At 33.4% G+C, this 53,535-nt stretch carries 43 protein-coding genes; 19 read left to right on the top strand and 24 right to left on the bottom strand.

Annotated features, from left to right (window positions below; genetic code table 11):
* Window positions 1-226: 226 nt before the first annotated feature.
* From pgi to uvrC, 9 genes are all read right to left on the bottom strand, one after another.
* On the bottom strand, window positions 227-1,846 hold the full coding sequence (pgi, locus tag AC15TD_RS03050; RefSeq protein WP_484450668.1) for a glucose-6-phosphate isomerase: 1,620 nt from the start codon (window positions 1,844-1,846) through the stop codon (window positions 227-229).
* Window positions 1,846-3,165: a peptidoglycan DD-metalloendopeptidase family protein gene (locus AC15TD_RS03045; protein WP_484450667.1), complete on the bottom strand. Its 1,320-nt coding sequence runs from the start codon at window positions 3,163-3,165 to the stop codon at window positions 1,846-1,848. Before AC15TD_RS03045 ends, pgi begins: the two co-directional genes overlap by 1 nt.
* A complete protein-coding gene (locus tag AC15TD_RS03040) occupies window positions 3,123-4,040 on the bottom strand; it encodes a tryptophan 2,3-dioxygenase family protein (protein WP_484450666.1) in 918 nt (305 codons plus the stop codon). Before AC15TD_RS03040 ends, AC15TD_RS03045 begins: the two co-directional genes overlap by 43 nt.
* Before the next feature lie 38 nt (window positions 4,041-4,078).
* Window positions 4,079-4,867: a DUF3108 domain-containing protein gene (locus AC15TD_RS03035; protein ID WP_484450665.1), complete on the bottom strand. Its 789-nt coding sequence runs from the start codon at window positions 4,865-4,867 to the stop codon at window positions 4,079-4,081.
* A gap of 147 nt (window positions 4,868-5,014) precedes the next feature.
* Window positions 5,015-6,175 (bottom strand): 4-hydroxyphenylpyruvate dioxygenase, encoded by a 1,161-nt coding sequence (gene hppD / locus AC15TD_RS03030; protein ID WP_484450664.1) that lies wholly within the window; start codon window positions 6,173-6,175, stop codon window positions 5,015-5,017.
* Window positions 6,176-6,321: 146 nt separating this feature from the next.
* Complete coding sequence (locus AC15TD_RS03025; protein ID WP_484450663.1) at window positions 6,322-7,479, bottom strand: homogentisate 1,2-dioxygenase; 1,158 nt, start codon at window positions 7,477-7,479, stop codon at window positions 6,322-6,324.
* 178 nt (window positions 7,480-7,657) lie between these two features.
* Window positions 7,658-8,704, bottom strand: a complete 1,047-nt coding sequence (locus AC15TD_RS03020; RefSeq protein ID WP_484450662.1) for a glycosyltransferase family 9 protein — start codon at window positions 8,702-8,704, stop codon at window positions 7,658-7,660.
* An 88-nt stretch (window positions 8,705-8,792) separates the two neighbouring features.
* Window positions 8,793-11,027, bottom strand: a complete 2,235-nt coding sequence (locus AC15TD_RS03015) for a patatin-like phospholipase family protein (protein ID WP_484450661.1) — start codon at window positions 11,025-11,027, stop codon at window positions 8,793-8,795.
* On the bottom strand, window positions 11,024-12,817 hold the full coding sequence (uvrC, locus tag AC15TD_RS03010) for an excinuclease ABC subunit UvrC (RefSeq protein ID WP_484450660.1): 1,794 nt from the start codon (window positions 12,815-12,817) through the stop codon (window positions 11,024-11,026). Before uvrC ends, AC15TD_RS03015 begins: the two co-directional genes overlap by 4 nt.
* A gap of 109 nt (window positions 12,818-12,926) precedes the next feature.
* Here uvrC and AC15TD_RS03005 point away from each other — a divergent pair, with 109 nt between their 5' ends.
* From AC15TD_RS03005 to AC15TD_RS02990, 4 genes are read left to right on the top strand one after another with little or no spacing between them, the layout of a single operon-like run.
* A complete protein-coding gene (locus tag AC15TD_RS03005) occupies window positions 12,927-13,349 on the top strand; it encodes an ATP-dependent zinc protease family protein (protein WP_484450659.1) in 423 nt (140 codons plus the stop codon).
* Between the two features lie 11 nt (window positions 13,350-13,360).
* Window positions 13,361-14,233: a 30S ribosomal protein S6--L-glutamate ligase gene (gene rimK, locus AC15TD_RS03000; protein WP_484450658.1), complete on the top strand. Its 873-nt coding sequence runs from the start codon at window positions 13,361-13,363 to the stop codon at window positions 14,231-14,233.
* A gap of 9 nt (window positions 14,234-14,242) precedes the next feature.
* Entirely contained in the window at window positions 14,243-15,217 is a 975-nt protein-coding gene (locus AC15TD_RS02995; protein ID WP_484450657.1) for a succinylglutamate desuccinylase/aspartoacylase family protein, read from the top strand.
* Window positions 15,218-15,227: 10 nt separating this feature from the next.
* On the top strand, window positions 15,228-15,791 hold the full coding sequence (locus AC15TD_RS02990; RefSeq protein ID WP_484450656.1) for a 5-formyltetrahydrofolate cyclo-ligase: 564 nt from the start codon (window positions 15,228-15,230) through the stop codon (window positions 15,789-15,791).
* On the opposite strand, the gene AC15TD_RS02985 is transcribed toward AC15TD_RS02990, so the two are convergent.
* The 9 genes from AC15TD_RS02985 to panC form a co-directional block, all read right to left on the bottom strand.
* Complete coding sequence (locus AC15TD_RS02985) at window positions 15,788-17,677, bottom strand: OmpA family protein (RefSeq protein ID WP_484450655.1); 1,890 nt, start codon at window positions 17,675-17,677, stop codon at window positions 15,788-15,790. The genes AC15TD_RS02990 and AC15TD_RS02985 overlap by 4 nt on opposite strands.
* A 114-nt stretch (window positions 17,678-17,791) precedes the next feature.
* Window positions 17,792-18,412, bottom strand: a complete 621-nt coding sequence (locus AC15TD_RS02980; protein ID WP_484450654.1) for a lipoprotein signal peptidase — start codon at window positions 18,410-18,412, stop codon at window positions 17,792-17,794.
* A gap of 69 nt (window positions 18,413-18,481) precedes the next feature.
* A complete protein-coding gene (locus tag AC15TD_RS02975) occupies window positions 18,482-18,862 on the bottom strand; it encodes a TraR/DksA family transcriptional regulator (protein WP_484450653.1) in 381 nt (126 codons plus the stop codon).
* 4 nt (window positions 18,863-18,866) lie between these two features.
* A complete protein-coding gene (gene ileS / locus AC15TD_RS02970; protein WP_484450652.1) occupies window positions 18,867-22,271 on the bottom strand; it encodes an isoleucine--tRNA ligase in 3,405 nt (1,134 codons plus the stop codon).
* 156 nt (window positions 22,272-22,427) lie between these two features.
* Window positions 22,428-23,786: a DNA repair protein RadA gene (gene radA, locus AC15TD_RS02965; protein ID WP_484450651.1), complete on the bottom strand. Its 1,359-nt coding sequence runs from the start codon at window positions 23,784-23,786 to the stop codon at window positions 22,428-22,430.
* The gene (locus AC15TD_RS02960; RefSeq protein WP_484450650.1) at window positions 23,787-24,935 is read right to left on the bottom strand and encodes an alpha/beta hydrolase; all 1,149 of its coding nucleotides are present in this window, start codon (window positions 24,933-24,935) and stop codon (window positions 23,787-23,789) included.
* A 67-nt stretch (window positions 24,936-25,002) separates the two neighbouring features.
* On the bottom strand, window positions 25,003-25,980 hold the full coding sequence (locus AC15TD_RS02955) for a lysylphosphatidylglycerol synthase transmembrane domain-containing protein (protein WP_484450649.1): 978 nt from the start codon (window positions 25,978-25,980) through the stop codon (window positions 25,003-25,005).
* Window positions 25,981-25,983: 3 nt separating this feature from the next.
* A complete protein-coding gene (panD, locus tag AC15TD_RS02950) occupies window positions 25,984-26,334 on the bottom strand; it encodes an aspartate 1-decarboxylase (RefSeq protein WP_484450648.1) in 351 nt (116 codons plus the stop codon).
* Window positions 26,335-26,347: 13 nt separating this feature from the next.
* Window positions 26,348-27,196, bottom strand: coding sequence for a pantoate--beta-alanine ligase (gene panC / locus AC15TD_RS02945; RefSeq protein WP_484450647.1), 849 nt, complete (start codon window positions 27,194-27,196; stop codon window positions 26,348-26,350).
* A gap of 195 nt (window positions 27,197-27,391) precedes the next feature.
* Here panC and AC15TD_RS02940 point away from each other — a divergent pair, with 195 nt between their 5' ends.
* The 8 genes from AC15TD_RS02940 (at window position 27,392) to AC15TD_RS02905 (ending at window position 38,934) form a co-directional block, all read left to right on the top strand.
* The gene (locus AC15TD_RS02940) at window positions 27,392-28,201 is read left to right on the top strand and encodes a glycogen/starch synthase (RefSeq protein ID WP_484450646.1); all 810 of its coding nucleotides are present in this window, start codon (window positions 27,392-27,394) and stop codon (window positions 28,199-28,201) included.
* Between the two features lie 28 nt (window positions 28,202-28,229).
* Window positions 28,230-29,915, top strand: coding sequence for a BamH family beta-barrel-assembly machinery protein (gene bamH / locus AC15TD_RS02935; RefSeq protein WP_484450645.1), 1,686 nt, complete (start codon window positions 28,230-28,232; stop codon window positions 29,913-29,915).
* A 168-nt stretch (window positions 29,916-30,083) separates the two neighbouring features.
* On the top strand, window positions 30,084-31,931 hold the full coding sequence (gene glmS, locus AC15TD_RS02930; protein ID WP_484450644.1) for a glutamine--fructose-6-phosphate transaminase (isomerizing): 1,848 nt from the start codon (window positions 30,084-30,086) through the stop codon (window positions 31,929-31,931).
* Window positions 31,932-32,047: 116 nt separating this feature from the next.
* Window positions 32,048-32,320 (top strand): hypothetical protein, encoded by a 273-nt coding sequence (locus AC15TD_RS02925; protein ID WP_484450643.1) that lies wholly within the window; start codon window positions 32,048-32,050, stop codon window positions 32,318-32,320.
* A 272-nt stretch (window positions 32,321-32,592) separates the two neighbouring features.
* Window positions 32,593-35,376 carry a TonB-dependent receptor gene (locus tag AC15TD_RS02920; RefSeq protein ID WP_484450642.1) on the top strand — a complete coding sequence of 928 codons (2,784 nt, stop codon included), beginning with the start codon at window positions 32,593-32,595 and terminating at the stop codon, window positions 35,374-35,376.
* A gap of 1 nt (window position 35,377) precedes the next feature.
* Window positions 35,378-36,943, top strand: coding sequence for a G-D-S-L family lipolytic protein (locus AC15TD_RS02915; protein ID WP_484450641.1), 1,566 nt, complete (start codon window positions 35,378-35,380; stop codon window positions 36,941-36,943).
* Between the two features lie 182 nt (window positions 36,944-37,125).
* Window positions 37,126-38,634: a F0F1 ATP synthase subunit beta gene (atpD, locus tag AC15TD_RS02910; protein WP_484450640.1), complete on the top strand. Its 1,509-nt coding sequence runs from the start codon at window positions 37,126-37,128 to the stop codon at window positions 38,632-38,634.
* A 21-nt stretch (window positions 38,635-38,655) separates the two neighbouring features.
* Complete coding sequence (locus AC15TD_RS02905) at window positions 38,656-38,934, top strand: F0F1 ATP synthase subunit delta/epsilon (RefSeq protein WP_484450639.1); 279 nt, start codon at window positions 38,656-38,658, stop codon at window positions 38,932-38,934.
* Between the two features lie 158 nt (window positions 38,935-39,092).
* Here the strand turns inward: AC15TD_RS02905 and AC15TD_RS02900 are convergent, their stop codons facing one another.
* Window positions 39,093-39,860 (bottom strand): XRE family transcriptional regulator, encoded by a 768-nt coding sequence (locus tag AC15TD_RS02900; protein WP_484450638.1) that lies wholly within the window; start codon window positions 39,858-39,860, stop codon window positions 39,093-39,095.
* Between the two features lie 85 nt (window positions 39,861-39,945).
* On the opposite strand from AC15TD_RS02900, the gene AC15TD_RS02895 reads away from it, so the two are divergent.
* Both AC15TD_RS02895 and dinB read left to right on the top strand, forming a co-directional pair.
* On the top strand, window positions 39,946-42,918 hold the full coding sequence (locus AC15TD_RS02895; protein WP_484450637.1) for a DNA polymerase III subunit alpha: 2,973 nt from the start codon (window positions 39,946-39,948) through the stop codon (window positions 42,916-42,918).
* Window positions 42,915-44,135: a DNA polymerase IV gene (gene dinB / locus AC15TD_RS02890; RefSeq protein ID WP_484450636.1), complete on the top strand. Its 1,221-nt coding sequence runs from the start codon at window positions 42,915-42,917 to the stop codon at window positions 44,133-44,135. The genes AC15TD_RS02895 and dinB overlap by 4 nt, the downstream gene beginning before the upstream one ends.
* A 7-nt stretch (window positions 44,136-44,142) precedes the next feature.
* Here dinB and AC15TD_RS02885 read toward each other — a convergent pair whose 3' ends face one another.
* Genes AC15TD_RS02885 through AC15TD_RS02870 form a run of 4 tightly spaced genes read right to left on the bottom strand, consistent with a single transcriptional unit; the run spans window position 44,143 to window position 47,195 of the window.
* The gene (locus AC15TD_RS02885) at window positions 44,143-44,631 is read right to left on the bottom strand and encodes a DUF3157 family protein (RefSeq protein ID WP_484450635.1); all 489 of its coding nucleotides are present in this window, start codon (window positions 44,629-44,631) and stop codon (window positions 44,143-44,145) included.
* 21 nt (window positions 44,632-44,652) lie between these two features.
* Entirely contained in the window at window positions 44,653-46,437 is a 1,785-nt protein-coding gene (locus tag AC15TD_RS02880; protein WP_484450634.1) for a M61 family metallopeptidase, read from the bottom strand.
* A 42-nt stretch (window positions 46,438-46,479) separates the two neighbouring features.
* Complete coding sequence (locus AC15TD_RS02875; protein WP_484450633.1) at window positions 46,480-46,686, bottom strand: helix-turn-helix domain-containing protein; 207 nt, start codon at window positions 46,684-46,686, stop codon at window positions 46,480-46,482.
* A 2-nt stretch (window positions 46,687-46,688) separates the two neighbouring features.
* Window positions 46,689-47,195 carry a DUF2975 domain-containing protein gene (locus tag AC15TD_RS02870; protein WP_484450632.1) on the bottom strand — a complete coding sequence of 169 codons (507 nt, stop codon included), beginning with the start codon at window positions 47,193-47,195 and terminating at the stop codon, window positions 46,689-46,691.
* A gap of 130 nt (window positions 47,196-47,325) precedes the next feature.
* Between AC15TD_RS02870 and AC15TD_RS02865 the strand changes: the two genes are divergently transcribed.
* From AC15TD_RS02865 to AC15TD_RS02850, 4 genes are all read left to right on the top strand, one after another.
* Window positions 47,326-49,149: a TonB-dependent receptor gene (locus AC15TD_RS02865; RefSeq protein WP_484450631.1), complete on the top strand. Its 1,824-nt coding sequence runs from the start codon at window positions 47,326-47,328 to the stop codon at window positions 49,147-49,149.
* Window positions 49,150-49,243: 94 nt separating this feature from the next.
* The gene (locus AC15TD_RS02860) at window positions 49,244-50,212 is read left to right on the top strand and encodes an alpha/beta fold hydrolase (RefSeq protein WP_484450630.1); all 969 of its coding nucleotides are present in this window, start codon (window positions 49,244-49,246) and stop codon (window positions 50,210-50,212) included.
* 177 nt (window positions 50,213-50,389) lie between these two features.
* Window positions 50,390-51,250, top strand: a complete 861-nt coding sequence (locus AC15TD_RS02855; protein WP_484450629.1) for a cupin-like domain-containing protein — start codon at window positions 50,390-50,392, stop codon at window positions 51,248-51,250.
* 200 nt (window positions 51,251-51,450) lie between these two features.
* Complete coding sequence (locus tag AC15TD_RS02850) at window positions 51,451-51,942, top strand: DUF6646 family protein (protein ID WP_484450628.1); 492 nt, start codon at window positions 51,451-51,453, stop codon at window positions 51,940-51,942.
* Window positions 51,943-52,174: 232 nt separating this feature from the next.
* Here AC15TD_RS02850 and AC15TD_RS02845 read toward each other — a convergent pair whose 3' ends face one another.
* Window positions 52,175-52,651 carry a regulatory protein RecX gene (locus AC15TD_RS02845; protein ID WP_484450627.1) on the bottom strand — a complete coding sequence of 159 codons (477 nt, stop codon included), beginning with the start codon at window positions 52,649-52,651 and terminating at the stop codon, window positions 52,175-52,177.
* A gap of 83 nt (window positions 52,652-52,734) precedes the next feature.
* On the opposite strand from AC15TD_RS02845, the gene AC15TD_RS02840 reads away from it, so the two are divergent.
* Window positions 52,735-53,535: hypothetical protein (locus tag AC15TD_RS02840; protein WP_484450626.1), on the top strand; the 801-nt coding region annotated here is incomplete at its 3' end.

Genomic DNA, 53,535 nt, shown 5'->3' with positions numbered 1-53,535 from the left:
ACTGTAGAGAATACAAACGCTACAGCTAATAATAAAAATTGAGTAGTTTTTTTCATAATTTTAATAAAGATTAAATTACTTGAATTAGTCACGCAAAAATAAGTATAATTATACATTCAACATTAACTAATTGTTAACAATTTTTGGCAAAAATTAACAATTGGAAGTAATATACTTTAGATGAAAAAGAGAGAAAATGGTAAAAACCCTAAATTATTATCAGTGATTACGCTAATTTCTTATAATACTGCAAAAGATTTGTGGTAGAAGAATCATGCTTGTTAATTGACTCACTATTAAATTCTTTAAGTATTTTACTGGCTAATTGCTTACCCAATTCTACGCCAAACTGGTCATAACTAAAAATATTCCAAATGACACCTTGAACAAAAATCTTATGTTCGTACATGGCAATTAGTTTCCCTAAACTTTCAGGTGATAGTTTGTTAATAAAAATAGTGTTGGTAGGTTTATTCCCAGAAAATACTTTAAATGGTAATAAGGTTGCGTTTGCTCCTTCTACCTTTACTTGTTCGGCAGTTTTACCATTTAATAGGGCTTCGGTTTGAGCTAAAAAATTAGATGTTAATTTGTCTTGATGGTCTTGATTTCCGTGAAGTGACTTAACAAATCCTATAAAATCGGCAGGTATTAATTTTGTTCCTTGGTGTATTAATTGAAAAAAGGCGTGTTGTGAGTTGGTACCTGCTTCGCCCCAAATAATGGTACCTGTTTGGTAGCTAACAGGGTTTCCGTTTCTATCAATACTTTTTCCATTACTTTCCATAATGCCTTGTTGCAAATAGGTCGCAAATTGATTCAAGTATTGAGAATACGGAATAATAGCTTCAGTCTCAGCCTCAAAAAAGTTATTATACCAAACACTAATAAGCGCCAAAATTACGGGAATATTGGTTTTGAAATCTTCATTTTTAAAATGAACATCCATTTTATTTGCCCCTTGTAATAGGCTATCAAAATTGGTATATCCAACGGCTAAACTTATGGATAGGCCAACCGCGCTCCAAAGTGAAAAACGGCCTCCAACCCAATCCCACATGGGAAAAATATTGTTTTCATCAATTCCAAAAGACTTGACATGCTCAATATTAGTTGATACTGCAACAAAATGCTGGGCAATAGCCTCTTCACTTGCTGATTTTAGAAACCATTCTTTGAGCGTATTTGCATTAGAAAGTGTTTCTTGTGTTGTAAAAGTTTTTGAGACAACTACAAACAAGGTTGTTTCTGGGTCCAATTTTTTAATAACTTCATTTACATGATCGCCATCAACATTACTTACAAAATGCGTTGTTAAATGGTTTTTATAAAACTGTAATGCTTCTACAACCATGGCCGGACCAAGGTCTGACCCACCAATACCAATGTTAACAACATCGGTAAATGCTTTTCCTGTAAAACCTTTTAGCTCACCATTTACCACTTTGTTAGTAAACAACTCTATTTTTTGTTTCACCTCATAAACTTCTAGCATGACATCAACCCCATCAACGATACACTTAGACGACTTTGGAGCCCTTAAAGCAGTATGAAGCACAGCTCTTCCTTCTGTTTGATTAATAATTTCTCCTGAAAACTGACATGCAATGGCTTCTTTTAATTTTACTTCTTCAGCTAACTCAAGAAGATAATTTAATGTCTCTTCGGTAAGTCTGTTTTTTGAAAAATCTACATAAAAATCGTCCCATGTAATGGTGAATTTATTTGCTCTATCTTTATCTTGAGCAAATAAGTCTCTCATATGTACGTTTTGTATTGTTTTAAAATGTTCTTGAAGGTGTTTCCACGACTTTGTTTTTGTGGGGTTTATGCTTGGAAATGTCATTATCTTATGTGTGAAATTAAATTTTCTTTTATGTGTTCCTTTTGAATCTCTGCTTTAAAAGAAATACTGTCTAATTTTAATTTTATAGGCTTTATAAAATCTAAATATTTTACTTTAAGTGAATCTGAAATAGGTTTAGCTTCTGGTAATTTTTGTTTAAAAGGGTCTACTTGATTTCCATTTTTCCAAAAACGATAGCACACATGCGGACCACCAGTATTACCTGTCATTCCAACTCTTCCAATAATATCCCCTTGCTTTACAAATTGTCCAACTTTTACAAGCCGTTTACTCATATGCAAATACTGTGTTTCGTACGTAGCATTATGTCTAATTTTTACATAATTGCCATTACCACCTGTGTAACTCGATTTTGTTACGGTTCCATTAGCAGTTGCCCTAATTGGCGTTCCTATTGGTGCTGCAAAATCGGTCCCTTTATGTGGTCGAACTTTAAACCCATAAACCGCAATTCGTCGTTTTAAATTATATCTGGAGGATATTCTACTAAAGGATACCGGTGCTTTTAAAAAGGCTCGACGTAAATTTTTAGCTTCATCATTAAAATAATCAACAATCCCTTTAACCGTATCTGTTTTGAAAGCGAACGCGTACATAGGCTCTTTATTATGCTCAAAATAGGCTGCATGAACTTTGTGAACTCCAGCATAGATTGTATCATCAATGTATTTGTCTGTATACATCACCTTAAATCGATCTCCCTTTTGAAGACGCCTAAAATCAATGGTCCATGCGTAAATATCATCAGCCATAATATAAGCCAATCTTAAACTCAATCCTTGATCATCTAAAGTTTCTGAAATATTATTTTCTATAACACCTGTTGCGGTTTTCTCAACATACTTAATGGGTTTTCTACTTGTATATGCGTGTATCGAATCTTGAAAATTTACAACTACATAATCTTCTATATTTGGCTGATAAATAAAACACTTTGCAATTTCTAATGAATCTTTAGAGCACAATAGTGTATAGGGTTTGCCTACTTGAAGACTTCTTCTTATATCAAAAGAATCCTTTGCCTTTTCAGCAATATGAAATATTTTAGGATAGCCCACTTTATTCCGTTCTAATATTATACCAAAGGTATCTCCTTTCCTAATGGTATCACGCTTAACAATATAATCATTTAAGTTGAAACCAAATTCATATATATCTGGTTCAACGATTGCAACTTCTTCTGATAATTCCTCATCTAAAGGCTCTTTAGCGTCTTCTTTACAGGCAACGATACTAATTGCCAACATAAAACCTATTAAACCTCTGTTCCCCATTCTTCTAGTTCTTTTTCTGTCCATAAATCTGGAAAAAATATTCTCTTCTGATACTTTGGATGCATATATTTTACCCATTCACTTCCTCCTGTTGCTTCGGTGGTTTGCCCACCAATATTTAAATAATGATTTGCCGTTTTATAATGTGCCATAACCCATTTTATATTGACTGTATAGTCATAATGTCGCATCGCTTTTATTAATTCCTTATTTTCCTTTTCTGCTTGCGGCAAGGTTTTAAATTTTGTCCACAAATTGTGCGTATTATAAAATTGTGTAAATCTAATAAATTCCTCTTTGTATTTTTCTTCAAAAACTGTTAATGTGTAACTTTTTTTACCTGTTTTATAATCTTTTCCTGCAGCTTGCCAATATAAATGCTCAAAAGCATTTTCATAGGATGAATTTCTATCAATGTTCTCTCTAAATCTTTTATCAATTAAGTTGATAAGCTCTGTAGAGGCAAACTCAATTTTTCTGTATTGAGCGCTTTGAAATCCGCTTGCAGGGGTTAATGTGGTTCTAAATTTATTGTATTGGTCAACGTCCATCCCATCTTTCATAATACTAAATGATGATGTTAACATATCAAAATACCGACTAATACGCATAAGTTTTGATGAAAATAATGTAGCGTTTACATCTAAGGTTTTTGCTACCTGTTCAATTTCACCAAGAATCATTTTAAACAATAGTTCATTGATTTGATGGTACATAATAAAAACCATCTCATCGGGTAACGACGTGCGTGGTATTTGAAGATTTAATAAAGAATCGGTATGAATATAGTCCCAATAATTAATAGGTTTACTGTATAATAAACCTTCTAAATGAACATCTAAATCTTGTTCTATTTTTTGGTATTTATCTTTAAGTTGATTGGTTATTTTCTTTTTCAAACTCTTTTAATTATCAACAAGTATCTTGAAAGAATGTTTTAATCCTTTATTTTAACAACTATTTTGAAAGGGTGTTTTAACTTTTTAAAAGTTTCGAGGTCTGCTCTTAATGAGCCAACAGCTAAATCAGCTTTAATGCGCAAAGGTAATTTATTTTTGTCTTTTGAAACCCATAGTGTTAGACTTTCTTCTTCTTTAAAAACACGTCCAGCCATAACATATGGTCTGAATTTTAAGGACTCAATATCGCCAAACTCTGTGTTGATTGTCTCTTCTCCAAGATATTTTAATTTGAACCCATAATTTTCTTCATCAAAAAACATATCTACTCTTACCTCATCGCCCACTTTCAACTTACTTATATCTAAACGATCTCGCAAATAATAGTATGTCGAGACCATGTCTTGAATATTTTTTGAGGTATCAAACACCTTTTCGGTATTTTTCTTTTTATCATAAACAATGGCTTTCTGATTAATTTGATCAAAGTTTATTTCTAAATTCTTGGTGTGACCACCTTCATTTATATCTCTTACAAATTTATATGGCAACAGTGTTTCTTTATCAAAATAGCTTTCATATCTGTCTTTCACTTTAAAAAACCATTTTATCATTCCAGTAGTCCAACCCTTTCCTGTAACGTGATACACCTCTTTATCATCAATTTTAGATTCTTTTACTGTAAGGGTTGCATTTCCTGCTTTTAAAAAACCGCTATAACTCATTTTGAACTTCAACCATTCACCATCACCAAAGGATGATACAGATTGCCCAAACGAGAACTGAATGGCAAGAATGCTTATTATGATATATAGCCTTTTTTTCATATGTCTTATGTAAATGTAAATAACTGCAAGTTACTTAACGTATTTTTATGGCATATAATTTACAATTACTGTTCCAAAAGTATTAAAACAATAAAACACCATCAAAATTAAATGATGGCGTTTTATTAATTTATCATTAAATCTTGGTTAAAGAGTGCCTCTATTAGCCTGCTCTCTTTCTATCGATTCAAAAAGAGCTTTAAAATTACCTGCACCAAAACCTTTGGCCCCCATACGCTGAATAATTTCAAAAAACAAAGTTGGCCTATCTTCAACAGGTTTTGTGAAGATTTGCAATAAATATCCTTCTTCATCGGCATCTACCATGATTGATAACTCTTGAAGCTCTTTCATGTCTTCTTTCATCATATCTCTGTGCTCACCTAATCGTCTTGGAATATCATCATAATATGCCTGAGGTGGTGGTGGCAAAAACTCCACACCTCTTGCTTTTAATTGAGACACGGTAGCGATAATATCGTCTGTTGAAACTGCTATATGTTGAACACCAGCACTTTCATAAAAATCTAAATATTCTTCAATTTGAGACCGTTTTTTGCCTTTTGCTGGTTCGTTTATGGGGAATTTTATACGTCCGTTACCATTACTCATAACCTTACTCATGAGTGCTGAATATTCGGTATGAATTTGTTTATCATCAAAGGAAAGAAAATTTTCAAAGCCCATCACCTCTTCATACCACTTTACCCAGTTGTTCATTTGTCCCCAACCTACGTTGCCTACCATATGATCAATATACTTGAGTCCAACTGCTGTTGGATTATAGTCGGATTCCCATTTTCTGAAACCTGGTAAAAATGTACCCTTATAATTCTTTCGCTCCACAAACATATGTACTGTTTCGCCATAAGTATATATGCCTGCACGAACCACTTCTCCATCTTGATCTTTCTCAGCAACGGGTTCCATATATGATTTTGCACCTCTTTTTGTAGTTTCTTCATAAGCTTTTTTGGCATCTTCAACCCAAAGCGCAATAACTTTTACACCGTCACCATGTTTTACAATATGTTGATTGATTGGCGATTTACTATTTAATGGTGTTGTTAGTACTAATGTAATTTTGTCTTGTTTTAATACATAACTCACAGCATCTTTTGAACCTGTTTCTAATCCTTTATAAGCATATGATTGAAATCCAAACGCTGTTTTATAAAAATGGGCAGATTGTTTTGCATTACCTACATAGAACTCGACATAGTCAGTTCCTAAAAGTGGTAAAAAATCTTGCGCCCCTTCGAATATTTTTTCTAAACCGTAGTTTACTGATTTTATGTTTTTACTCATTTTTTTAAACGTTTATTAGTTTAATCGTTAAGTTGTTTAACTTATAACGAACATGTTATGTTTTTAGCCCTGATTATAGCGGCATCCTTTTTTGATTTTTATTCAAAAAAGATACAACGAAAAGCAGGAAATAGCTTCAAATTATATTACTCTAACCACGATTTATAATAATTCTCATCAGCAATTTTCATAGCTTCTTCTGTGACCATAAGTGGTTTAAATGTATCAACCATTACCGCTAATTCTTCTGTTTTTGTTTTACCTATGCTCCGCTCTGTAGCTCCTGGGTGCGGACCATGTGGTATGCCTGCAGGATGTAATGAAATATGCCCAGCTGCAATATCGTTTCTACTCATAAAATCACCATCTACATAATACAATACCTCATCACTGTCTATATTACTATGGTTGTAAGGTGCTGGAATGGACTGCGGATGATAATCGTACAATCTTGGAACAAAACTACACACTACAAAAGCATCGGTCTCAAAAGTTTGATGCACCGGTGGCGGCTGGTGTATTCTCCCAGTTATAGGTTCAAAATCATGAATTGAAAACGCATAGGGATAATTAAATCCGTCATAACCAACAACATCAAACGGATGGGAAGCATACACCATATCAAAAATATTATTCTGTTTTTTAACTTTCATTAAAAAGTCTCCCGTTTCATTATAAGTTTCTAACTCTTGCGGTTGACGAATATCACGTTCACAAAACGGTGCATGTTCTAATAATTGCCCAAACCAATTTCTATAGCGTTTCGGTGTATAAATAGGCCTATGTGATTCTACAATAAAGAGTCTGTTATCTTCGGTATCGAAATCAATTTTATAAATGACACCTCTTGGAATTAATAGGTAATCCCCATACTTAAAATCAAGATTCCCGAGCATGGTTCTTAATTTTCCAGTACCCTTATGAATAAAAATTAATTCATCCGCATCCGTATTTTTATAAAAATAATCTTTGGTTGATTGCTTTGGTGCAGCCAAAATGATGGAACAGTCGCTATTAGTTAAAACAATCTTTCTACTCTCTAAATAATCATTTTCTGGCTTTACTTGAAAACCAACAAACCTATAAGATTGTATATGATTTGCTTTAGCTATTTTTGGAGCAACACTATATTGTCCTTTAATTTCTTTAACCTGAGTTGGACGTTGCTCATGGTAACTATTGGTTGACATACCATCAAACCCAATAGTGCCAAATAGCTGCTCATAATACAGTGTACCATCTGGTTTTCTGAATTGCGTATGTCGTTTGGGCGGTATATTTCCTAATTTATGATAAAATGGCATTTTTTAAATATTAGAGGTTAAATATTAAAAAACAAAAGTTGTAAAACTTTAAATTTCAATGATATATAAAGATACAATAAAGTAAGCTTATTCAGGATTTCTCTTGATAAGATAGTGCAAAAACTGAAGTAAATCGTTCCAAAAAAGTAGCATACACTAACAAATATCGTAAAAAAAATTAACCTAAAATAGTGCTAATACCTTTTAACCAATCGTCAATATTTGTTTCATTCGTATTAAAAGCCATGCTTTTATTTCCATAAGGCTGATACTTTTCAAGCTTAGTAACTTTAAAAAACCCAACTACGGGTATTTGAGCCGCACTTGCCAAATGCATGACGCCATTGTCCGGCGCTATAAATATAACCGTATTGGCTAGCAGTCCACACATTTCTCTTACATCTTCACTATAATGTGTTGGTGCTTTAAAATTAATTTTTGAAACATTTTCAATAGGTAATAATTCAATGATATTGTAGTTTTGGAAATCACTTTGTAAACGTTCATAAAGAATTGCCCACCAATCTTCATCGTAAATTTTTTTACCTGTAGCATTGGTATAGATACATATAGTTGGTTTATCATTTTTTACAATATCTTTCAAGATAGCCTTCCCTTTTCTAATTTCATCATCGCTCAACTTAATGTTTATGGTAGAAATTGGTTTATCACTCTCTTTTATTCCTAAGAAACTTAAATACTTTCTTAAGTGATACACAGGATGCTTGGCTATATGATCATAATCATTAAACTTGGCTTTAAGGGCATCATCATTTTCGCCAAAAACTTTAAATTTTGCCTTTGCTACCTGGGTAGACAACCTTCCTGACGATGAATTTTTATCGCCATTAATTACCAAATCATAATCATGTCTTTTCAGTTTAAACCAACACATAATGTACTTAAACAAACTGTTGAAAGGCTTTCTAGGAAGTTGAATGATGCTATCTACATTTTTATAGTTTTGAAAAACAAGGTTGGCAACACCTCCTTTTACAAATAAATCAATTTTACAATCTGGAAACAAATTTATCACTTCTTGAACCAACGGCGTGAGTAACAATTGATTGCCTAATCTATGGTTTGGCCTTGAAATTAAAACTCGTTTAATATTCAGTTTTTCACCCTCAGCAAGAACAGTTTGTGTAAGAGAACTTCCAATATTTTTAGTTAAGCCATGCATCAAACGCATCCTTAGCTTATTTATTCGTTTAGGTACTTTCATACGCGTACTATCATAAATTTTTTAGTATAACAAAACTAACTTTTTACCGGTTTTTAGCCTAATAAGGTTCTATTAATTATGGCAGTTTTTAAAACCAAAATCCAACATTAAAAAACCAAATGCTTTCTCCTTGTTCCGGAGAATAATTATATTTTACCTGAATAGGTCCCAAAAACGTATCGATAGCATATCCTAAAGCATAACCCCTGTAATCTGGAAGTGTAAACCATTCGCCTGTTTCAAAAATATTATCTTCTACATTTGCCCAATTCCCTTCTAATGTAATATGATGATTTTTAAAAATTTCATAATCTGCTCCAAAGTAAGCTTTCACATAACTATTTCCTACAAGCGATATAAAATCATATCCCAAAAACGGAATTAAATTATTAATTAAATTATTGCCATAACCACCTAAGGCGAAATCAAATGTATTGGTTGAACGATCTCCTAATCTAAATCCGCCGCCAGTTTGAAGATTAAAAGCTAGTTTATCTGAAACACTAAACGCATAACCTATTGTGGCTTTTGCTATTGAAAAATTTTCAAAATCTGCATTAAAACTCGAAGCATAAAAATAGTTTTGCATTGCGCCTTCAAAATAAACGCCTCGTTTAGGGAAATATTTATTATCATAAGTATCTAACTTAATATTTCCAAATAGACTTAAATAATCTGTTTTTTCAAAAACAAACTCATTTGTTGATGAATTTAAGTTAAAGGTTTCTGAAGTAATTTCAAGACGTTTATGTTCTAAGCCAATACTTAATGCAAAATCTTTTCTGAATAATGTTTGTAAATAAACTTGATTGGTTTGATCAAATAATTTTGCATCTACCTTATTTAAACCTGTACCCGTAATTTGCGCATCTGTTAATAACAATTGTGCATTTATACTCTTATTAAATTGATTTAATCGAGACCTCAAACCTATACTCCAATAGAATCCTTTATCTATAAAATACTCGAAATTGTATCTTACATTATCTCCTAAAATCACATCTAAAGTGGCGACATCATTATTAAAAAGCAAGCGCTTTTTCGTAATATTTACGAGCGCTGCACTTTTGTACAATTTATCATAATGCAGTCCTAATTTAATATAGGTGCTAATACCCGTTTCTGTTAATTTTGTATTGAGATCGTAACCTTCATTGATATTAGCTTTTCTAAATTCATATTGAAAATAATCGAAATTGTTAGTTGCTATTAAACTATTAACCCCTTGATTAAACTTTTTATAGGTTATATTTTCATTTCCTTTAAGTTTTAATTTTCCTAAAATATAGGCTCTGGAATACTTTTCATTCCCTGTAATTTTAATTTCATTAATGCGGATACTATCGTGTACCGGCTTTTTTATTTCTAATTTAGGTTGTTTGCTTTGGTTTTCTGAAAGGCTTAATAAAGCACCTGCATTAAATGTAGCCGCTTCTTTACCCATTCGAATAATTTCTCGACCTTCACTAAACGAAACCACATTAAAATCTTTAATATCTGGTTTTATATAGATATCTGTTTTTTTAACCTTAGTTTTCATATCGTTGATGGTTCTAAAGTTATTTATTTGCATTAAAACGTCTAGTGCCGAGGTTAACTCTTCCCTTGTTGCTAACCCATCTTGAACATCAACTCCTATGATCACATCGACTCCTTTTGCCCTTAATTCATCAACTGGGTAATTGTTTACAACACCACCATCAATAAGCATATCATTATTAATTGTAACTGGCTGAAATACAGAAGGCAAAGCACCACTCGCAATAACCGCTTGCGCTAAATTACCTTTATCAAGTACCACCGCTTTTCCTGTTTCTGCATTGGTTGCAATACAAAAAAATGGAATGGGTAGCCTGCTGAAATCTTCAATATCATTAACATGTAAGGTTAGTCTGGAGATTAACACATATACATTTTGCCCTCTTGATAACGCCGATGGCAATTTAATTTTAAAATTATCAAAAGGCAATGTGACTGCATAGCGTTCTGAGTTATTACGTTCGTAAAACGCTTTTGATGCTCTCGGCAAATCATCGCTTATTAAGGTTTTAAAATCTATGGTTTGAAAAATAGAATCGAGTTCTTTTCCAGTATACCCTGAAGCATATAACGATCCTATAATAGCTCCCATACTGGTGCCTGCAACGTAATCTACCTTTATTCCTAAACTATCAATAACCTTTAAAACACCTATATGCGCTAACCCTTTTGCACCGCCACCACTTAAAACTAGGCCTACTTTAACATCGTTATTAGTCGCTTCCTGGGAAAACCCTTGAAAACAAAAAACAAAAAAGAGTACTAATAGTAATGGATGCTTCATTTATTATGATAATAATTATATATTTTTTCAGCTCTGGCCACTCCAACGACAGCTTCAAGTTCATCCAATTTGGCATTGGTGACACGTTTTACAGATTTAAATTGTTTTAATAACTCTACAATTGTTTTATCTCCTATACCTGGTATGGTTTCTAATTCAGTGTTTAACGCACCCTTGCTTCGTCTGTTACGATGATGTTCTATCCCAAAACGATGGGCTTCATTTCTTAACTGTTGTATAATTTTTAGGGTTTCACTTTTCTTATCTAAATATAATGGAATTGTATCGTTTGGATAGAATAATTCTTCTAAACGTTTTGCAATTCCTATAATGGCTATTTTTCCTCTTAACTTTAAGTCGTCTAAAGCATTTAAAGCTGACGATAATTGTCCTTTTCCTCCGTCAATAATAATAAGCTGGGGCAGCGATTGTTTTTCATCTAACAAGCGCTTGTAACGTCTGTAAACCACTTCTTCCATCGAAGCAAAATCATTTGCTCCTTCAACGGTTTTTATATTAAAATGTCTGTACTCTTTTTTACTGGGCTTCCCGTTTTTAAACACTACACAAGCGGCAACCGGATTGGTTCCCTGAATGTTTGAATTATCAAAACACTCGATATGCCTTGGTTCTACAGACAACCGTAAATCGGTTTTCATTTGTGCCATAATTCTGTTAACGTGCCTGTCCGGATCGGTAATCTTTATCTGCTTAAACCGTTCCATTCTGAAATATTTCGCATTGCGAAGCGAAAGGTCTAAAATATGTTTTTTATCACCTAATTTAGGAATTGTCACTTTCAGATTATCTCCCAGATTAACTTGAAAAGGCACATAAATTTCTTTAGAATTCGAGTTGAACCGTTGCCGGATTTCTGTAATAGCGAGTTCTAAAAGTGTTTTATCAGTTTCATCTAATTTCTTTTTTATCTCAAGGGTATGAGACCGAATGATGGAACCATAAGATACTTGTAAAAAATTGACATAGCCAAAACTTTCATCACTCATAATTGAAAATACATCGACATTGCTAATCTTAGGATTTACAATGGTTGATTTTGCCTGGTAATTTTCAAGAATTTCAATTTTATCTTTTATGTTTTGTGCTTCTTCAAAATGAAGGTTTTCTGCACATGCTTTCATTTGAATTTTAAATTGTGATAAAGAATCTTTAAAATTTCCTTTTAAAATTTCTTTTATAGCTATGATGTTTTGGTTGTATTCTTCCTCGGTTTCATAACCTTCGCAAGCCCCTTTACAATTTCCGAGATGATACTCTAAGCATACCGAATATTTTCCGTTTTTTATCTTCTCTTTAGACAAATCATAATTACAATTACGTAATTGATATAACCCTTTTATCAAGTCCAATAATGTAGAAACCGTTTTCATACTGGTATAAGGACCGTAATACTCACTGCCATCTTTAAAAACGCGTCGTGTGGAAAACACTCTGGGAAATCGTTCCTTTTTTATACAAATCCAAGGATACGATTTGTCATCCTTTAGCATCACATTATACCGCGGTTGATACTTTTTTATGAGATTATTTTCTAACAAAAGCGCATCGGTTTCGGTATCTACAACGATGTGTTTTATGCTCGCTATCTTCTTTACCAATACGCGGGTCTTACCGTTATCATGGGTTTTCGTGAAATAAGAGGACACTCGTTTCTTTAAATCTTTAGCTTTTCCAACATAAATAATGGTGCCTTCAGAATCAAAATACTGATAAACGCCAGGTTGGTGAGGTAAGGTTTGTATTTGAATGTCTAAAGCAGGTTGACCCATAAACTCAAAGATAGTATATATCCAAAAACATTTCAACTATAACGTTTATTTGAGTATAATTTAACATACATTTTTTTGTTACCTTGCGTCTCTATTATTAAATTTAAAAATGCCTAAAAAAGTTATTGGTAGAATAGATAAAGCAGACTTTCCGTTGCTTGGTTTGTTTGATATTGATGTAAAAATTGACACCGGTGCCTACACCTCTTCTATACATTGCCATAAAGTGCATGTTGAAGATGGTGTGCTAAAATGCACGTTTTACGACAAAGGTCATCCGCTTTATAACGGTAAAGAAATTATTTTTAAAACCTATACTATTACAAAAGTTAAAAGCAGCAATGGCATAGTACAACAACGTTATAAGGTTAAAACTACCATACTTATATTTAACAAAAAGTATAAAATAAACTTAACTTTAAGCACCAGAGACGACATGAAATATCCCATTTTAATAGGGAGACGCTTTTTAAACAAAAAGTTTATAGTTGATGTCAATTTAAAAAACCTTTCTTTTCAAAATAAAGAATAAAACAACACCGAATGAATATTATAATTTTATCAAGAAACCCACATTTATACTCTACTAAAAGGCTCGTTGAAGCAGCAGTTAAGCGAAAACATCATGTCGAAATAATTGATCCCTTAAAATGTGAGATTATTATTGAAAAGAAGAATCCCGCCATTTTATACAAAGGAAGGCACCTAGAAAATATTGATGCCATTATTCCAAGAATTGGCGCCAGTGTTACCTTTTACGGAACCGCTGTTGTGAGACAATTTGAAATGATGAAAGTCTTTTCTACTGTTGAGTCACAAGCATTAGTAAGGTCGCGTGATAAACTAAGGAGTTTACAAGTGTTATCTCGCGCTGGTTTAGGCATGCCAAAAACGGTTTTTTCAAACTATACAAAAGATGTTGCTGAAATTATAAACTATGTTGGTGGTGCTCCTTTAGTGATTAAATTGCTTGAAGGCACCCAAGGATTGGGTGTTGTTTTAGCCGAAACCAATAATGCTGCCGAATCTGTATTAGAGGCGTTTAACGGTTTGCAAGCACGTGTGATTGTGCAAGAATTTATCAAAGAATCTAAAGGTGCAGATATTAGAGCTTTTGTAGTCGACGGAAACGTGGTTGGCGCTATGAAACGCCAAGGTAAAGAAGGTGAATTTAGATCAAACCTACACAGAGGTGGAAGCGCCAATATTATAGAACTATCTGATGATGAAGAAAATGCTGCTTTAAAAGCAGCAAAATCTCTTGGATTAGGTATTTGTGGTGTCGATATGTTACAATCATCACGGGGCCCTTTAATTTTGGAAGTTAACTCGTCTCCTGGCTTGGAAGGTATTGAACAAGCCACTAAAAAGGATATAGCAAAATCAATTATTAGATATATTGAACGTAACGTATAATTTATTTTTATGACTAAAAATTATAAGAAAATCATTTCTATTTTAGGTCATGACATTCCTTTAGGAGCCTCTAAAGAAATTAATTTTAATATTGCTAAACTACATACCGCGACTATAATTGAAGTTCCGGTAATTATTGAGCGGTCGAAAAAACCAGGACCGACTATTTTGTTCACAGCTGGTATTCACGGAGATGAAATTAATGGTGTTGATATTGTTCGTCAGCTAATTTCTAGAAAAATTAATAAGCCTAAAAAAGGGACTATTATATGCATGCCCATTTTAAACGTATTTGGATTTTTAAACAGTTCCAGAAGTTTTCCTGATGGACGTGATTTAAATCGCGTTTTTCCAGGTTCTGCCAACGGATCTTTAGCAAGTCGTGTAGCCAATAGATTAATGAATGAAATTATTCCAGATGTTGATTTAATAGTTGATTTTCATACGGGTGGTTCAAGTAGATTTAATGCTGCCCAAATTAGAATTGCCAAAGACATGCCTGAATTAGAAGAATTAGCTACTATTTTTGGCGCGCCTTTCACATTGTATTCTAATATTATTGGTAAATCTTTTAGGAATGCATGTTACCAATCAGGGACACCAATTCTGTTATTTGAAGGTGGTAAATCATTTTTTGTAAATGATACTATTTCTAAAATAGCTGTTGAAGGCGTTAAACGCATTTTAAATCATTTTGATATGCTAAATGCTAAGAAAAAAGTTAGCCCTCCAAAAGAGCAAACCGTTTTTGTTGAAGATAGCAAATGGGTTAGAGCCAAGCACTCTGGAATGTTTAAATCGAAAGTACCTATAAACTCAAAAGTAACTGTTAATTCTATTTTAGGTCAAATTACAGACCCTTATGGAAAAGTTCATTATGATGTGAAATCAAATATAGAAGGTTATATTATCAATTTAAATGAGGCTTCATTGGTATATCAAGGTGACGCCTTGTTTCATATAACGACAAAATTAAAATGGTAAAGGTCGGATTATGACAAAATCAGAATTACGAAAAAAATATAAAATGCTTCGTGATGATTTATCTATTGATAACCTTGAAGATTTAAGTCTGTCTATTGCGAATCAATTATTAAAAGTACCTATCTGGGAACATGTATTCTACCATCTTTTTTTAACTATTGAAGAACAAAAAGAAGTCAATACCGATTATATTCTGAATATTTTATCTGGAAAAGACAAGAACATAATCATCTCAAAAAGTGATTTTAAAACAGGCTTGATGACAAATTTTTTGTTAACTGACAATACCATTATTAAGAAAAATAACTATAATATTCCAGAACCTGTTGATGGCATTGAAATTCCATCTAACAAAATTGAGGTTGTTTTTGTGCCGCTTTTAGCCTTTGATAAAAAAGGAAATCGCGTTGGATATGGCAAAGGGTTTTATGATAGATTCCTTTCTGAATGTAACCGAGAGACTATTAAAATAGGTCTAAGCTTTTTTGAGGCTGAGGACAGTATTTTAGACATTTTAAAAAGTGATATAAAATTGGATTATTGTGTGACACCAAAAAAGGTGTATTCCTTTTAATTATTACAGCTCTCACAATACGTTTTTCTTATAAATTCATCTTCTAACAACTGAAATGTGATACCGCCATTTTCTACAGAATTAAACAATTTACAAAACCGTTCTTGATTCATGTTAAAAGCATTTAACATAACAATTCTATAGTTAAAATCTTGCGTAAGCTCCTTGTCTATTAAAGTTAGGTTTAAATAATAAAACAATAAATCTTCATCAACATCAATACTTTTCACATTGCTCTCCAGCAATTTAACCGCTAATTTATTATCTGAGTAGTAACTAAAAAACTGTGCTAAACTTAAATAATCATAATCTGATAAATGAAACTTTTTATAGTTATCATTTACAAATTCTACTGCTTTGTCTTTTTTAAGGTACTCTTTATTTTCCATTAAAGTTTCTGCTTTAATGATATTTACATTAACCAACATTCTAGTAAGAAGATTATTTTTTATACCATAACTTTTTAAAGCATTAATATCTTTTTTTAAACTTGCTTCACTAGCTTCTATAGCATTGTAACGCCACAATTTTATTTTAATAGCTACTATATTATATTTCACCATAGCATCATTAGGAACCAGTTTTTCAAGGTTTAGCAATTCATTATAAACAATTAAACCTTGTCTAAAATCTAACATGTATTTATATGCAGAGTTCTTGTTAAGTATTTTAGCAAATTTTGTTTCTTTTGGGACTATCATTTTCTGTAAAACCTCTGGTTTTACTTCTTTATACCGTATTCTTTCAAAAATAGAATTTTGGATTTCATTTGCCTCATTTACTTGTCCTGTGTTTATTGCAGTATTAAATTTTGCTAATAAATCAGTGGTCGACTGTACTTGATATTTGTCTTTCTTTTCTAACTCTAATGCAACAACTGCTATTCTATGGTTTTTAAAAATAGGTTCCATCTCTCTAGAAAGTGGCCCTGCAATTCGCTCTTTAACTTGTTCTTTACTTAATATTAAAAGGGGCCTATATTTGGTGTCCTTAATATCTTTAAGAAAATCTACCCAGTTTTCTGAAGTAGAAACAACGGTATTAATTGTTGGTTTTTGAAATGACTGTAACGCTGCCACAATACTTTTAGCTCTTAATTCCTGTAATTCTATATTTCTACTGGCCACTCCTTCTATAGAAGAATAGGCATTTATTTTGATGGTTTTAATATTAAAATCTGTTAATCTTAAAGAATCATAAATGGGTTTAATATCGGCTTGCGAATAGGTAGCTTTATTCTTTTTAAAGGGAATTTTAAACTTTAAGGTTTTATTTCTAATTACATAATTTTCATTGTCTGTCGATTTTATCTGTTTGGTATCATAGGTTAAAGAATCTAAATACATACCCATATCTAGTAAATCCCATGAATAAGAATCTAAATCGTAAATCACATAATAACGACATAAATGTTTATTACTTAAAAAAAGAATGTTGTATTCTAATTCATGATTAAGAAACTCGGCCGGAACATTACCCACATAAGTACGATATCTATTTTCTTCACTTTCCGCCTGTAACCCACTTTTTAATTCTTTAGAATAAACAGGCTTAACAAGAGTACCCCTTAATTGTGTTTTCTCTATAGATTTTAAATCACATGCATACCTATCTTTTAAAACAATCTCAATAGCCAGCCCATCCCCATCATTTTTAAATAATAAATTAAACCAGTTTTTATCATTTACTTCAAAATAGAGCTTATCATTTTCTCTTTTTATTGAAAACTTAACCTCATCAGGTTTTTTGCTGAATGCATTTAAACATTTTTGACACTCCTGATCGGTATCATTATCTGAGAAAATGATACCGTATGTATTTTGAGATATTACAAAACTAGTAGAGAAAAGTAGGAATGAAATTAAGACAAGGGATTTAACTTTCATTTTATGGTTGAGAGATTATGTTTGTTTCATAAAAATATAAAGTTAATAAATACAATCGACTTACAAAATACTTACTTGTAAGTATTTTACTTAATTTGCTTTTAACTTGATTCCTTACTTTTTAGAAAAAGCTCTTTTATTAAACACCAACAGCATTATGAATCCCGTACTAATAGCCATGTCTGCAATATTAAAAACAGGTTCGAAAAATGTAAAAAATTGGCCTCCAGCAAACGGAAACCATTCTGGTAAATAGCCTTTCCAAAGTGGGAAGTAAAGCATATCTACTACACGACCATGAAGTAATCCGTCATAACCGCCCTCTGTAGGCAGAAAAGATGCTATTTGTCCGTAACTATCATTAAATAACACGCCATAAAATACCGAGTCAATAATATTACCCAGTGCGCCTGAAAAAATTAGGGCAATAGCCAATAATAATACTTTAGGACTTTTATTTTTAGTAGCATCAATAAGCCAGTAGCCAATACCTATAATAGCTACTATTCTAAAAAGGGTTAAAACAATTTTAGCAGTTCTATCGGAAATGAAAGAAACAAAATCACTAATTTTTGTTCCCCATGCCATGCCGTCGTTCTCTACAAAATAAACTCTAAACCAATTAAATACTCGGTATTCATCACCTAAAGCAAAATGTGTTTTGATGTAAATTTTACTTATTTGATCAATTAGTAAAATTATAATAATGATTACAATAGACTTTTTTAAGGACATGTAGTTGCCGTATTCTAAAACAAAAACGCCTCAAAATTTGAGACGTTTCAAATATATATTTAATACTAATTATTGCATGTTTTTTGCTTCAATACTTAAAGTCGCATGAGGCACCAATTTTAAACGTTCTTTATTTATAAGTTTTCCTGTAACACGGCAAACTCCATAGCTTTTATTTTCTATTCTGATTAAAGCATTTTTTAAATCACGAATAAATTTTTCTTGTCTAATTGCTAATTGTGAGTTTGATTCTTTACTCATTACTTCGCTACCTTCATCGAAAGCTTTAAATGTTGGTGAGGTATCTTCTGTGCCGTTGTTATGATCATTCATATACGCACTTCGAATAAGCTCCAAATCATTTTGTGCTTTTTGTATTTTCTCTTTAATTAACTCTTTAAACTCTGCTAAGTCTTTATCTGAGTATCTAATGTTTGTGTCTCCGCCCATAATTTTAGTGTTTTTTAATAAACAACTTTGTATTTACATCATCAAAAGCAATTTCTATACCGTTGTCTATTTGTTCAATAATTTCTAATTCTTCTGTTAATGTTTCTGCCTTAATATACGACATATTCGTTTTAACAGCATTAACAATGTTTTCGTCTTTTTGAAGTAGAACGTCAATTCTATCTGTTACTTCAAAACCAGAATCTTTACGCAAGTTCTGTATTCTATTTACTAGTTCTCTAGCAATTCCTTCTTTTCGTAAATCTTCGGAAATTGTAACATCTAAAGCTACTGTTAAAGACCCTTCATTTGCAACCAACCAACCTTCAATATCTTGAGATGTGATTTCTACATCTGTGCGTTCTAAAGTAATATTTTTTCCATTAATAGCAACTTCTAAATGGCCATTTTGTTCTATTTTGTTAATATCTTCCGAAGTAAAGTTAATTACTGCATTAGCAATGGCTTTCATATCCTTTCCAAAACGCGGTCCTAATGTTTTAAAGTTAGGTTTTATCTGTTTTACAAGAATATCTGAAGCGTCTTCTAAAAGTTGAATTTCTTTAACGTTTACTTCATGTTTTATTAAGTCTGACACGGCCAAAATTTCTTCCTTTTGCTGCGCACTATTAATAGGAATCATAATTTTTTGAAGTGGCTGACGTACTTTTATTTTTTCTTTAGCTCTTAACGACAAAACTAAAGATGATATTGTTTGCGCACTTTCCATTTTACGTTCTAAAGATTTATCAACGAAAGATGCATCAAATAAAGGAAATTCACCAAGATGAATACTCTCGAAAGACTCTTTATTGGTAACCGAATTTAAATCCATATAGAGCTTATCCATAAAGAATGGTGCAATGGGAGCTCCTAACTTTGCAATGGTTAACATACACGTATATAATGTTTGGTAAGCCGAAATTTTATCGATTTCATAGTCACCCTTCCAAAAACGTCTTCTACTTAAACGCACATACCAGTTACTTAAATGGTCTTGCGCAAAATCTGAAATAACACGTGCTGCTTTGGTTGGCTCATAATCAGTATAAAACGCGTCTACTTTTTTTATTAATGTATGAAGTTCAGATAAAATCCATCGGTCAATTTCCGGTCTTTCCGCCAAAGGAATTTCATCTTCGCCATACTTAAAATTATCAAGATTGCTGTATAATGCAAAGAACGAATAGGTATTGTAAAGTGTACCGAAGAACTTTCGTTTTACTTCTTCAATGCCTTCTAAATCAAACTTTAAGTTATCCCACGGATTGGCATTGGCTATCATATACCAGCGCGTGGCATCGGCGCCATAAGTTGATAAGGTTTCAAAAGGATCAACTGCATTGCCCAAACGCTTGGACATTTTTTGTCCGTTTTTATCTAAAACCAAACCATTAGACACCACATTTTTATAAGCTACAGAATCAAAAACCATCGTAGCAATCGCATGAAGCGTATAGAACCAACCCCGTGTTTGGTCGACCCCTTCTGCAATGAAATCTGCAGGAAATGATTCGTTTGTATCAATTTTTTCTTTGTTTTCAAACGGATAGTGCCATTGTGCATACGGCATAGAACCAGAATCAAACCAAACATCAATTAAATCACTTTCGCGTTTCATTGGTTTGCCGGTTTCTGAAACTAATACAATCTTGTCAACTATATTTTTATGCAAATCTATTTTCGCATAGTTTTCTTCGGAATTGTTTCCAACTTCAAAATCTTCAAAAATATCTTTTGAAAGTACTCCTGCTGAAACAGCTTTCGACATTTCTTGTTTTAGTTCTTCAACCGAACCAATACAGGTTTCTTCCTTGCCATCTTCGGTTCTCCAAATTGGTAATGGAATTCCCCAATAGCGTGAACGCGATAAATTCCAATCATTGGCATTGGCTAACCAGTTACCAAAACGACCTGTACCAGTAGCTTTTGGTTTCCAATTAATGGTATTATTTAATGCGACCATGTTCTCCTTAACATCGGTCACTTTTATAAACCAAGAATCTAATGGATAGTAAAGAATTGGTTTATCGGTTCTCCAACAGTTAGGGTAGCTGTGTTTATATTTTTCGACCTTAAAGGCTTTATTTTCTTCTTTTAATTTGATAGCAAGTTCAACATCTACCGAACGTTCAGGTGCTTCACCATCGCGGTAATATTCATTCTTAACATATTTACCCGCATACTCTCCCATTTCTGGTCTAAATTTTCCTTGTAAATTTACCAGTGGCACTAAGTTTCCGTTTTCGTCTTTCACCAACATGGGCGGAACTTCCGGCGTTGCTTGTTTTGCAACCAGAGCATCATCTGCACCAAACGTCGGGGCCGTATGAACAATCCCCGTTCCATCTTCGGTCGTTACAAAATCTCCAGAAATAACTCTGAATGCATTTTCTGGATTATCATTTGGCAAGGCGTATGGTAATAATTGCTCGTATGTTATTCCTACTAAATCTTTTCCAACAAATTCTTTGATAATATGGTAAGGTATCTTCTTATCATTAGGTTTGTAAACTGATAATGCTTTTTGACCTTCTACCTGATTAAATTTTCCGGAAAACTGATAACGCACTAATTTCTTTGCAAGAACCACCTTTATTGGTTCAAATGTGTATTGATTAAAGGTTTCTACTAAAACGTACTCTATTTTTTGACCAACAGTTAGAGCTGTATTACTTGGCAATGTCCAAGGTGTGGTAGTCCAGGCTAAAAAATGGATATCGCCTTCATTTTTTAAAAAATCTGGCAATGAGGCTTGATTTGCTTTAAATTGTGCAACAACAGTAGTGTCGGTAACATCTTGATAGGTGCCTGGTTGATTCAGCTCATGTGAACTTAAGCCTGTTCCTGCTTTTGGGGAATAGGGTTGAATCGTATACCCTTTGTACAACAAATTCTTATCATAAATCTGCTTTAACAACCACCAAACAGATTCCATGTATTTTGGCTCATAGGTAATATATGGATCCTCCATATCTACCCAATATCCCATTTTTTGGGTAAGATCGTTCCAAACATCGGTATAACGCATCACGGCTTTTCTACATGCGGCGTTATAATCTTCTACTGAAATGGTTTTTCCTATATCTTCTTTGGTAATTCCTAGCTCTTTTTCTACACCTAATTCAATGGGCAACCCATGCGTATCCCAACCAGCTTTTCGTTTCACCTGAAAACCTTTCATGGTTTTATAACGCGGAAAAATATCTTTAATAGCACGTGCTAAAACGTGGTGTACTCCAGGAAGTCCATTTGCCGAAGGAGGCCCTTCAAAAAAAACAAATGGTTTATTGCCTTCTCTTGTGGTTACACTTTTTTCAAATACATTATTTTCTTGCCAATAGTTGAGGATGTCGCCTGCAACTTTTGGTAAGTCAAGTCCTTTATATTCAGGAAATTTAGCACTCATTATATCAAAATTCTAATCGAGGTGCGAAATTAAGGATAATTCCTTAAATGGTTAATTTTTAAGCAAAAAAAAACCAAAACAATTGCTTTGGTTTTTTTCTTATTATTTTCAATCCCTAATTATGAGCAAACAAAATATAAAAAGGAAGACTAATTTCTAAAGTATCAGGTTTACTAACTCTTCAACTTTAGAAATTAGTTGAATTTTTATGCCTTTTGGTTTTGATGTTATTTTATTATATTTTGATATATAAATACTTTTAAATCCTAGTTTTTCAGCTTCTAAAATACGCTGCTCTACTCTCTGTACAGGTCTAATTTCGCCAGAAAGTCCTACTTCGGCAGCAAAACACACATCTTTAGGTAAAAAGACATCTTCATTTGACGATAAAATAGCGGCCACAACGGCTAAATCAATGGCGGGATCATCAACGTTAATACCGCCTGTTATATTTAAAAAAACATCCTTCGCACCTAAACGAAACCCTGCTCGTTTTTCTAAAACTGCCAGAAGCATATTTAGCCGTTTGGCATTAAAACCTGTGGCACTTCGTTGTGGTGTGCCATAAACAGCGGTACTAACTAAGGCTTGTACTTCAATCATTAAAGGACGCATGCCCTCCAGGGTAGCGGCTACAGCATTTCCAGAAAGTTCTTCCTCTTTTTTTGAAATTAAAATTTCTGAAGGATTTGAAACTTCTCTCAACCCAGAACCTTGCATTTCATAAATCCCAAGCTCATTAGTAGATCCAAAGCGATTTTTATTAGCTCTTAAAATTCTGAACACATGATTTCGATCTCCTTCAAATTGCAACACCGTATCAACCATATGCTCTAAGATTTTTGGCCCGGCAATATTGCCGTCTTTAGTAATATGACCAATTAGTATAACTGGAGTTGCCGTTTCTTTAGCAAATTTTATAAGCTCTGCAGTACATTCCTTAATCTGAGAAATAGTTCCAGAAGAGGACTCTAAGTAATCGCTATGTAGCGTTTGTATAGAATCGATAACAACGATGTCTGGTTCTAAAGCTTCAATTTGCTTAAAAATATTTTGTGTTTTTGTTTCTGTTAGAATATAACAATTTGTATTGCCCGGATAAATGCGTTCCGCACGCATTTTAATTTGTTTTTGACTTTCTTCACCAGAAACATAGAGGGTTTTATAAGGTAATTTTAGTGAAACTTGAAGTAGAAGTGTACTTTTACCAATACCTGGTTCTCCGCCTAAAAGAATTAACGATCCAGGAACAATACCTCCTCCCAAAACACGATTAAACTCGGTATCAAAGGTGTTCAATCTGGATTCTTGAGTCGTATCTATATCTTGAATTAACAAGGGCTTTGAAACTCGTTTTACTAATGATGTTGACGATTTCCAAGTGCTTTTTTCTTCTTTTTGAATAACTTCTTCAACAATGGTATTCCATTCTTTACATGCCGTACATTGTCCTTGCCATTTGGCATATGAACTTCCACAATTCTGACAAAAAAATGTTGTTTTTACTTTAGCCATTTAATATCCAAAATCTGCTTTAATAGCATCCGCCTTTTCTAACATTTCATCTTTAGTAATGCCTCCTATTTCTTCAAATGAGTAACCCGATTGATAGGTTCTCATAGCCTTTTTTGGTTCTCCAGTCTCTTCATAAAATCGAGCCATGTAATAACTTCCTAAAACTGTATTTGGGTATTCATCTCTGGCTAATTTTCCTAAGGCTTCGAAATATTGAAACGTTTCATTTTTCTCAATAGCTGCTTCAATGGCTTTAAAATCATTAATTAGAACTTGTTTTTCTATACCAAATAAATCTTCTATGGTTTGATATTTTTCTAACAAATAGTCAACAGGCGATTCTTCTAACTTTAGAATTGTTTCTTTGTATTCATCTTTACTAATGGGTTGAAAAACTGAAAATATATCTTCTAATGCTTTAGGAATAGCGTGTGTTGGAACTGAATAATGAGATGCCCCCTCAAACTCATCAAAATAATAAAACAGATTGTTATTATCTATAGAGGAAAGACTTGTGTTAAAGGCTTTCGTTTCCTTTTTTATATAGGGCACATCAGTGGTTGAAGTGGCTAAATAATAAAATATTTTGTTTTCAAAAGTACCCAATCTATCAGAAACAAACGTATTCATTTGCGGAGCAAATTCTGGACTCACAACAATATAGGCTTGAAATAGAGGTTGCTGTTTTAACAAATAATAATTGATGAAATTCGCTGTTTCCCCATGACCTACAGCTACTTTAAAATTACCAACTTTATATTTATTTTGGATATATGGAATAAGTTCTGTTCCTATAAATTCAAAAAAGTTAGTTCCTGTTTCAACAGGAAGTGAATTCTGTTCAGAATACAAGCAATCATCTAATCGTTTATCTAGTTGGTTAATTCCAACAACAATTGATTCCGGCATGTCTTCCCAATAAGAAAAATAATCGACATTTCCTGCAACGGCTTCAAACATATAATCCCCATCAAGAACAATAAATAACGGGTAGATTTTTTTGTCAGTGTTATCATATCCTCTGGGTAATTGAATTTTAAGTTCTCTTGACTCTCCCAACTTATAAGATTCAAAAGGCTCATAAATAACTTGCGATTGAAAACTATTGAAAGCAAGCACTAAAAATAAAAAGCAAAAAACTGATTTCATATTAATCATTTGATAAATTACACATGGCAAGTTAACAAATAAAGCGAAAGTTTAAAAAGAAAGTATTCTAAACCTTTGAAGTTGTTTTGTCTCTATTTTTTCTGTTATAAATAGGTAAGTAAATTAGTGATAAACCACCAAAAATAATAATAAGCAGTGTTTGCGACGCCCAAATAATCCAACCAAAAGCTAGACTAGGTTCCTTGGCAATTGCAAAAATAGAAAACGCTGCGTAGATGGCAAGCGGATAGGAGCCTATACCTCCATTCGTGGCGGCAATACTAAAACTGGCTGAAATAAAACCTATTAAAATTGCTCCCATTGAAATGTCATTTAATTCTTTAATAGCAAAAGACGTCACATAAAACATGAGCACATACATACCCCAAATAAACAAGGTATGAAAAATAAAAGGCCATTTTTTTTTCATTTTAAAAATACTAAAAACCCCTTCAAATAATCCTTTTACAAAGGTTTTAATTTTTGTCGCAATTTTAGATTCACTATGTTTTATAAACTTTAAAATAATAATACCAAACAGTAACAGGATTACTGCCCCAATGATAATTTTAGTAAAGTTAAATTTGACTATTAAAAAATTATAAATAAAATCAAATTGAAGAAACAAGGTTACTAATATGATTCCCATCATCACAATAACGTCTGCAATGCGCTCTGAAACAATAGTGCCAAAACCTTTTTCAAAAGGCACCTTTTCATAATTTGTTAAAATAGAAGCTCTTGCAACTTCTCCTGCTCTTGGAATAGTATAATTAATTAAATAAGCCGCAAACACCGCCATTATACTATTGCCTAATTTAATTTTATAGCCTAATGGCTCTAGCATAAATACCCAACGGTATGATCTAGAAAGATGACTTAACAACCCAAAAAAAACACCAAGAATAATCCATTTGTAATCGGCTTCCTTTAAATACACCAATAATTCATCTAACGATACTTTTGAAAGCGCATACCATACCAAAAAGACTCCCAGTAATAATGGAAGAAAAATTTTAATATACCGTTTTAGGTGTAGAGACAAAATTTATTTCAATAAGTTGGTGGCTTCATCAGGAAATACCAAAGAAGGTTTAAACGTTTTTGCTTCTTCAATATCCATAAACGCATAGGTTATTAAAATTAAGGTATCACCAACAGAAACTTTTCTAGCAGCAGCTCCGTTTAAGGTAATTTCACCACTGTTACGTGGCCCTGGAATAACATATGTATCTAATCGTTCACCATTGTCATTATTAACAATCTGAACTTTTTCGCCTTGTATAATGTTGGCTGCTTCCATTAAATCTTCATCAATAGTGATACTACCAATGTAATTTAGGTCTGCACCAGTACATTTAACTCTGTGAATCTTAGATTTTACTACTTGAACTTGCATGTGGCAAAGATAATTAATTTAATGCGATATTATCTATTAGTCTAATATCGCTTGCATATACAGCTATAAACGCTCTATAAACGTTATTGTTTGATTTTTGTTTTACTGTTTTTAAAGTGTCAACATCCGCAATAATAAAATATTCAAGCTTTAACAATTCATGATTTTCAAAATGCTTTGTGACCCACTCTGTAACTTCATGAGCACTTTTTGTGCCAAATTGTTTTTTGGCAGTTTTTAAGGTTTGATAGATAAATGAAGCCGCCTTTCTTTCATTATCTGTCAGTCGGGTATTTCTAGAACTCATAGCAAGACCACTAGGTTCTCTCTGGATTTTACAACCTATAACTTTAACAGGTATATCATACTTTTTAACAAGTTTTTTAATGATTTGTAGTTGCTGAAAATCTTTTTCACCAAAATAGGCGTTATTTGGTCTCACTATTTCAAACAAACGCTTTACTACAGTTCCAACGCCATTAAAATGACCAGGTCTAAATTCTCCTTCCATTTTATGCTCTAAGCCATCAAAATCAAACTGTTGTGATACTGTATTTCCATCGTAAACAACATCAACCGAAGGGGCAAAAACTAAAATTTCTTCAGAAAGTGATTCTAACAAAAGAATGTCTTTTTCTAAAGTTCTGGGGTATTTTACAAGATCATCACTATTGTTAAATTGCGTTGGGTTTACAAATACACTTACAAAAACCTTATCATTATTAGCCAATGCTTTTTCAACTAAAGCTAAATGCCCTTTATGTAATGCTCCCATGGTAGGTACAAACCCAATAGTAAATTGTTTTGCTTTAAAAGCATCAATTGTCATTGTAATTTGCTCTATATCTGAAAAAACAACCATTTTTTAATAAAAAATTAACGGGTGCAAACTTAAGATTTTACATTCAATCTGCATAAAATTTTGTACTTTTGCGTGTTTTTTATTTTGATTTTTTTTAATAGAGCCTAATTCTAGAACGTTTATTTCTCGTTTTTTATGCTATTCAAATTAAAAATTCTCATTACATAAAATCGTTAAAACAACAAAATCTATAATATGAAAGATAAGAGGATATTGTATGTATCATCTGAAGTAGTACCTTATTTACCTGAAACCGAAATTTCTTCAATGTCTTTTGAAGCTCCAAGATTGGTAAATCAACAAGGAGGTCAAATAAGAATATTCATGCCTAGATATGGTAATATAAATGAGAGAAGACATCAATTACATGAAGTTATAAGACTATCTGGGATAAATTTGGTGATAAATGACTTAGATATGCCTCTTATTATTAAAGTAGCCTCTATTCCAAAAGAACGTATTCAAGTTTATTTTATAGATAATGATGAGTATTTTAAAAGAAAGGCGACATTAACAGATGAGAACGGTAATTTATTTCCAGATAATGATGAGCGCGCTATTTTCTTTGCCAAAGGCGTTATAGAAACGGTTAAAAAATTAAACTGGGCACCAGATGTTATTCACGTTCATGGTTGGTTGGCATCATTATTGCCTCTTTATTTAAAAGAATACTATAAAGATGAGCCTTTATTTAATGAAAGTAAAATTGTGACTTCGGTATACAATCAAAGTTTTGATGAAACGTTAAATAAGGATATGCTTAACAAAATTAAATTTGATAATATTGATGCCGAGAAAATAAGTGTTTTAGAAACGCCTTCATATAATAACTTAATGAAAATTGCTATTAACCATTCTGATGCTCTTATTGTTGGTTCTGAAAATATTCCACAAGAATTAGAAACCTACTTAAAAGCATCTAATAAGCCTGTTTTAGAATACAAATTTAAAGATGAATTTGGCGAAGCCTACTCGGAGTTTTTAAATTCTCAAGTATTCATTTAACATCATTATTATTCCTTTCAAAATATCTATGAAAAAAATATTTCAAGCCCTTAAATTTACTGGTTTTATAGTGTTTATTGCATTAGTAATAGTAGCATGCGATCAAGATTTCAACTCTATTGAAAGTGATGTTATTGGACAAAAAAGTTTTAATACAGATCATTATCAACTACCTATTGTTGCGTATAACAAGAAACTAGATTCTTTAAAAATTAATAATTTAAATAATACGTTATTAGGTGTTTTCAACGACCCTGCTTATGGGCAAACAACGGCAAGCATTGTTACGCAAATAACGCCAACATTATACGACCCAACTTTTGGTGGCAATCCTACTATTGATTCTGTCATTTTAAATATCCCTTATTACTCTAAAACATTACCAGAACTGGATACGGATGGAAACCTCACTTACTCAATAAGTGATTCTTTATTTGGCAGTAATCCAATTAAGCTAGCAATACATCGAAACAACTATTTTATTAGAGATTTTGATCCTAATTCAGAATCAGATATAACGCAGAATTACTATTCAAATGCAAGTGGCACTATTAATGATACCGATAATTTTGCTATTACAGAAAACGGTTCTATAAATTTTGATAATTTCAAATCTATTGAAACTATTTACAATAATGATTCTTTTTTACCAACGAGTGACCCTATTATTCTAAAATCCATTAATAGTGATGGCGCAGAAACTTTTGAAAGATTAGCTCCAGCATTAAGAGCACATTTAGATCCAGAGTTCTGGAGGTTGGCAATTCTAGAAAAAGAAGGCAGTACTGAATTAAGTAACGCAAATAATTTTAAAGATTATTTTAGAGGTCTTTTTATAAAAGCTGAAGCTATCAATAATGAGGGTAATATGATTATGCTTAATTTGGCTAACAGCAGTTCTAGTGTAACCATATATTATTCTTATGACTCTACTATAACAACTGGAGAAAGACTACAAAGTACCTATACATTTAACTTTAGCGGAAATAAACTAAATACGTTTATAAATAATTACAGTTTAGTATCTTTAGATAATGGCGACCCTACTAATGGTGACGAAAAACTTTATTTAAAAGGCGCAGAAGGCTCAATGGCTGTCATTGACATTTTGTCTGGGATGGTAGATTGTGACGGTACAGAAATTTCTGCTCTAGAATGTTTTAAGAAATCTTACAGAGCTGTAGATGAAAACGGAGAATACATTTTAGAAGATGGTAAGTTTGTCTTAAAAAAATTAATTAACGAGGCTCAACTTGTGATTTATGAAGATGAAAGTGTCGCTACTGGCGGTGATTCAGATTATCATAAATACGATAGAATTTATGCTTATGATGCAAAAAACAACATCCCTTTAATTGATTATGATTTCGACCCAACGGCAAATTCAACAGACCCTTTAAGTTCAAAATTTGTACATTTAGGACAACGCAATACAAATGACAATGGTGTTCCAAAATATAAAATACGCATCACAGAACACCTAAATAATATTTTACTAAGAGATTCTACAAATACCAAAATAGGCCTTGTACTATCAACTAATGTTAACCTAACAACTAACGCTCCTATTCTAAACAGTATGGACGGTGTTACTGGAGTTCCTGAAGCTTCAATTATTACACCAAGAGGAACTGTATTATACGGTAGTAATGAAAGTGCCCAAGAGAAAAAAATGACTTTAGAAGTTTATTTTACAGAAAGTAAGGAAAATTAAAAATATCTGCCTGTAGTAAATTATATACACTGAAAATCTCGCTTTTTTATTCCAGATTGTTGAATTTCATCGTATAAAGTGTAGCCTTTGTATAATAATTATCCATATTTAATTATTATTTTACATATTTGTCGCTGCTATTATTAACCAAATCAAAATTAAGTACTTATGTGTGGAATTGTTGGATACATTGGACCTCGAAAAGCTTACCCTATTATAATTGAAGGATTAAAGAGACTTGAATATCGCGGATATGACAGTGCTGGTATTGCTCTTTATGATGGAAAAAACCTGAATGTTTCTAAAACAAAAGGGAAAGTTGTCGATCTTGAAAACAAATTAGAAAAAGAAATGTCATCAGTTGGTCATATTGGTATAGGTCATACCAGATGGGCTACACATGGTGTACCAAATGATGTTAATTCTCATCCTCATTATTCTAATTCTGAAAATTTAGTAATTATTCATAACGGAATTATTGAAAACTACGAATCACTTCGTAAAGAATTAATCTCCAGAGGCTATACGTTTAAGTCTGATACCGATACTGAAGTTTTAGTAAACCTGATTGAAGAAGTAAAAAAGCAAGAAAATGTTAAATTAGGAAAAGCAGTTCAAATTGCTTTAAACCAAGTAATAGGCGCTTATGCTATTGCGGTTTTTGATAAAACACAACCTAATGAAATAGTCATTGCCCGCTTAGGTAGTCCTTTAGCTATTGGTGTTGGTAAAGATGAATTCTTTATAGCAAGCGACGCCTCTCCTTTTATTGAGTATACTAAAAATGCCATTTATTTAGAAGACGAAGAAATGGCCATTATAAGATTAAATAAAGATATAAAGGTTAGAAAAATTAAGGATGATTCATTAGTCGACCCCTATATTCAAGCGCTCCAAATGAATTTGGAACAGATAGAAAAAGGAGGTTTTGAACATTTTATGCTTAAAGAAATTTATGAACAACCTAAAGCAATTACAGATACTTTTCGCGGAAGGCTTAACAGAGAAGATGCTATCATAAAAATGTCTAGTGTTGAAGATAACATGAAGAAGTTTCTGGCTGCAGACCGAATTATTATTATTGCCTGTGGTACCTCATGGCATGCAGGTCTTGTTGCAGAATATATTTTTGAAGATTTAGCCAGAATACCTGTTGAAGTAGAATATGCTTCAGAATTTAGATATAGAAATCCCATTATTACAGAAAGAGATGTTGTTATAGCAATCTCACAATCTGGAGAAACAGCCGATACACTTGCCGCTATAAAATTAGCAAAATCTAAAGGGGCTTTTGTTTTTGGAGTATGTAATGTTGTTGGTTCATCTATTGCCAGAGAAACACATGCAGGCGCTTATACACATGCAGGTCCTGAAATAGGAGTTGCTTCAACAAAAGCTTTTACCACGCAAATTACTGTTTTATCTCTTATTGCCTTACGTTTAGCAAGAGCCAAAGGCACCATTACTAGTTCAGACTTCCGTCATTATTTACTCGAGTTTGAAATGATTCCTAAAAAAGTAGAGAAAGCCTTAGAATCTGACGCACATATTAAAATGATAGCCGATATTTATAAAAATTCTCGTAACTGCTTATACTTAGGAAGAGGCTATAATTTCCCTGTGGCACTTGAAGGTGCTTTAAAATTAAAAGAAATATCATATATCCATGCTGAAGGATATCCTGCGGCCGAAATGAAACATGGCCCTATTGCCTTGATCGACGAAAATATGCCTATTGTTGTTATCGCTACAAAAAAAGGACACTACGAAAAAGTAGTGAGTAACATTCAGGAAATTAAATCAAGGAAAGGAAAAATTATAGCTATCGTTACTGAAGGAGACGTTGATGTCAGAGAATTAGCAGACCATGTTATTGAAGTGCCTGAAACATTAGAATCATTAACGCCATTATTAACTACAATTCCTTTACAATTACTTTCATATCATATCGCCGTGTTGCTCGGAAAAAATGTTGATCAACCAAGAAATTTAGCGAAGTCTGTAACGGTGGAATAACTGTGATAGGCATATTTATTACAACATTTTGGAGAGGTGATTTTTACTATTAAAGTAAAAATCACCTCTCCAAAGTTTTGGCTTGCCATTAAATGAATAATTCTTAAATTTGGGTTATGCTGAATGGTTTAGTCATTATGTTAATTGTTTTTGTTTGTATTGGCATGCTTCATTTTATTTCAATGAAAATGATGAAGATTACAGAAAACAAAAAACAAAAAATCAGAAAAGTATTTTGGTATTTCTATGGAATTATTTTTATTCTAAGTGGTCTTATTAATTTACTTGAAAAAGAAGCCTTAAATTTTATATTCCTCATACAAATCATTCTCGGAACACTAATTATTATTCTAAATTTTTTAGGAAAGATTGAGACGAAACCAAATTAGATTTGCAATAACGCATTTAGACCTTTAGAATTATCAAGTTTAATGACAGCTGAATACATAAAAAAGGACAATACGGTCCTTTTTTATGTATAATTTTAACTCATTGTGTTAAAAACTCAATAAATCTCCCTATTTTTACATATATAACAAATAATTGTCGGTTTTTTTTAAGAAAATATACTATGTGCGCATAATTTATTTTTGATTTATGTAAAATAAATCAATTTTTCTTTCTAATATTGACTCTATAAAACTTAAACTAAGACTAATAAATGAAAACAATTCTCCCTATCCTATTGTTACTGTTTTATGGATTAACAAATGCACAAACAACAATTACTGGAATCGTTGTCGATGATAACAGTCAGCCCATTCCAGGAGCTAACATCATAGTTGTTGGCACTTCTTCCGGAACAGTAACAGATTTTGACGGTAATTTTACGCTTAAAGTAAATATAAGCCCGCCATTTGATTTACAAGCTAGTATTGTTGGTTTTGAAACCGTAACACAACAAATAACAGAAAGTAATCAAATTGTTAACTTCGTTTTAATAGAAGGAACATCGCTAGACGAAGTGGTTATTTCCGCTTCAAGAACGCCAGAGCGTATTTTTGAATCGCCTGTAACTGTTGAGCGTTTAGGGCTAAAAGAAATAAAAAATACAGCTTCTGTAGATTTTTATGATGGTTTAGAGAACCTTAAAGGCGTCGATGTAAACACCAACAGTTTAACATTTAAATCTGTTAACACCAGAGGGTTTGCAACCTTTGCCAACAACCGGTTTATGCAGTTAGTAGATGGTATGGATAACTCTACACCCGCCTTAAACTTCCCTATTGGAAATTTAGTAGGTATGATAGAAACCGATGTGCAAAGCGTTGAACTTTTACCTGGAGCATCATCTGCTTTGTATGGGGCTAATGCTTTTAACGGGATTCTTTTTATGCGTAGTAAAAATCCGTTTGATCACCATGGGATTAGTGCTTACATGAAAAAAGGAATTACCTCTCAAGAAGCTGCCGGAGATAATGAATATACCGACTTCGGAATTCGAGCTGCATACAAGTTTAGTAATAAATTTGCTGCAAAAATTAATTTTGGTTATTTAAAAGGTACCGATTGGGCCGCTAATAACGAAACTGATAGAAATTCAAATGGCGGAACTCGTGAAACCAATTTAAATTATAACGGCGTCAACGTTTATGGTGATGTGGTTTCCACAAATATTAAAGGTGTAGCAGTAGCTCTTGAAGATTTAGGAATTCTGCCAGCAGGAGCCAATGCATTGGTGCCATCTGTAGCTGTTAGTAGAACAGGTTATGCTGAATCAGATTTAACGAATTATAATGCTGAAAGTGTTAAAGCAGACTGGGGTTTATACTACAGGCCTTTCGAAGATGACTTTGAAATATCCTATGTTGGAAAAGTAGGTACGGGTTCTACTATTTATCAAGGAAGTAACCGATATAATATTAATGGCTTTTTTCAGGAGCAACACAAGTTTGAAATCAAAAATAAAAATTTCTTTTTAAGAGGTTATATGGTTGGTGATAAAGCCGGAGACTCTTATGACATGGTTTTTACTGGTATTAATATTAACCGAGCCTGGAAAGATGACAACACCTGGTTTGGTGAATATACAGGAACTTACGTTCTAGCTACTTTAGGCGGTGCCACAGATGCGCAAGCCCATGCGGCGGCTAGAGCAAAGGCAGAATCTGGCAGATTTTTACCAGGCTCAGACGGATTTAATGCGGCCTTTAATAAGAGTATTAATGACCCTGATTTATTAACAGGTTCTAAATTTCAAGATGCGTCTAAATATTATCATTCAGACGCCAATTACAACTTTAGTCATTTAATTGACTTTGCAGAAATTCAGGTTGGGGGATCTTATAGAAAATATAGTCTAAATTCATTTGGAACTATTTACACTGATAAAGATGGAACAATTGATTACTCTGAGTATGGTGTATATACACAAATTCAGAAAAATTTAGAACTAAATGAATCTTTAGAACTTAAACTTACTGGTTCGGTTCGTTATGATAAATCCGAGTTTTTTGATGGTTTTTTGTCACCAAGAATTTCAGCTGGTTTAACAGTTAATAATAATCATAATATTAGAGCATCCGTTCAAACTGGGTTTAGAAATCCTACTACTCAAGATTTATTTATTGGTTTAGATGCTGGCCCTTATGTGTTAATAGGTGCTGCTCCTGATAACTTAGACAGATATTCTAGGTCTTATCCTGTTAGTGGTCCTGGCCAAGCATTAGGACAGCCTGCTAATGTTATTCAAACAGGTCGTGCTGGTTATGAAAATTCATATACATTAAGCTCGGCTCGAGCCCTAGGCGCTACTGGTAATCCTGCAGTTTTAGAAATTGCAAATCCAGATTTGGTAAAACCAGAACAAGTAACTTCTGCGGAGGTTGGTTATCGCGGGAAATTTAAAAACCTTACCGTAGATTTTAGTGCTTATTACAATAGCTACAAAGATTTTATTTCTCAAGCTACCGTTGTTTCTCCGCTATATGGAACCGTTGGCGATAATTCGCTTTCAGTAGCGGCATTAGCAAATAGTGATACGCAAGCGTATAATATTTATACTAATTCACCTGCGAAAGTCAACTCTTATGGAGCATCCATTGGTTTATCAACTAAAGTGTTTAATGATTTCGATTTAAGCGGTAGTTATACCTATGCTAAATTAGATTTTGATCGCGATAAATATCCTGATTTTGTAACAAATTTTAATACGCCAGAACATAAGTTTAAAGCCTCTTTTGGAAATACCGAATTATTTAAAAACTTTGGTTTTAACATTTCTTACAGATTTAGTGATGATTATTACTGGGAGGCAACTTTTGGAAACGGCGTCGTACCAGAATTTCATGTTTTAGATGCACAAATCAACTTAACCATTCCTAGTTTAAAATCAATGTTTAAAGTTGGTGCAACAAACCTTACTGGTGAAGAATACTTCACAGCCTTTGGTACAGGACTTATAGGCTCAATGTATTATGTGTCTTGGACAATTAATAATCTATAAAATGAAAAAGAAAATCATGAATACAAAATATATATGGCTGTTAATAATCCTTTTAGGATTCACAGCATGTAACGACATTGAAGATGTTTTAATTGATAATAATGTTGACACTTCTACTGAAGTTTTACCAGAACTAATTGCCGGTAGTGCCGATTTTTCTAGCTATGTTGCAGTTGGAGCTTCATTCACAGCCGGTTATACCGATGGTGCCGTTTTTATTGCAGCGCAAGAAAATTCGTTTCCAAACATTTTAGCTAAAGAATTTGCTAAAGTAGGAGGAGGGAGTTTTACCCAACCATTAATGAATGATAATATTGGAGGGCTAGTTTTTGGAGGTACTCCTAACCCGAATTTTTTACCAAGATTATACTTTAATGGCGAAGGCCCAGTGAGACTTCCAAGTACCCCAACCACAGATGGATTTAATGTCTTATCTGGACCTTTTAATAATGTTGGAGTCCCTGGAGCTAAAAGCTTTCATGTTACTTTTTCTGGTTATGGCAGCTTAAACCCATATTTTGGAAGAATGGCTTCATCTGCTTCTGCTACTATGCTTGGTGACGCAGTAAGTCAAAATCCAACTTTTTTCACACTTTCTGAATTAGGTGGAAATGATGTTTTAACATTTGCTACTTCTGGAGGCTCAGGCGTTGATCAAACAGGAAATTTAAACCCTTCAACGTACGGCAATAACGACATTACCGACCCAAATGTTTTTGCTAATGTGTTTAGTGGAATAGTTAGCACCTTAACAAATACTGGTGCCAAGGGTGTTGTAACCAATGTTCCTTACATAACAGATCTACCTTACTTTACAACCATACCAAATAATGCATTGGTTTTAGATGCAACCACCGCTGGACAATTAACAGGGTTTTTCCAAGCGGCTAGTGGTATATTTTTACAAGGTTTAGTGTTAAACGGAGTTCCATTAGAACAAGCACAAGCTTTAGCAGCTCAATATGCTATTACTTTTAATGAAGGTCCTAACAGGTTTTTAATAGATGTCCCAGCTACGCAGACGAATCCATTAGGGTTTAGACAAATGACAGCGGAAGAGTTACTTATGCTACCTATAAACCGAAACGCATTGGCACAAGGCTACGGTTCTGTAGTAATAACTCCAGAAGTATTACAGGTCTTAGGGCTTCTTCAACAGGGAGGTACGCCCACCCTTGAACAAGCAGGTTTGATTCTGGCTGCTGTAAACGGTATTGATGACCAAGATGCCTTAGACATTGATGAGCTCACAAGTATTAAAACTGCAACAGATGCTTATAATAATACAATTGCTGCTGTAGCTAATGCTAATGAAAATATTGCTTTAGTTGACTTAAACAGCATCTTAACCCAATTAGCATCAACAGGTACTAATTTTGATGATTATACGCTAGATGCAAATTTGGTTACAGGTGGTGCAGTTAGTTTAGACGGTATTCATTTAACAGCAAGAGGCTATGCATTTATGGCTAATAAATTTCTTGAAGCGATTGATACAAAATTTGGCTCAAACTTTATAGCTTCAGGTAATGTGGCTAAGGCTGGAAATCATCCTACAAATTATTAGCCCGAATTACAATAGAATAAAAGGATTTTACAAATTACTAACACCTTCGTATTGAAGGTGTTTTTTTATTGCAAAAAAGCTATAAAAACAACTTTCATTTTAAATTAAAAAATATATCTTTGCACGCGAAAACTTGAAGTGTTTTCTCAGAATTAAAATGCATAATATTAAACATATAAGTAATGGCTAAAGTTACAGGTAAAGTTGCACAAATCGTTGGTCCGGTTATCGATGTTGAATTCGGAGCAGGTTCTGAACTTCCAAAAATTTATGATTCATTAGAAATTAAAAGACCTGATGGCTCTTTATTAGTATTAGAGGTACAATCTCACATTGGTGAAGATTCTGTTCGTACTATCGCAATGGACTCGTCAGATGGATTAAGCAGAGGCACAGAGGTCACTGCAACTGGAGCACCTATTCAAATGCCAATTGGCGAAGATGTTTACGGACGCTTATTTAATGTTATTGGTGATGCCATTGATGGATTAGGTAATTTGCCTAAAGCTGGAAAAGCCGGTCTGCCAATTCACAGACAGGCACCGAAATTTGAAGATTTATCAACTTCTACAGAAGTTTTATTCACAGGTATTAAAGTAATCGATCTTATTGAGCCTTATGCAAAAGGTGGTAAAATTGGGTTATTTGGTGGTGCCGGTGTTGGTAAAACGGTATTAATTCAGGAGTTGATTAACAATATAGCAAAAGGTCACGGTGGTTTATCAGTATTTGCTGGTGTAGGAGAACGTACTCGTGAAGGAAATGACCTTTTAAGAGAAATGCTTGAGTCTGGTATTATTAAATATGGTGATGATTTTATGCACTCTATGGAAGAAGGTGGATGGGATTTAACGAAAGTTGATAAAGCCGGAATGAAAGAATCTAAAGCAACCTTTGTATTCGGACAAATGAACGAACCTCCTGGAGCGCGTGCTCGTGTGGCATTATCTGGTTTAACGATTGCAGAATATTTCCGTGATGGTGCTGGTGATAGTCAAGGAAAAGACGTTCTTTTCTTCGTAGATAATATTTTCCGTTTTACACAAGCTGGTTCTGAGGTGTCGGCGTTATTAGGTCGTATGCCATCTGCGGTAGGTTACCAACCTACATTAGCAACAGAAATGGGTGCGATGCAAGAGCGTATTACGTCTACTAAAAAAGGATCTATTACCTCTGTACAAGCGGTGTATGTACCTGCGGATGATTTAACAGATCCTGCGCCTGCTACAACCTTTGCCCACTTAGATGCAACAACCGTATTATCGCGTAAAATTGCTGAGTTAGGTATTTATCCTGCGGTTGATCCATTAGATTCTACGTCTAGAATTTTAACAGCTGATATTTTAGGAAATGAGCATTATGCATGTGCGCAACGTGTAAAAGAGTTATTACAACGCTATAAAGAATTACAAGATATTATTGCCATTCTTGGTATGGAAGAGCTTTCTGAAGAAGATAAAATGGCAGTAGGTAGAGCAAGACGTGTACAACGTTTCTTATCTCAACCATTCCACGTAGCTGAGCAGTTTACAGGAATTCCAGGTGTATTAGTTGATATTAAAGAAACCATTAAAGGATTTAATATGATTATGGATGGTGAGTTAGATCACTTACCAGAAGCAGCGTTTAACCTTAAAGGAACTATTGAAGAAGCTATTGAAGCTGGAGAGAAAATGCTTGCTGAAGTTTAATCTATTTAAACAATTAAAACTATGCATTTAGAAATTGTATCACCAGAAGCAACCTTATTTAGTGGAGAAGTAGATTCTATTGCTGTTCCAGGTGTAAATGGTGCCTTTGAAATGCTTAAAGATCACGCTCCTATCGTGTCTCTATTAAAGGAAGGTTTTGTTAAAATTTCTGGAAATATAACATTAGAAGAAGAGGTTCAAGACAAATTTACTAAAGGAGATAAAGGCACAACCTTATTAAAAATTGCTTCAGGAACTATTGAAATGAAAGATAATAAAGTTATTGTTTTAGCTGACTAACATTATTTCACAATACATAAAAAAACGCGAAGTAAAAACTTCGCGTTTTTTTATACCATTTTTTTAAAAATTACTCCTTTTTTATCTTTTCAATCCCAATTCATACCCAGTAAAAGCATAATATAGGATTAAAATTATATGCTTCATCAAAATAAATGTTATAAGCCTTTAATCGACTTTAGTTCAACTTTTAATTCCTGAAACATATTTACAATACTGCTTAGTTTTAATTCTTCCTCATTATATTCTTGAGTATTAATACAACACGTAAATTCCCATAACTCCAATACCTTTTCTAAATCTACTTCGTAGGGTTGGTAAAATTTATTATCACTACTCAACAATAATGTGTTATTGTTTTTTATTTTATTATATACACGCTTATAAACTAAGCCATCATCCTTTGTTAAAACAACATAGGTTCTTCCGTCTTTAACATCACTAATATCCTCAACAAATTTAGCAACAATAAACGCCCCATCTTTTACTGGTAACATAGAGTCCCCTTTTATAGGAAAGGCCCGATGTGTTCCGGTAGGTAAAAAAGGCAGTTTTATTTTTTGTAATTGCTCTATATATTCCGGATCTGCATAGCCTTCTAAATAGCCCGCAGACGCTTTTGCTGGTACAATCTCAATAAGATCTTCATTGTTTTCATTAACACTAATAGGAAAAAGAACGCGCTTATTTCCAACATCAATAAACGAGGTGCTTTTTGCTAGCCTTAAATCATTCTTAACCAAAATATCTATAGGAATATTAAAATAGCCAGATATATCTATAAGTCTATCAATTGGAGGTTCTGAACGTCCCTCTTCATAAGATCCTACCATAGAGCGTGTCCACTTTAACTCTTCCGCAAAACGTTCTTGAGAGAACTTCCTAAGTGTTCGCAAGTGTTTTATATTAATTTGAATAGGCTTCATGAAACATTATTTTTTTTAACATTAATTACTACAAATATAAGCAACAAAAACTACATATTGTAGTTTATTTTTACTGTATAAAATTATGTATCTCAATTGTCACACATATTACAGTTTGCGTTATGGCACTATAAAGCCAGAACGGCTCCTTGCTATTGCTTCAGAAAATGGCCTGCAAACACTAGCATTAACCGATATTAACAATACGTCGTCATGTTTAGATTTTGTGCGTCTTTCAAATAATTACAAAATTAAACCAGTACTTGGTGTAGACTTTAGAAACCATGCTAAACAGCAATTTATTTTAATAGCAAAAAATAATAACGGATTCTATAATATTAACCAATATCTGTCTGGTTTTTTACATAACTCAGCGTTAAAAATTCCTGAACAAGCACCACAACTTGAAGATACGTTTGTGATATATCCTTATACACATAACAAAACCTATACCTTAAAAGCCAATGAGTTTTTAGGTATTAAACCTCAAGACCTTAATCATCTTAAATTTTCAAAATGGAATACGTTTAGAAGTAAATTGGTGGTATTACAAACGGTCTCTTTTGAAAATAAAAAAGGATTTAACACGCATCGGTTACTGCGTGCTATTGACAATAACACCTTATTAAGCAAACTTCCTAAAAGTGAACAAGGCAACCCTACAGACAGGATGTTGCCTTATAATGAGTTATGCAATATCTATCAAGAATTTCCTGAGCTTTTAAAAAATACCTCATCGCTATTAAACCATTGCGCTATTGATTTTGACTTCTCTCAAAAAACGCCAAACAATCAAAAATCATATACTAATAACCAGGCGTTAGACTTTAAATTACTAAGAAGACTAACCTATCAAGGATTACATTATCGCTATAAAAAACCAGGAGAACGTATTTTTAAACGCATTGAAAAAGAACTTGACATTATTAAAGAAAAAGGATTTGTTCCCTACTTCCTCATCAACTGGAAAATTTTAAAATATGCTCGTAGCAAAGGGTATTATTATGTAGGTCGTGGTAGTGGCGCTAATAGTATCATCGCTTATTTATTACGAATTACAGATGTTGATCCTGTAGAACTCGATTTATATTTTGAACGTTTCATTAATCTATACAGGAAAAATCCACCAGATTTTGATATCGATTTTTCTTGGAAAGACCGCGACGATATCACACAATTTATCTTTAAACACTTTAAAAACACAGCACTTATTGCTGTTTACAATACGTTTAAATTTAGAGCGTCTATTAGAGAATTAGGAAAAGTATTTGGCCTACCAAAAACTGAAATGGATGTGCTTACCCGAGGAAAATATAATATGTATCAGCTAGACACCTTATCACAATTGGTTATTAAATACAGCACATACATTCAAGGATTTCCTAATTATTTAGGTATTCATGCTGGCGGTATTATTATTTCAGAAAAACCCATTCACTATTACACGGCGACATTTATGCCTCCAAAAGGATTCGCTACGACACAATTTGATATGGTTGTTGCCGAAGATATAGGATTGTACAAGTTTGATATTCTAAGTCAGCGTGGATTAGGAAAAATTAAAGATGCTGTCACTATTGTAGCCTATAATCATCCTGAAAAAGCCCCTATAGATATTCATGATATTAAACGCTTTAAACAAGATGAAAACATTAAAACCCTATTACGTCAGGCAAAAGCTATTGGCTGTTTTTACGTCGAATCTCCTGCCATGCGTATGCTACTCAAAAAACTACAAGTAGATACCTATTTAGGTCTGGTGGCTGCCAGTTCTGTTATTAGGCCCGGTGTTTCAAAGAGCGGTATGATGCGTGAGTATATTTTACGATATCGCTATCCTAAACGCCGTAAAGATGCGCATCCTGTTTTACTTAAAATTATGCCCGAAACCTATGGTGTTATGGTATACCAAGAAGATGTTATTAAAGTAGCGCATTATTTTGGTGGTTTAACCTTAGGCGAAGCCGATATGTTACGGCGTGGTATGTCTGGTAAATTTCGTTCGCGCGATGAGTTTTTAAAAGTAAAACAGCAATTTTTTGATAATTGTAAAAAAGCGGGAAAACCCGAGGCGCTTACCGAAGATATCTGGCGACAAATAGAAAGTTTTGCTGGCTATGCGTTTGCTAAAGGCCACTCAGCATCCTACGCCGTAGAGAGTTATCAAAGTCTGTTTTTAAAAGCGTATTATCCTTTAGAATATATGGTAGCTACCATTAATAATTTTGGTGGGTTTTACCAAACAGAGCTGTATGTTCATGAAGCCCGCATGCACGGCGGCATTATTGAAGCGCCTTGTATTAACCATAGTTTTAACGAAACAATCATTAAAGGAAAAACCATTTATTTAGGCTTTATGTTTTTACATGCCTTCGAATCAAAAACCATAAAACATTTACTTAATGAACGTAACAAGAATGGTGTTTTTAAAAGTCTTGACGATTTTATAGACCGCATTTCTATTACTATAGAACAAATAACCATTCTTATAAAAATAAACGCCTTTCGATTTACAGGAATTAATAAACGAGAACTCCTTTGGGAAGCCTATTTAAAAATTAGTAAAACCACCATACAAGAAAATACGGTTGATTTATTTAAAACCGAGCGTATTAACTATAAAACGCCTGAGTTGCCAACAACAACGCTAGAGAATGCCTTTGATGAGCTAGAGCTTTTGGGGTTTCCGTTGTGCAGTCCATTTAGTCTTACTGAACACAACTTTAAAAACCCGTTAAGAGCCTCTCAACTCTCTAAATTTAAAGGAGACATCATAACCATTGAAGGCTATTTAGTGACTGCTAAAAACACCGCAACATCAAACGGAAAGCGGATGTTTTTCGGAACCTTTTTAGATCGTGATGGTGACTTTATTGATACGGTACATTTTCCGCTAGTAGCCATAAAATATCCGTTTAGAGGAAAAGGTATTTACAGTATTTCTGGAAAAGTTATAGAAGAGTTTGACTGTACCAACATTGAGGTCATTTCTATGAAAAAATTAGCTGTTGTTGAAGACCCAAGATATAGTGACAAAACCAAACCTCTTACCGCATGAGCTCTGGAGAACGTGCCATAGTGCATATGGATTTAGATACCTTTTTTGTGTCTTGTGAACGCTTACTTGATAGTAGACTCATGGGGAAACCTGTGCTTATTGGCGGCACTAGCGATCGTGGTGTGGTAGCCTCTTGTAGCTATGAAGCACGTACATTTGGTATACATTCTGCCATGCCCATGCGAATGGCAAAAATGCTTTGTCCAGAAGCCATTATTCTTAGAGGGAATTCTGGTATTTACTCTAACTTTTCAAAAAACGTTACCGATGTTATTAAAGAACATGTACCACTATATGAGAAAACCTCTATTGACGAGTTTTATATTGATCTTACAGGAACCGATAAATTTTTTGGCTGTCATAAATTAGCCTCCGAGTTGCGCCAACGTATTATAAAAGAGACCGGATTGCCCATTTCATTTGGTTTATCTATAAATAAAACTGTTTCGAAAATAGCCACCGGTGAAGCAAAGCCCAATAATGAAATTAGAATTATAAAAGGAACCGAAAAACCTTTTCTCGCCCCTTTATCGGTTCGAAAAATACCCATGGTTGGCGAAGTAACGTATAAATCGCTTTGCGATTTAGGTGTAAAGCGTATTAAAAGCGTGCAAGACATGCCCATGGAACTCATGCATAAAGTACTTGGAAAAAACGGATTAGCCATTTGGAAAAAAGCTAATGGTATTGATAATAGTCCTGTTGTACAATATCATGAACGCAAATCTATCTCTACAGAACGCACCTTTAATAAAGACACAACCGACGTAAGTAAACTAAAAAGTATCATTATTGCGATGGCAGAAAATCTGGCTTATCAATTACGTCGCGGCAATAAACTAACCGCTTGTATCACTTTTAAAATTAGATATTCAGATTTTCAAACCTATACCCAACAGCAACGCATTCCGTATAGTGCTATGGACCATAATATTATTCCAGTGGTGTTAGATTTATACAAAAAACTTTATAACAGACGCTTACTGGTTCGTCTTATTGGTGTTAGGTTTAGCCATTTAGTTGAAGGTGGTCACCAAATTAATTTATTTGAAGACGATGAAAAACACCTTCATTTAAGTCAGGCCATTGATACAATGCGAGAACGTTATGGAGACAGAGCGGTTGTTTTAGCTGCGGGCATGGAAGCCAAAAGTATTAGCAGATGGAATCCGTTTAACGGCGAACCACCACCATTATTAGCCAATAGAAGGCAGTAATTTAAAATTAAAAAAGCTTGATGCTTTTTGCGATAGAATACCCGTTACGTTTATAAGTAACTGCCGTTCCCTTCACACAAAAACCGTAAGTCGCTCTTGCTTTTTGTTCTCTAACAGATAGCAATATCACCTCTTCAACCCCACACTCAAAATCTTTTGCGACTTTACTTTTTACATCTTCAATGGTAGCGCGTCCTTTTTTTAATTGCGATTGAATTTTACTATTCAATTCAGGCTCTGTAAAATCTTCTGCAAGCTTACACGTATTATCAGTCTCAGCAGTATTTTTTTCTTTGTCCTTTTTAGTAATTTTTGAAACTGGTGTCGTTGTAACCAAGGTATTATCTATACCTGGTTTTTCTAAATCAATATATTCCCATGTATAATCAGCTTTTAGTAAAACCCGCCGGCCATCATCTGTTTTTACGATATAATTATTTTGTGAAAACCCAAGATATGACACAAAAAATAGTAAGATTAAAAGAAATATTTTCATAATAGATAAGAATTTTTATTGTTATTTAGGTTGCAACCACGATTTTCGTGCTGATTCCTTTTTGTTATTTAATTTCAAATTATTGGATTCAAATAAACTTAAACCATACGCCTTGCTTGCTTGTAAAATTAGCGTTGTTTCTTTAGTAATACCAAAACGTTCATAGGTGACAGCAACCTCATCATTTGGTTTGAACGTGTTTAATATGCCGTTAAAATCTATAGTAGCATTTAAAACAACATCTCCAACCTTCATAATCTTATCACCATTTTCTAAGCCCGCCTTATAAGCCGAAGACCCTATAAGCGGGTTATCTGTAATCAAACCATCTTTTACCTTCGCTCCAAACGATACTTTCGTTTTATCTTGTGTCAATAAAACTCCTACTTCGTTTAATAAACGTTCCATATCAGGCATCTCACTTTTATAGATATACCGCTTAAAAAAGGAATCCCCAAATTCTGCTCCGGCATAGTTATTTAAGGTATTATGTAAATCTTCAACCGTATAGGGTTTTTCTTGTTTTCCGAAATTTATCCACATTAATTTCATAAAATCGTCAAGATTTAATCCGTTCTCTCGCAAGGATAAATCCAAAGCTAACCCTAAGGCGCTTCCATAAGTATAATAAGAAATAAAGGTATTGTTTCTATTTACCGGATCTACAGATACGGCAGCATCTACAAATGGCGCTTGATAACTCATTTCAATAGGATTAAAAAACTGTCTTCCAGGTGAATTCCATACAGCATTAAAAGTACCTGTTAAGCCTTTAACGTAATCTTCCTCACTTATTAATCCTGCCCGGCATAATATGAGTGACGTATAATAACTGGTAAAACCTTCGGCAAACCACAATTCGCCGCTCATATTAGCCTCTTCAAAATTAAAAGGCTCCAATGATTGTGGGCGAATACGCTCTACATTCCAGCAATGAAAAAACTCATGTGCTACCGTTCCTATATTTCGTTCCATACCACCTTCTGCCAGGCTTCTTGTACTTGTTAAAATAGTTGAATTTCTGTGTTCCATACCATCGCCAGATGCGTTTGGAATATAACATGCTAAAAACGTGTAGTTACCATAATCGAAGGTTGGTAACTCACCAAATACAGCTTCCTCTTGTAACACAATTTTTTTTACTTTTTCAAAATATAAATCAAGTTCCTTTTCTGTTCCATTATGATGCAAGGCGAAATTTATGGTTTGTCCTTTCACATCAAAAAAACGTAAGCTGTAATCACTAATTTCCGTTGGGCTATCCATAAAATACTGCAGATTATTAGCATAATACGTATTCCCTTTAACATGTTTTAGTTGTGTCACCACTTTCCAATTTAAATCTTCACGTGGCTTAAAAGCTACTTGAAACCCCTGATTTTTTAAACTAGGCATATACATAAACGTAGCCGGCATATTTAAATGTGCATGGGTTTCATCAATTTGAGAATAGGTACCTCCACCTCTATTGGCAAACAAAATATAACTCACTTTTATAGTGCCATCATGGTCTTTTACTCTCCATGAATACGGGTCTGGTCTAAAAACTTCCAAAGCATTTCCTTTGCCGTCTGTTACCTTAACCGCATAGATATTTTTCATAAATTCATGTAATGCATAACGCCCAGGCGAGGTTCTGCTCATTCTAAATGCTACATCATTACTATTTAAATTAGAAAACGTAGCTTCAATAAATGCTTCGTGATGAACAGCGTTTTCAAAAGATATGCTATACTGAGATGATACTTGTGCCGTTACGATAAATCGAATACCCAACAGTAAAACCCAAAAAAGAAATCGATTCATAAACAAAATTTAAGTGCCTAAGATACTACTTTCTATGTATTTCTAATCTTTGGTATACTCTAAAATATCACTAGGCTGACAGTCTAAGGCTTTACAAATGGCTTCTAAGGTTGAAAAGCGAATGGCTTTTGCTTTTCCTGTTTTTAAAATAGAGAGATTGGCTGTAGTGATACCAATAATCTCTGCCAATTCATTGCTTTTCATGTTTCGCTTTGCCAACATAATATCAAGATTTACTATGATAGCCATGATTATATAGTTAGATCGTTTTCTTTTTGTAAAACATGTGCTTTGTCAAAAACTTCACTTAAAAAAAGAAAAAAAAGGCCCATAACAATGAATATAACCCAAGACGAGTCTATGCCCACTTTAAGAACATTCCCTAATAAAAACCCTAATACTAACTTAACAAAAGCAGAACCAAATCCACAAATTAAAAAGAGTACACCAATTTTTTTGAAATTTTTAATCACAAATTGTGAAAAATAATTCCCTTCAGATAAATCATTCAAACTCATTCTTATGAGTCTAACAGATCTAAAAAACAAATAATAAAGAGTTCCAACTAATAATAAGGTTATTACACTTTTATATAATGGTAATACACTCAAATCAACTTGGCTTCCTAAAAACCCAATCTCATAACTACTATTGGTAAATATTAGTAACGGAAAAGAAACTAAGCCACCAATCAAAGCAATCAGTAATACATAGTAATAGATAGATATCAATTTTTTTAAAATATTTATTGTTTTCATAAAATTATTGTTTAACGATAACAAATGTATATAAAATTATCGAAAAACAATAATTTTAGTTTAATTTTTTATTTATTATATCTATTCAAAGCACAAAATAATTCTATATTTGCAGCGAAAATAAATAGGTATGAGTATAAAAAAAATGTTGGTTTTTATAGCCTTCACCGTATTGGGTATTTATATAAGTAAGGCACAAGGCATTTTAAAACAAGACCTGGATTCTATAACCATCACATCTTCAAGAATAGACCTTCCTTTTAAGGAAAACTCAAGAACGATTACGATTATTTCTTCTGAAGACATTAAACAAAGTGCGGCAACCAACGTTGCCGATATATTGCAACAATTCGCTGGTGTTGATATAAGACGCCGTGGGACTTCTGGAATGCAAGCCGATTTATACATTCGTGGTGGTAGTTTTGATCAAACCTTATTACTTATTGATGGTATTAAAGTAGATGATGCACAAACAGGACATCACTCTATGAATATGGCGTTGCCTATTGAAGTTATTGAACGCATTGAAATCATTAAAGGCTCTGCCGCGAGAGTATTTGGGCAAAATGCTTTTACAGGCGCTGTAAATATTGTCACTAAAAAAAATCAGGAAAACCACATGTCTTTAGGCTTACAAGCAGGTTCTTATGGACAAAAAAATGCCTCCGTAACAGCTGCAAATAACCTAGAAAACTCCTCGCATTTAGTCCATGTTTCAAGGAATGTTTCCGATGGTTACCGATTTAATACCGACTACGATAATCAAAACTATTTTATAAAAAATACGTTTAATAAAGCCAAATTACCCATTAACATAATTACGGCTTTTTCTGAACGTAAATTTGGAGCTAACGGGTTTTATGCAAGCCCGACTGCTATCAATCAATACGAAGAAACGCAAACAAGTTTAGTGGGTGTTTCAACAGATATAAAAAAGGAGCATCTTACTTTAAAACCACGTTTGTACTGGAGACGAAATCAAGATGAATATGTTTTTGTGCGTCAAGACCCCTCAATTTACCGAAACTTACACCAAACCAACAAGATTGGCGCCGAAATAAACATGCAATACAACTCTAATTTAGGGATAACCGGTTTTGGTGTTGATATGGCTAAAGTGTATCTATCTAGTAACAATCTGGGAAATCGAAACCGATTTATGACCACCTTGTTCTTAGAACACTTATTTAAACTGGCCAACGACAAGTTAGACATTACACCTGGTGTTGCCGTCACTTATTTTTCCGATTTTAAATTTCATGCCTTTCCAGGAATTGATATCGGTTATAAATTAAACGACCAGTTAAAAGCCTATGGAAATATTGGTTACACGTATAGAATCCCAACGTATACCGATTTATATTATAGTGACCCAACAACACTTGGCGACGAAAATTTAGATCCTGAAGAAGCCATTGCACAAGAATTAGGATTAAAATTCTTTGCTAATAATTTTAGTGCCTCAGTAGCCTTTTTTAACAGAGACGCAAACAAACTTATTGATTATGTTAAAGAAAATGAAGACGACCTTTGGCAAGCTACAAATATTAGAAAATTAAACACTAAAGGATTTGAATTAAACACGAATTTCAACTTTAAGCTAGGTAATTTAAATCAAGGTTTAAACCTATCTTATTCATTTTTAGAAGATGAAATTAAAAATTTGAATGTGAATTTTTCGCGATATTCAATTAATTCTATGAAACATCACGTCACCTCAAAATTAAGCACCAGATTTATAAAGAATATCACTCAAAATATCGTGTATAAATATGCCGAACGAACCAACGGAGAAAGTTACTCCGTATTAGATGCCAGTATCAATGCGACCTTTAATGCTTTTGAAGTGTCAATCATAGCAAACAACATCTTTAATACTGAATATACAGAAACCAATTTAGTACCTATGCCAAAAGGTAATATGCTATTTGGTCTTACTTATCATTTTAAATAAATAGTTTAAAAAACTAGACAAAAAAGTTATTATAAGGAAATACCGTAATTATTTAATTTCCTAAACAAGTATATTTACAAAAACTTCTTCTTATATGACACGCATCATTTTAGCATTTTGTTTTGGCATATGTTGCATATCCTTTAATGCTTTCTCTCAAAAAGATCCAGACATCTTCAGCAAATTTGAATCTAAATTCTATGACATTGATGGCTATAACATTAATGTAGAAGTAAAAGGTTCGGGTGACCCAATTTTCTTTTTACCTGGCGGTCCAGGAAATTCTCATGACTATATGCAAGCGAATTTTGGTCAGTATTACAAAACGAACACCGTGGTGTTTTTTGATTTTTTAGGACGCGGAAAAAGTGATGATGCTAAAGATAAAACAGAGTATTCTGTTGACAATGATGTCGCTCTTATTGAAAGCCTAAGAACCCTATTAAATTTTGAAAAAATATCTATTGTAGGGCATTCCTACGGAACCGTTCCTGCTCAGGCTTATGCTATAAAATATCCAAACCAAGTTGATAAATTAGTGCTTATAAACGGTTTTCATAGCGGTGCTATGTGGCAAGCCAATTGCGATAGCTACAACCATTACGCCAAAACTCATTTTCCCGAAAAATGGAAACAGGTAGACTCTTTACGAGCATTAGGTTATGTATCTAGTCAAGAACCTTTAAAATCATTGTATGCTAGCATTCCTACTAAATATGTTTACTACCACAACACTAAAATAGAAGGCAATAAGCCAAAAGAATCCTACCGACATTGGGCTAATGATGTATATGTGACCATTATTGGTGCCGATGGTGATTTTGATGTAAGCGGCAGTATGATTAACCAAGACTACAGGCAACAACTAAAAAACGTTACAGCTAAAACACTCATAGTTGCTGGAAGATATGATGGTGTTTCTACTCCAGAATTTAATGTGCAGTATAAAACCTTTATGCCTCAGGCTGAATTTGTGATGTTTGAGCAAAGCGGACACAACCCATATTTAGAGGAGCCTGAAAAATTCTACGCCCTTTTTGAGGCCTTTTTTGCTATTAAATAACAACTATTTTAGTGAACTGATCTTGTGTTAGCGAACCTTTTTTAATTATAGGTAGCGCGTTTATACTACAGTAATTAAATAAGATGAAGAGGAAAGCGTTGCCTGAAAGGAAACGCCCAAAATACTATTCCAAAATTCAGAAGGTTTTCTTAACTTTGAACGAGTAATACAACGTCCATGACATTGAACCTACAAGACATTCCTCGTGTTAAGACCATTAGTAAAGACGACTTTATAACCCATTATTTTAAGCCACAAAAACCTGTGGTGATTGAGCGTTATATTGATGACTGGCCTGCCTACAAAAAATGGAATTTAGACTATATGAAAACCGTTGCCGGTCATGTAAGCATTCCTTTATATGATGACCGGCCTATTGATTACAAAAAGAAGTTTAATGAAGCGCATGCTAAAATGAAAATGAGCGATTATATCGATTTATTGAAGCGTGAACCTACCAAATACCGTATTTTTTTATGGAACGCCCTCAAGGAAATCCCTGAGCTTCAAAAAGATATTAGCTTTCCAGATCTTGGTTTGCGTCTTATGAAAGATATTCCCATGTTGTTTTTTGGAGGTAAGGATTCACGCACTTTCATGCATTATGATATTGACTTAGCTAATATTTTTCATTTTCATTTTGAAGGTACCAAGAAGGTTATTTTGTTTGATCAGAAACAGAATGATTATTTGTATAAAGTACCGCACTCTTTAATTACCAGAGAAGATATTGATTTTGCCAAGCCTGATCTTGAAAAATGGCCTATGCTAAAAAAAGCAAAAGGCTATAAAACGGAACTCAATCATGGTGAGGTACTCTATATGCCCGAAGGGTATTGGCATTATATGCGTTACGTCACTCCGGGATTTTCTATGAGTTTAAGAGCGATAGCGAGAAACCCTAAAAACTTCTCCAGGGCCATTTATAATATACTGCTAATGCGCAATTTTGACAATATTATGAGGCGCTTAAAAGGGCAAACATGGATTGATTGGAAAAATGAACAAGCCATAATAAAAACGCATAAGTATTTATAGACGAACCCATTATATGTTTTTATAACAAATTGATTATCGATGCAAATTGCACTCAAAAAAATGAGTAAAATTCATTCGAATTGACATTCAATTTTAAAGTATAACACAAAATGCGCAACGCATAAGCATTTGTATGTGTGTATGCATTTTTACTGAAAAATTTATAATACATTTGCCCACCTAAATTTTAAACTCAAATCATGAAAAAATTATTTTTTTTAGTTGCGATTCTTAGTGTCTCGCTTGTTAATGCGCAAGCATTTACAGGTAGTAACGACAACAAATTTCAAGTAGGTACCAATTTACAAGATAATGCCACCAGTATACAAATAAGTTACGATTTTGGCCTGGGCGAAAACATCTCTATCGGGGTTTCTTCGGCGTATGCTTTAGGCGTTAATGATGCGATAGATGCTAGTTTTGGAGATCGCTTTGATATTAAAGGGCGTTTTAATGCCAACATTGGGAATGTACTTAACATTGATGAAAGTTTTGATCTATATCCAGGTTTAAACATAAGTCTTAAAAACTTTGGCGGGCATTTAGGAGCACGTTACTTTTTTTCAGATGGCTTTGGCGTTTTTACCGAATTTAATGTGCCTTTTGCAAAGTATAATACCGACACGTTAACCCCTAGTGAAAAATTATTCAACCAGTTTACGGTTAGTTTAGGAGCGTCTTTTAATTTATAAAAGCGTTTATAATATTTTAAAAGCGGAAAACAATCATCTTGTTTTCCGCTTTTTTTTATGATATCACCGTCATTGCGAGCGAAGCGAAGCAATCGCATGATGTGAACTCCTATTAAACAGATTACTTCAGTCGTTTTTCCATCGCGCCATCTGGCCCATTCGCTAAAAATGTATACTATACATTTTCTTTACGCGTTGTCCTGTAATGACGAATTGTCCTTTGTAATGACGGTTATTTTATCAATTCATTGGCTTTTTCATACACCAAATGGCTTTCCCAGCCACGGTATAAAAAGTAGTCTATAAACTTCTTTTTTTTCTTTAACTTATTGGTTTCCTTGATACTATAAACCTTTTTATCGGCTAAATCATTAAAAACCCTGATGTAATCCGCGTCAGTAATTTCCGCAAGTGCCATTTTTATATTAACTTTACCCACGCCTTTTTGCTTTAATTGAAAAGCCAAGCGGTTACGGCCCCAAGCCTTAATTTTGAACTTGCCACTTACATATGTTTTGGCAAAACGTTCTTCATTAAGAAAATTATGATTTAAAAGGTGTACTATTATGGTGTCAATAGCCTCAGGAATCATAAACATGTTGGTTAGCTTTTGCCTGACCTCTTGGTGGCTACGTTCCTGATACGCGCAATAAGACTCCAGTTTGCTGGTGGCTTCTTGTAAAGTATATGTTTTTTTGGGTTGCTTCATGGTAAGCCAAAAATAACAATTGAAACAGTAATATTTAGTATAAAATTTTAAAATACCAAATCTTAAATTTTAAACTTAACCCTATGAAAAAAATAACCTCTATAAAATCCCTGCCCGTTTTAATAGCTTTATTTTGTGGGGTAAACTTTGGATTTGGGCAAGAAATTGCTTCTTTTAATTCTACCCAAAACGCAGGTTGTAGTGGTGTAATTTCACAAGATCTTAATATTACTCTAACTGGAATTTGTAGAGGAACTGGAATTAATCTAACAGGGGGGCCATTTTATGAATCTAGTGATTGGACAGCAAATGAAACAATAGATCTTGATGATTATTTAGAGTGGACTTTAACTCCTAACTCTGGTTACCAAATTGATTTAACTACCATGGACATTAGATATGACCGATTTGGTAATGGTCCAGATAAACTTGATATTCGAATAGACATTGGTTCAGGGTTTTCTTCTATTTTTACTGATGCTTCAGTGGATCCTAGTGGTGAAGATAATACAGGAATAGATTTATCTGCATATTCAGGAATCACTGGAACAATCATATTCAGACTATATGCATATAGTGCAAATTTATTAGCTGGAACTTTTGATATAGAAGAACTTATAGCCTTATCAGGCAGCAATAAAGGTATTGTCATAAATGGTACTGTTTCTGAAATACCTTGTTTTGTAACCGCCACTTGGTCTGCCGGAGCATGGAGTAATGGTGGACCAAATTTTAATAAAAATGCTGTTATTGCTGATATTTATGACACCAGTGCTGGAGGTGAACAAACAAGTTTTACTGCTTGTAACTTAACAATAGATCCAGGAGGTAGCTTAACTGTAGCTGATAACACTTATGTAGAAATAATAAATGATGTTATAGTA

This window comes from Yeosuana sp. (assembly GCF_057126245.1).
The sequence above is the reverse complement of the archived record's forward strand: the minus strand, read 5'-3'. Positions and strand labels throughout refer to the sequence as shown.

Excerpts from the sequence above, each read along its gene's own strand:
- pgi (WP_484450668.1), bottom strand. The coding sequence starts at position 1,846 with ATGACATTTCCAAGCATAAACCCCACAAAAACAAAGTCGTGGAAACAC.
- AC15TD_RS03045 (WP_484450667.1), bottom strand. The coding sequence starts at position 3,165 with ATGGACAGAAAAAGAACTAGAAGAATGGGGAACAGAGGTTTAATAGGT.
- AC15TD_RS03035 (WP_484450665.1), bottom strand. The coding sequence starts at position 4,867 with ATGAAAAAAAGGCTATATATCATAATAAGCATTCTTGCCATTCAGTTC.
- hppD (WP_484450664.1), bottom strand. The coding sequence starts at position 6,175 with ATGAGTAAAAACATAAAATCAGTAAACTACGGTTTAGAAAAAATATTC.
- AC15TD_RS03025 (WP_484450663.1), bottom strand. The coding sequence starts at position 7,479 with ATGCCATTTTATCATAAATTAGGAAATATACCGCCCAAACGACATACG.
- AC15TD_RS03020 (WP_484450662.1), bottom strand. The coding sequence starts at position 8,704 with ATGAAAGTACCTAAACGAATAAATAAGCTAAGGATGCGTTTGATGCAT.
- AC15TD_RS03015 (WP_484450661.1), bottom strand. The coding sequence starts at position 11,027 with ATGAAGCATCCATTACTATTAGTACTCTTTTTTGTTTTTTGTTTTCAA.
- uvrC (WP_484450660.1), bottom strand. The coding sequence starts at position 12,817 with ATGGGTCAACCTGCTTTAGACATTCAAATACAAACCTTACCTCACCAA.
- AC15TD_RS03005 (WP_484450659.1), top strand. The coding sequence starts at position 12,927 with ATGCCTAAAAAAGTTATTGGTAGAATAGATAAAGCAGACTTTCCGTTG.
- rimK (WP_484450658.1), top strand. The coding sequence starts at position 13,361 with ATGAATATTATAATTTTATCAAGAAACCCACATTTATACTCTACTAAA.
- AC15TD_RS02995 (WP_484450657.1), top strand. The coding sequence starts at position 14,243 with ATGACTAAAAATTATAAGAAAATCATTTCTATTTTAGGTCATGACATT.
- AC15TD_RS02990 (WP_484450656.1), top strand. The coding sequence starts at position 15,228 with ATGACAAAATCAGAATTACGAAAAAAATATAAAATGCTTCGTGATGAT.
- AC15TD_RS02985 (WP_484450655.1), bottom strand. The coding sequence starts at position 17,677 with ATGAAAGTTAAATCCCTTGTCTTAATTTCATTCCTACTTTTCTCTACT.
- AC15TD_RS02980 (WP_484450654.1), bottom strand. The coding sequence starts at position 18,412 with ATGTCCTTAAAAAAGTCTATTGTAATCATTATTATAATTTTACTAATT.
- AC15TD_RS02975 (WP_484450653.1), bottom strand. The coding sequence starts at position 18,862 with ATGGGCGGAGACACAAACATTAGATACTCAGATAAAGACTTAGCAGAG.
- ileS (WP_484450652.1), bottom strand. The coding sequence starts at position 22,271 with ATGAGTGCTAAATTTCCTGAATATAAAGGACTTGACTTACCAAAAGTT.
- radA (WP_484450651.1), bottom strand. The coding sequence starts at position 23,786 with ATGGCTAAAGTAAAAACAACATTTTTTTGTCAGAATTGTGGAAGTTCA.
- AC15TD_RS02960 (WP_484450650.1), bottom strand. The coding sequence starts at position 24,935 with ATGAAATCAGTTTTTTGCTTTTTATTTTTAGTGCTTGCTTTCAATAGT.
- panD (WP_484450648.1), bottom strand. The coding sequence starts at position 26,334 with ATGCAAGTTCAAGTAGTAAAATCTAAGATTCACAGAGTTAAATGTACT.
- panC (WP_484450647.1), bottom strand. The coding sequence starts at position 27,196 with ATGGTTGTTTTTTCAGATATAGAGCAAATTACAATGACAATTGATGCT.
- AC15TD_RS02940 (WP_484450646.1), top strand. The coding sequence starts at position 27,392 with ATGAAAGATAAGAGGATATTGTATGTATCATCTGAAGTAGTACCTTAT.
- bamH (WP_484450645.1), top strand. The coding sequence starts at position 28,230 with ATGAAAAAAATATTTCAAGCCCTTAAATTTACTGGTTTTATAGTGTTT.
- glmS (WP_484450644.1), top strand. The coding sequence starts at position 30,084 with ATGTGTGGAATTGTTGGATACATTGGACCTCGAAAAGCTTACCCTATT.
- AC15TD_RS02925 (WP_484450643.1), top strand. The coding sequence starts at position 32,048 with ATGCTGAATGGTTTAGTCATTATGTTAATTGTTTTTGTTTGTATTGGC.
- AC15TD_RS02920 (WP_484450642.1), top strand. The coding sequence starts at position 32,593 with ATGAAAACAATTCTCCCTATCCTATTGTTACTGTTTTATGGATTAACA.
- AC15TD_RS02915 (WP_484450641.1), top strand. The coding sequence starts at position 35,378 with ATGAAAAAGAAAATCATGAATACAAAATATATATGGCTGTTAATAATC.
- atpD (WP_484450640.1), top strand. The coding sequence starts at position 37,126 with ATGGCTAAAGTTACAGGTAAAGTTGCACAAATCGTTGGTCCGGTTATC.
- AC15TD_RS02905 (WP_484450639.1), top strand. The coding sequence starts at position 38,656 with ATGCATTTAGAAATTGTATCACCAGAAGCAACCTTATTTAGTGGAGAA.
- AC15TD_RS02900 (WP_484450638.1), bottom strand. The coding sequence starts at position 39,860 with ATGAAGCCTATTCAAATTAATATAAAACACTTGCGAACACTTAGGAAG.
- AC15TD_RS02895 (WP_484450637.1), top strand. The coding sequence starts at position 39,946 with ATGTATCTCAATTGTCACACATATTACAGTTTGCGTTATGGCACTATA.
- dinB (WP_484450636.1), top strand. The coding sequence starts at position 42,915 with ATGAGCTCTGGAGAACGTGCCATAGTGCATATGGATTTAGATACCTTT.
- AC15TD_RS02885 (WP_484450635.1), bottom strand. The coding sequence starts at position 44,631 with ATGAAAATATTTCTTTTAATCTTACTATTTTTTGTGTCATATCTTGGG.
- AC15TD_RS02880 (WP_484450634.1), bottom strand. The coding sequence starts at position 46,437 with ATGAATCGATTTCTTTTTTGGGTTTTACTGTTGGGTATTCGATTTATC.
- AC15TD_RS02875 (WP_484450633.1), bottom strand. The coding sequence starts at position 46,686 with ATGGCTATCATAGTAAATCTTGATATTATGTTGGCAAAGCGAAACATG.
- AC15TD_RS02870 (WP_484450632.1), bottom strand. The coding sequence starts at position 47,195 with ATGAAAACAATAAATATTTTAAAAAAATTGATATCTATCTATTACTAT.
- AC15TD_RS02865 (WP_484450631.1), top strand. The coding sequence starts at position 47,326 with ATGAGTATAAAAAAAATGTTGGTTTTTATAGCCTTCACCGTATTGGGT.
- AC15TD_RS02860 (WP_484450630.1), top strand. The coding sequence starts at position 49,244 with ATGACACGCATCATTTTAGCATTTTGTTTTGGCATATGTTGCATATCC.
- AC15TD_RS02855 (WP_484450629.1), top strand. The coding sequence starts at position 50,390 with ATGACATTGAACCTACAAGACATTCCTCGTGTTAAGACCATTAGTAAA.
- AC15TD_RS02850 (WP_484450628.1), top strand. The coding sequence starts at position 51,451 with ATGAAAAAATTATTTTTTTTAGTTGCGATTCTTAGTGTCTCGCTTGTT.
- AC15TD_RS02845 (WP_484450627.1), bottom strand. The coding sequence starts at position 52,651 with ATGAAGCAACCCAAAAAAACATATACTTTACAAGAAGCCACCAGCAAA.